General features: G+C 52.8%; 48 protein-coding genes (2 of these 48 only partly in view). 22 read left to right on the top strand and 26 right to left on the bottom strand.

All coding sequences use genetic code 11. The features are described from left to right. The 6 genes from ftsA to mutT form a co-directional block, all read left to right on the top strand. Window positions 1-1,077: the 3' portion of a cell division protein FtsA gene (gene ftsA, locus AC236I_RS20890; RefSeq protein ID WP_004857881.1), read on the top strand. The gene continues 186 nt to the left of window position 1, outside the view; 1,077 of the gene's 1,263 nt are visible here — the last part of the coding sequence; its start codon lies beyond the left edge, outside the window; it ends in the stop codon at window positions 1,075-1,077. A gap of 62 nt (window positions 1,078-1,139) precedes the next feature. Then, entirely contained in the window at window positions 1,140-2,291 is a 1,152-nt protein-coding gene (gene ftsZ / locus AC236I_RS20885) for a cell division protein FtsZ (RefSeq protein WP_004857884.1), read from the top strand. A 100-nt stretch (window positions 2,292-2,391) separates the two neighbouring features. Continuing rightward, window positions 2,392-3,309 carry a UDP-3-O-acyl-N-acetylglucosamine deacetylase gene (gene lpxC, locus AC236I_RS20880; RefSeq protein ID WP_004857886.1) on the top strand — a complete coding sequence of 306 codons (918 nt, stop codon included), beginning with the start codon at window positions 2,392-2,394 and terminating at the stop codon, window positions 3,307-3,309. 252 nt (window positions 3,310-3,561) lie between these two features. Continuing rightward, the gene (gene secM, locus AC236I_RS20875) at window positions 3,562-4,056 is read left to right on the top strand and encodes a secA translation cis-regulator SecM (RefSeq protein WP_015585160.1); all 495 of its coding nucleotides are present in this window, start codon (window positions 3,562-3,564) and stop codon (window positions 4,054-4,056) included. A gap of 59 nt (window positions 4,057-4,115) precedes the next feature. Next, on the top strand, window positions 4,116-6,821 hold the full coding sequence (secA, locus tag AC236I_RS20870; protein ID WP_004857889.1) for a preprotein translocase subunit SecA: 2,706 nt from the start codon (window positions 4,116-4,118) through the stop codon (window positions 6,819-6,821). Between the two features lie 59 nt (window positions 6,822-6,880). Next, window positions 6,881-7,276 (top strand): 8-oxo-dGTP diphosphatase MutT, encoded by a 396-nt coding sequence (mutT, locus tag AC236I_RS20865; RefSeq protein WP_004857891.1) that lies wholly within the window; start codon window positions 6,881-6,883, stop codon window positions 7,274-7,276. Window positions 7,277-7,324: 48 nt separating this feature from the next. Here the strand turns inward: mutT and yacG are convergent, their stop codons facing one another. From yacG to coaE, 3 genes are read right to left on the bottom strand one after another with little or no spacing between them, the layout of a single operon-like run. Then, the gene (yacG, locus tag AC236I_RS20860) at window positions 7,325-7,522 is read right to left on the bottom strand and encodes a DNA gyrase inhibitor YacG (protein WP_004857893.1); all 198 of its coding nucleotides are present in this window, start codon (window positions 7,520-7,522) and stop codon (window positions 7,325-7,327) included. Between the two features lie 9 nt (window positions 7,523-7,531). Continuing rightward, window positions 7,532-8,275, bottom strand: coding sequence for a cell division protein ZapD (gene zapD / locus AC236I_RS20855; protein WP_004857894.1), 744 nt, complete (start codon window positions 8,273-8,275; stop codon window positions 7,532-7,534). Further along, complete coding sequence (gene coaE / locus AC236I_RS20850) at window positions 8,275-8,895, bottom strand: dephospho-CoA kinase (RefSeq protein ID WP_004857896.1); 621 nt, start codon at window positions 8,893-8,895, stop codon at window positions 8,275-8,277. The genes zapD and coaE overlap by 1 nt, the downstream gene beginning before the upstream one ends. A 347-nt stretch (window positions 8,896-9,242) precedes the next feature. Here coaE and AC236I_RS20845 point away from each other — a divergent pair, with 347 nt between their 5' ends. Continuing rightward, entirely contained in the window at window positions 9,243-10,286 is a 1,044-nt protein-coding gene (locus tag AC236I_RS20845) for a GMP reductase (protein WP_487608629.1), read from the top strand. A 31-nt stretch (window positions 10,287-10,317) separates the two neighbouring features. Here the strand turns inward: AC236I_RS20845 and hofC are convergent, their stop codons facing one another. From hofC to nadC, 4 genes are all read right to left on the bottom strand, one after another. Continuing rightward, on the bottom strand, window positions 10,318-11,523 hold the full coding sequence (gene hofC, locus AC236I_RS20840; RefSeq protein ID WP_032716567.1) for a protein transport protein HofC: 1,206 nt from the start codon (window positions 11,521-11,523) through the stop codon (window positions 10,318-10,320). Beyond that, window positions 11,513-12,898: a type II secretion system protein GspE gene (gene gspE / locus AC236I_RS20835; protein ID WP_004857904.1), complete on the bottom strand. Its 1,386-nt coding sequence runs from the start codon at window positions 12,896-12,898 to the stop codon at window positions 11,513-11,515. The genes hofC and gspE overlap by 11 nt, the downstream gene beginning before the upstream one ends. Before the next feature lie 10 nt (window positions 12,899-12,908). After that, window positions 12,909-13,340 (bottom strand): prepilin peptidase-dependent pilin, encoded by a 432-nt coding sequence (gene ppdD, locus AC236I_RS20830; protein WP_004857906.1) that lies wholly within the window; start codon window positions 13,338-13,340, stop codon window positions 12,909-12,911. A 178-nt stretch (window positions 13,341-13,518) separates the two neighbouring features. Beyond that, entirely contained in the window at window positions 13,519-14,412 is an 894-nt protein-coding gene (gene nadC / locus AC236I_RS20825) for a carboxylating nicotinate-nucleotide diphosphorylase (protein WP_004857908.1), read from the bottom strand. Window positions 14,413-14,645: 233 nt separating this feature from the next. Between nadC and ampD the strand changes: the two genes are divergently transcribed. Then, the gene (gene ampD / locus AC236I_RS20820) at window positions 14,646-15,209 is read left to right on the top strand and encodes a 1,6-anhydro-N-acetylmuramyl-L-alanine amidase AmpD (protein ID WP_015585145.1); all 564 of its coding nucleotides are present in this window, start codon (window positions 14,646-14,648) and stop codon (window positions 15,207-15,209) included. Next, a complete protein-coding gene (gene ampE / locus AC236I_RS20815) occupies window positions 15,206-16,060 on the top strand; it encodes a beta-lactamase regulator AmpE (RefSeq protein WP_015585144.1) in 855 nt (284 codons plus the stop codon). Before ampD ends, ampE begins: the two co-directional genes overlap by 4 nt. A gap of 30 nt (window positions 16,061-16,090) precedes the next feature. On the opposite strand, the gene AC236I_RS20810 is transcribed toward ampE, so the two are convergent. From AC236I_RS20810 to aroP, 3 genes are all read right to left on the bottom strand, one after another. Then, entirely contained in the window at window positions 16,091-17,041 is a 951-nt protein-coding gene (locus AC236I_RS20810) for a glycoside hydrolase family 43 protein (protein WP_487608628.1), read from the bottom strand. Next, the gene (locus AC236I_RS20805) at window positions 17,041-18,447 is read right to left on the bottom strand and encodes a glycoside-pentoside-hexuronide (GPH):cation symporter (protein ID WP_004857915.1); all 1,407 of its coding nucleotides are present in this window, start codon (window positions 18,445-18,447) and stop codon (window positions 17,041-17,043) included. The genes AC236I_RS20810 and AC236I_RS20805 overlap by 1 nt, the downstream gene beginning before the upstream one ends. A 172-nt stretch (window positions 18,448-18,619) precedes the next feature. After that, window positions 18,620-19,993, bottom strand: coding sequence for an aromatic amino acid transporter AroP (aroP, locus tag AC236I_RS20800; protein WP_162098158.1), 1,374 nt, complete (start codon window positions 19,991-19,993; stop codon window positions 18,620-18,622). A 643-nt stretch (window positions 19,994-20,636) separates the two neighbouring features. On the opposite strand from aroP, the gene pdhR reads away from it, so the two are divergent. The 5 genes from pdhR (at window position 20,637) to AC236I_RS20775 (ending at window position 28,436) form a co-directional block, all read left to right on the top strand. After that, window positions 20,637-21,416 carry a pyruvate dehydrogenase complex transcriptional repressor PdhR gene (gene pdhR, locus AC236I_RS20795; RefSeq protein WP_004857919.1) on the top strand — a complete coding sequence of 260 codons (780 nt, stop codon included), beginning with the start codon at window positions 20,637-20,639 and terminating at the stop codon, window positions 21,414-21,416. A gap of 241 nt (window positions 21,417-21,657) precedes the next feature. Further along, a complete protein-coding gene (aceE, locus tag AC236I_RS20790) occupies window positions 21,658-24,321 on the top strand; it encodes a pyruvate dehydrogenase (acetyl-transferring), homodimeric type (protein WP_032689465.1) in 2,664 nt (887 codons plus the stop codon). A 14-nt stretch (window positions 24,322-24,335) separates the two neighbouring features. Further along, window positions 24,336-26,231: a pyruvate dehydrogenase complex dihydrolipoyllysine-residue acetyltransferase gene (aceF, locus tag AC236I_RS20785; RefSeq protein ID WP_015585142.1), complete on the top strand. Its 1,896-nt coding sequence runs from the start codon at window positions 24,336-24,338 to the stop codon at window positions 26,229-26,231. A gap of 332 nt (window positions 26,232-26,563) precedes the next feature. Then, window positions 26,564-27,988: a dihydrolipoyl dehydrogenase gene (lpdA, locus tag AC236I_RS20780; protein WP_004857924.1), complete on the top strand. Its 1,425-nt coding sequence runs from the start codon at window positions 26,564-26,566 to the stop codon at window positions 27,986-27,988. A 163-nt stretch (window positions 27,989-28,151) separates the two neighbouring features. Further along, window positions 28,152-28,436: a hypothetical protein gene (locus AC236I_RS20775; protein WP_004857926.1), complete on the top strand. Its 285-nt coding sequence runs from the start codon at window positions 28,152-28,154 to the stop codon at window positions 28,434-28,436. 54 nt (window positions 28,437-28,490) lie between these two features. On the opposite strand, the gene AC236I_RS20770 is transcribed toward AC236I_RS20775, so the two are convergent. After that, window positions 28,491-29,285 (bottom strand): DUF2950 family protein, encoded by a 795-nt coding sequence (locus AC236I_RS20770; RefSeq protein ID WP_015585141.1) that lies wholly within the window; start codon window positions 29,283-29,285, stop codon window positions 28,491-28,493. A 9-nt stretch (window positions 29,286-29,294) separates the two neighbouring features. Next, complete coding sequence (locus AC236I_RS20765) at window positions 29,295-30,944, bottom strand: DUF3300 domain-containing protein (protein ID WP_004857930.1); 1,650 nt, start codon at window positions 30,942-30,944, stop codon at window positions 29,295-29,297. 355 nt (window positions 30,945-31,299) lie between these two features. Between AC236I_RS20765 and acnB the strand changes: the two genes are divergently transcribed. Together acnB and yacL are read left to right on the top strand one after the other, a co-directional pair. Beyond that, window positions 31,300-33,897, top strand: a complete 2,598-nt coding sequence (gene acnB / locus AC236I_RS20760; RefSeq protein WP_004857931.1) for a bifunctional aconitate hydratase 2/2-methylisocitrate dehydratase — start codon at window positions 31,300-31,302, stop codon at window positions 33,895-33,897. Window positions 33,898-34,198: 301 nt separating this feature from the next. Beyond that, a complete protein-coding gene (gene yacL, locus AC236I_RS20755; protein ID WP_004857933.1) occupies window positions 34,199-34,561 on the top strand; it encodes a protein YacL in 363 nt (120 codons plus the stop codon). A gap of 246 nt (window positions 34,562-34,807) precedes the next feature. Here yacL and speD read toward each other — a convergent pair whose 3' ends face one another. The 3 genes from speD to AC236I_RS20740 all read right to left on the bottom strand — a co-directional run bounded on the left by speD (window position 34,808) and on the right by AC236I_RS20740 (window position 37,041). After that, entirely contained in the window at window positions 34,808-35,602 is a 795-nt protein-coding gene (gene speD, locus AC236I_RS20750) for an adenosylmethionine decarboxylase (protein WP_004857935.1), read from the bottom strand. A gap of 14 nt (window positions 35,603-35,616) precedes the next feature. After that, a complete protein-coding gene (gene speE, locus AC236I_RS20745) occupies window positions 35,617-36,486 on the bottom strand; it encodes a polyamine aminopropyltransferase (RefSeq protein ID WP_004857937.1) in 870 nt (289 codons plus the stop codon). A 207-nt stretch (window positions 36,487-36,693) separates the two neighbouring features. Next, window positions 36,694-37,041: a YacC family pilotin-like protein gene (locus AC236I_RS20740; RefSeq protein ID WP_015585138.1), complete on the bottom strand. Its 348-nt coding sequence runs from the start codon at window positions 37,039-37,041 to the stop codon at window positions 36,694-36,696. A gap of 146 nt (window positions 37,042-37,187) precedes the next feature. Here AC236I_RS20740 and cueO point away from each other — a divergent pair, with 146 nt between their 5' ends. Next, complete coding sequence (gene cueO / locus AC236I_RS20735; RefSeq protein WP_015585137.1) at window positions 37,188-38,813, top strand: multicopper oxidase CueO; 1,626 nt, start codon at window positions 37,188-37,190, stop codon at window positions 38,811-38,813. A gap of 90 nt (window positions 38,814-38,903) precedes the next feature. On the opposite strand, the gene AC236I_RS20730 is transcribed toward cueO, so the two are convergent. After that, window positions 38,904-41,294 (bottom strand): glucose/quinate/shikimate family membrane-bound PQQ-dependent dehydrogenase, encoded by a 2,391-nt coding sequence (locus AC236I_RS20730; RefSeq protein WP_004857943.1) that lies wholly within the window; start codon window positions 41,292-41,294, stop codon window positions 38,904-38,906. A gap of 203 nt (window positions 41,295-41,497) precedes the next feature. On the opposite strand from AC236I_RS20730, the gene hpt reads away from it, so the two are divergent. Then, entirely contained in the window at window positions 41,498-42,034 is a 537-nt protein-coding gene (hpt, locus tag AC236I_RS20725) for a hypoxanthine phosphoribosyltransferase (protein WP_015585135.1), read from the top strand. Window positions 42,035-42,095: 61 nt separating this feature from the next. Here the strand turns inward: hpt and can are convergent, their stop codons facing one another. Next, window positions 42,096-42,758, bottom strand: coding sequence for a carbonate dehydratase (can, locus tag AC236I_RS20720; RefSeq protein ID WP_004857991.1), 663 nt, complete (start codon window positions 42,756-42,758; stop codon window positions 42,096-42,098). A 106-nt stretch (window positions 42,759-42,864) separates the two neighbouring features. On the opposite strand from can, the gene AC236I_RS20715 reads away from it, so the two are divergent. The 4 genes from AC236I_RS20715 to AC236I_RS20700 all read left to right on the top strand — a co-directional run bounded on the left by AC236I_RS20715 (window position 42,865) and on the right by AC236I_RS20700 (window position 46,428). Continuing rightward, the gene (locus tag AC236I_RS20715) at window positions 42,865-43,791 is read left to right on the top strand and encodes an ABC transporter ATP-binding protein (RefSeq protein ID WP_004857993.1); all 927 of its coding nucleotides are present in this window, start codon (window positions 42,865-42,867) and stop codon (window positions 43,789-43,791) included. After that, on the top strand, window positions 43,788-44,558 hold the full coding sequence (locus AC236I_RS20710; RefSeq protein WP_015585134.1) for an ABC transporter permease: 771 nt from the start codon (window positions 43,788-43,790) through the stop codon (window positions 44,556-44,558). The genes AC236I_RS20715 and AC236I_RS20710 overlap by 4 nt, the downstream gene beginning before the upstream one ends. Window positions 44,559-44,677: 119 nt before the next feature. Further along, entirely contained in the window at window positions 44,678-45,118 is a 441-nt protein-coding gene (locus AC236I_RS20705) for a PTS sugar transporter subunit IIA (RefSeq protein ID WP_004857996.1), read from the top strand. 62 nt (window positions 45,119-45,180) lie between these two features. Beyond that, window positions 45,181-46,428: a polysaccharide deacetylase family protein gene (locus tag AC236I_RS20700; protein WP_015585133.1), complete on the top strand. Its 1,248-nt coding sequence runs from the start codon at window positions 45,181-45,183 to the stop codon at window positions 46,426-46,428. Window positions 46,429-46,883: 455 nt separating this feature from the next. On the opposite strand, the gene AC236I_RS20695 is transcribed toward AC236I_RS20700, so the two are convergent. From AC236I_RS20695 to panC, 9 genes are all read right to left on the bottom strand, one after another. Beyond that, window positions 46,884-49,031 carry a peptidase domain-containing ABC transporter gene (locus AC236I_RS20695; RefSeq protein ID WP_118860150.1) on the bottom strand — a complete coding sequence of 716 codons (2,148 nt, stop codon included), beginning with the start codon at window positions 49,029-49,031 and terminating at the stop codon, window positions 46,884-46,886. A gap of 2 nt (window positions 49,032-49,033) precedes the next feature. Further along, on the bottom strand, window positions 49,034-50,302 hold the full coding sequence (locus AC236I_RS20690; protein WP_097357762.1) for an HlyD family secretion protein: 1,269 nt from the start codon (window positions 50,300-50,302) through the stop codon (window positions 49,034-49,036). Next, window positions 50,292-51,260, bottom strand: a complete 969-nt coding sequence (locus AC236I_RS20685) for a radical SAM protein (RefSeq protein ID WP_071984177.1) — start codon at window positions 51,258-51,260, stop codon at window positions 50,292-50,294. Before AC236I_RS20685 ends, AC236I_RS20690 begins: the two co-directional genes overlap by 11 nt. Window positions 51,261-52,028: 768 nt before the next feature. Further along, the gene (locus tag AC236I_RS20680; RefSeq protein WP_153068811.1) at window positions 52,029-52,322 is read right to left on the bottom strand and encodes a hypothetical protein; all 294 of its coding nucleotides are present in this window, start codon (window positions 52,320-52,322) and stop codon (window positions 52,029-52,031) included. A gap of 69 nt (window positions 52,323-52,391) precedes the next feature. After that, on the bottom strand, window positions 52,392-53,567 hold the full coding sequence (locus AC236I_RS20675) for a glycosyltransferase family 2 protein (protein WP_069476239.1): 1,176 nt from the start codon (window positions 53,565-53,567) through the stop codon (window positions 52,392-52,394). Continuing rightward, a complete protein-coding gene (locus AC236I_RS20670) occupies window positions 53,560-54,921 on the bottom strand; it encodes a protein adenylyltransferase SelO family protein (protein WP_097357760.1) in 1,362 nt (453 codons plus the stop codon). Before AC236I_RS20670 ends, AC236I_RS20675 begins: the two co-directional genes overlap by 8 nt. Continuing rightward, complete coding sequence (locus AC236I_RS20665; RefSeq protein ID WP_153068812.1) at window positions 54,890-55,387, bottom strand: toxin-activating lysine-acyltransferase; 498 nt, start codon at window positions 55,385-55,387, stop codon at window positions 54,890-54,892. Before AC236I_RS20665 ends, AC236I_RS20670 begins: the two co-directional genes overlap by 32 nt. A gap of 1,088 nt (window positions 55,388-56,475) precedes the next feature. Further along, a complete protein-coding gene (panD, locus tag AC236I_RS20660) occupies window positions 56,476-56,856 on the bottom strand; it encodes an aspartate 1-decarboxylase (protein ID WP_004858002.1) in 381 nt (126 codons plus the stop codon). Between the two features lie 204 nt (window positions 56,857-57,060). Further along, a protein-coding gene (gene panC / locus AC236I_RS20655; protein WP_004858005.1) for a pantoate--beta-alanine ligase crosses the window boundary here: on the bottom strand, window positions 57,061-57,671 show its 3' portion. The gene runs 244 nt beyond the window's last position; the window shows 611 of its 855 coding nt (coding positions 245-855); its start codon lies off the right edge, out of view; the stop codon is at window positions 57,061-57,063.

Raw genomic sequence — 57,671 nt, 5'->3', positions numbered from 1 at the left:
CGCGCCATTGATCAGGCCGAGCTGATGGCGGATTGCCAGATTTCGTCAGTGTATCTGGCGCTTTCAGGTAAACATATTAGCTGTCAAAATGAAATTGGCATGGTGCCGATTTCAGAAGAAGAAGTCACGTTGGACGACGTTGAGAACGTGGTGCATACCGCGAAATCGGTCCGCGTACGCGATGAGCATCGTGTTCTGCACGTTATCCCGCAGGAATACGCTATCGACTACCAGGAAGGGATTAAAAACCCGGTCGGTCTGTCCGGCGTACGTATGCAGGCAAAAGTCCATCTGATTACCTGCCATAACGATATGGCGAAAAATATTGTTAAAGCGGTGGAACGTTGCGGTCTGAAAGTGGACCAACTCATTTTCGCCGGTTTAGCGGCCAGTTATTCCGTGTTGACGGAAGATGAACGTGAGCTGGGTGTCTGCGTCGTGGACATCGGCGGTGGTACAATGGATATCGCCGTGTATACCGGCGGCGCGCTGCGCCATACCAAAGTGATCCCGTACGCGGGCAACGTGGTCACCAGCGACATCGCCTACGCTTTCGGAACGCCGCCGAGCGATGCCGAAGCGATTAAAGTTCGCCACGGTTGTGCGCTGGGTTCCATTGTCGGTAAAGACGAAAACGTCGAAGTACCGAGCGTGGGCGGGCGTCCGCCGCGTAGTCTGCAGCGCCAGACGCTGGCAGAGGTGATTGAGCCGCGTTATACCGAGCTGCTCAACCTGGTGAATGAAGAGATTCTGCAACTGCAAGAGCAACTGCGCCAGCAAGGGGTGAAGCACCATCTGGCGGCAGGGATTGTTTTAACGGGCGGCGCCGCGCAAATTGAAGGCCTTGCCGCCTGTGCTCAGCGCGTGTTCCATACGCAGGTTCGTATTGGCGCGCCGCTGAATATTACCGGTTTAACGGATTATGCCCAGGAGCCGTATTATTCGACGGCGGTTGGGTTGCTGCACTACGGGAAGGAATCGCATCTCAGTGGTGAAGCAGAAGTGGAAAAACGCGTAACTGCATCAGTTGGCTCGTGGATTAAGCGACTTAATAGCTGGCTGCGAAAAGAGTTTTAATTTTTTAAGAGAACGCAGAAAATTAGCGTTCTCAGGCGACAGGCACAAAACGGAGAGAAACTATGTTTGAACCTATGGAACTGACCAACGACGCGGTGATTAAAGTCATCGGCGTCGGTGGCGGCGGTGGCAATGCCGTCGAGCACATGGTGCGCGAGCGTATCGAAGGTGTTGAATTCTTTGCGGTGAACACCGACGCGCAGGCGCTGCGTAAAACGGCTGTTGGCCAGACCATTCAGATCGGTAGCGGTATTACCAAAGGTCTGGGTGCCGGTGCAAACCCGGAAGTCGGTCGCAATGCGGCTGATGAAGACCGTGAAGCGCTGCGTGCTGCTCTTGATGGTGCAGACATGGTGTTTATCGCGGCAGGTATGGGTGGCGGTACCGGTACCGGTGCAGCGCCAGTCGTCGCTGAAGTGGCGAAGGATCTGGGCATCCTGACCGTTGCGGTGGTCACTAAACCGTTTAATTTTGAAGGCAAAAAGCGCATGGCGTTCGCCGAGCAGGGGATCACCGAGCTGTCCAAGCATGTGGACTCGCTGATCACCATTCCGAACGACAAGCTGCTGAAAGTTCTCGGCCGCGGTATCTCTCTGCTGGACGCTTTCGGCGCAGCAAACGACGTGCTGAAAGGCGCAGTACAGGGTATCGCCGAACTGATTACCCGTCCGGGTCTGATGAACGTCGACTTTGCGGATGTGCGTACCGTAATGTCCGAAATGGGCTATGCGATGATGGGCTCCGGCGTGGCGAGCGGTGAAGACCGTGCGGAAGAAGCGGCTGAAATGGCTATCTCTTCTCCGCTGCTGGAAGATATCGATCTGTCCGGCGCGCGCGGCGTTCTGGTCAACATTACGGCCGGCTTCGACCTGCGTCTGGATGAGTTCGAAACCGTGGGTAACACTATCCGTGCTTTCGCTTCGGATAATGCGACCGTGGTTATCGGTACTTCCCTTGACCCGGATATGAACGACGAACTGCGTGTGACCGTTGTGGCCACCGGTATCGGTATGGACAAGCGTCCGGAAATTACCCTGGTGACCAACAAGCAGGTTCAGCAGCCGGTCATGGATCGCTACCAGCAGCACGGTATGGCTCCGTTAACTCAAGAGCAGAAACCGGTTGCGAAGGTGGTGAACGACAATACACCGCAAACTGCGAAAGAGCCGGATTATCTGGATATCCCAGCGTTCCTGCGTAAGCAAGCTGATTAAGAATTGGCTGGAAGTTGGGCATCAGCGCTCTTTGTGCTAAACTGCCCATCCGAATGTATTGTACACTTCGGTTGGATAGGTAACTTGGCGAGATTATACGATGATCAAACAAAGGACTCTTAAACGTATCGTTCAGGCGACTGGCGTCGGTTTGCATACCGGCAAGAAAGTCACCCTGACGTTACGCCCTGCGCCGGCAAATACCGGGGTCATCTATCGTCGCACCGACTTGAATCCACCGGTTGATTTTCCGGCTGATGCCAAATCTGTGCGTGATACCATGCTCTGTACTTGCCTGGTGAACGAGCATGACGTGCGGATTTCGACTGTCGAGCACCTGAATGCCGCACTGGCAGGTCTCGGCATTGACAACATCGTTGTTGAAGTCGATGCGCCGGAAATTCCAATTATGGATGGTAGCGCTGCGCCGTTCGTTTATCTGCTGCTGGATGCCGGCATCGATGAGCTGAACTGTGCCAAGAAATTTGTACGCATCAAAGAGACCGTTCGGGTCGAAGATGGCGACAAATGGGCTGAATTCAAACCGTACAATGGTTTTTCGTTGGATTTTACCATCGATTTTAACCACCCGGCGATTGATGCAAGCAGCCAGCGCTATGCGATGAACTTCTCTGCTGATGCATTTATGCGCCAGATTAGTCGCGCTCGTACTTTTGGTTTTATGCGTGATATCGAATATCTGCAGTCCCGCGGCCTGTGCCTGGGCGGCAGCTTCGATTGTGCCATCGTTGTTGACGATTATCGCGTATTGAACGAAGACGGTCTTCGCTTTGAAGATGAGTTTGTCCGCCACAAAATGCTGGATGCGATCGGTGACCTGTTTATGTGTGGTCACAATATCATCGGTGCATTCACGGCGTTCAAATCAGGTCACGCGTTGAATAACAAACTGCTGCAGGCTGTTCTGGCAAAACAGGAAGCCTGGGAGTATGTGACTTTCGAAGACGAAGCAGAACTGCCGCTGGCATTCCGCGCACCGTCAATGGTTATGGCATAAGCCTGACCATTCAGTAAAACAGACTGGTAACCTGGTACTCTCTCCGACCAGGGAGCCAGTCTTTTTTCTTTTTTTGCCTTCCTCTGCTGGTTCTGCCCTGATTCTGCGGCGCTGTTCATTGTTCGTTCGCTGATTTATTGAACGTTTTTGCCTTGTCGCAACCGTCATTCCTGCTGCTGTCGTGCAGTATTAATGGTAGTATTTGGGCGCAAAAAATATTTCCTGGGGTTGCTTCAACTAAAGGTAACGTACGTGAGTGGATTGCTGACGCGCTGGCGACAGTTTGGCAGACGGTATTTCTGGCCGCATCTCCTGTTGGGGATGGTCGCGGCTAGCTTTGGCCTGCCTGCGCTTAGCAACAGCCACGAAACGGCTTCGCCGACGAAAACCACGGCCAGCAACCACAGCCCGAATAAAGTTAATTTCTCCCAGCTGGCGCTGCTTGACGCCAGCCGTCGACCGAATTTTACCGTCGATTACTGGCATCAGCATGCTATCCGCACGGTTATTCGTCATCTCTCATTTGCGATGGCGCCGCAAGCGCTGCCGGTTGCCGAAGAGTCTTCGCCCTTCCAGGCGCAGCATCTGGCTTTACTTGACACGCTCAGCGCACTGCTGACGCAGGAGAGTAAACCGCCGGTAATCGTTCGCCAGGCGGCTTATACCCCGTCCCATTCTGCATTTTCTGTCTCGGCCTGGATTAGCCAGGTGGCAGGGATTCGCGCAGGACCTCAACGTCTCAGCTGAACTAAAAACGGATGATTCTTTTTTGTGACTCCGCATCGCGGGGCGTTTGAGATTTTATTATGCTAATCAAATTATTAACTAAAGTTTTCGGTAGTCGTAACGATCGTACCCTGCGCCGTATGCGCAAAACCGTTGGCCTCATCAATGCCATGGAACCGGAGATGGAAAAGCTCTCCGATGACGAGCTGAAAGGCAAAACCGCCGAGTTCCGTGCTCGCCTGGAAAAGGGCGAAAGCCTGGAGAGCCTGATCCCGGAAGCCTTTGCCGTGGTTCGTGAAGCCAGTAAACGTGTATTCGGTATGCGCCACTTCGACGTCCAGCTGCTGGGCGGTATGGTGCTTAACCAGCGTTGCATCGCGGAAATGCGTACCGGTGAAGGTAAAACGTTGACCGCAACGCTGCCTGCGTACCTGAATGCATTATCCGGTAAAGGCGTTCACGTGGTTACCGTCAACGACTATCTGGCACAGCGTGATGCTGAAAACAACCGCCCGCTGTTTGAGTTCCTCGGTATGACCGTCGGGATCAACATGTCCGGTTTACCGGCGCCAGCCAAACGTGAAGCGTACGGTGCGGATATTACCTACGGTACCAACAACGAATACGGCTTTGACTACCTGCGCGACAATATGGCGTTCAGCCCGGAAGAGCGCGTTCAGCGTAAACTGCACTATGCGCTGGTGGATGAGGTGGACTCCATTCTGATCGATGAAGCGCGTACTCCGCTGATCATTTCCGGTCCGGCGGAAGACAGCTCGGAAATGTACAAGCGCGTGAACAAGATCATCCCGCACCTGGTTCGTCAGGATAAAGAGGATTCCGACACCTTCACCGGTGAAGGCCACTTCTCCGTTGATGAAAAGGCGCGCCAGGTTAACCTGACCGAACGCGGTCTGGTGCTGATCGAAGAGCTGCTGGTGCAGGAAGGGATCATGGACGAAGGCGAATCGCTGTATTCACCGTCCAATATTATGCTGATGCATCACGTGACGGCAGCGCTGCGCGCGCACGTGCTGTTCACCCGCGACGTTGACTATATCGTCAAAGATGGCGAAGTGATTATCGTCGATGAGCATACCGGTCGTACGATGCAAGGACGTCGCTGGTCTGATGGTCTCCACCAGGCCGTTGAAGCGAAAGAAGGCGTGGATATCCAGAATGAAAACCAGACGCTGGCCTCCATCACCTTCCAGAACTATTTCCGTCTGTATGAGAAACTGGCGGGGATGACCGGTACGGCAGATACTGAAGCCTTTGAATTCAGCTCTATCTACAAGCTGGATACCGTAGTGGTGCCGACTAACCGCCCGATGATCCGTAAAGATATGGCGGATCTGGTCTATATGACCGAAGCGGAAAAAATTCAGGCGATCATCGAAGATATCAAAGAGCGCACCGCCGCTGGCCAGCCGGTTCTGGTTGGTACCATTTCGATTGAAAAATCAGAAGTGGTTTCCCATGAACTGACCAAAGCCGGTATCAAGCACAATGTTCTGAACGCGAAGTTCCACGCCAGCGAAGCGGATATCGTTGCCCAGGCGGGTTACCCGTCAGCGGTAACCATCGCAACCAACATGGCGGGTCGTGGTACGGATATTATGCTCGGCGGGAGCTGGCAAGCCGAAGTCGCTGCGCTGGAAGATCCGACACCGGAGCAAATCGCGCAGATTAAAGCCGACTGGCAGGTTCGTCACGATGCCGTTCTGGCAGCAGGCGGCCTGCATATTATCGGTACCGAGCGTCATGAATCCCGTCGTATCGATAACCAGCTGCGCGGCCGTTCTGGTCGTCAGGGGGATGCCGGTTCTTCCCGCTTCTACCTGTCGATGGAAGATGCTCTGATGCGTATCTTTGCCTCCGACCGTGTCTCCGGCATGATGCGCAAGCTGGGGATGAAACCAGGCGAAGCGATTGAGCACCCGTGGGTCACCAAGGCTATCGCTAACGCACAGCGTAAAGTCGAAAGCCGCAACTTTGATATTCGTAAGCAGCTGCTGGAATATGATGATGTTGCTAACGATCAGCGCCGGGCAATCTACAGTCAGCGTAACGAATTGCTGGACGTTTCTGATGTTAGCGAAACCATTAACAGCATCCGCGAAGATGTGTTCAAAGCGACCATCGATGCCCATATCCCGCCGCAGTCTCTGGAAGAAATGTGGGATGTTGAAGGTCTGCAGGAACGTCTGAAAAATGACTTCGACCTCGAGCTGCCGCTGAAAGAGTGGCTGGATAAAGAGCCGGAGCTGCATGAAGAGACGCTGCGCGAGCGTATTCTGCAGAGCGCGATTGAGACCTATCAGCGTAAAGAAGAAGTTGTGGGCGCCGAAATGATGCGTCATTTCGAGAAAGGCGTCATGCTGCAGACTCTGGACTCGCTGTGGAAAGAGCACCTCGCGGCGATGGATTACCTGCGTCAGGGTATTCACCTGCGCGGCTATGCGCAGAAAGATCCTAAGCAGGAGTACAAGCGTGAGTCCTTCTCTATGTTTGCCGCGATGCTGGAATCGCTGAAGTATGAAGTGATCAGCACCCTGAGCAAGGTTCAGGTCCGCATGCCGGAAGAAGTTGAAGCAATGGAGCAGCAGCGCCGCGAGGAAGCCGAACGTCTGGCGCAGATGCAACAGCTTAGCCATCAGGACGACGATACTGCCGCCGCGGCTGCGCTGGCTGAGGAGACCGGCGAGCGTAAAGTGGGGCGCAACGATCCGTGCCCATGTGGTTCCGGTAAAAAATATAAGCAGTGCCATGGCCGTCTGAGCTAAGCTCAGAGCATGAAAAATAAAGGCGCAGATATCTGCGCCTTTTTTATGGAATGATCACGATGAAACAACTGCAAATTTCCGTGGGTATTATCCGCAATCCGCAGGGGGAGATCTTTATCACCCAGCGCGCCGCCGATGCCCATATGGCCAACAAACTCGAGTTTCCCGGCGGTAAAATTGAAGCCGGAGAATCTGCGGAACAGGCGCTGGTGCGTGAACTGCAGGAAGAAGTGGGGATTACGGTAAGCTCATCCCGCCTGTTTGATAAGCTGGAGTATCAGTTCCCGGACCGCCACATTACCCTGTGGTTCTGGCTGGTGGAAGAGTGGTCCGGCGAGCCGTGGGGGAAAGAGGGACAGCCCGGGCAGTGGATTGCGCAACGGGCATTAGACTCTGAGGCGTTTCCGCCGGCGAATGAACCCATTATTACCAAATTAGTGCAGGCGGCTTCCTGAACCCGCGTTTCCCGGACAAGGCGCGATGTTGCCTTGCCCGGGAACCGGTCACGGTTGCTGTTCCTCGCTCCAGCCATCGCTATCGGACAGATCGCTCGCGCTGGGAATACGTTTTTCTTCCGCAGCCCATTCGCCTAGATCAATCAGCTGGCAGCGTTTAGAGCAAAAGGGGCGGTACAGGCTCTGTGCGTTCCAGACCACGGGTTTACCGCAGGTGGGGCAATTGACGATCGTCTCTTCTGACATTATTTCTCCTTAACAACAGGCCAGTTCAAAATCAAAACGCTCAGGTACGACCCCGAACTCGCTATCCAGCGGCAGGAAGCGGATAGCGAAACGGCTCTTATGCCCGGAGATTTGAGGATAGAGCTGGCTGGCAATATCCAGCCGCAGACGTAGCAGGTCGGCATCTTCGCCATTATCCTGATAAAAGCCGTTGAGGCTGGTCTGCTTACGGAAAGGGGCGGCATTACGAATCAGATCGAGGATCAGCACCAGAGATTGAGTCAGCGGATCAAGGCTGGCTATCCAGACGCCGATCTGTTCGTCACGGTATGCCTGCGGCATGTGCAGCCAGATATGCAGCGTGGGCAAATCAAAGCTGCAGCAGCCGCCGGGAATGCTCAGACGCTGGCGTACCAGCGCAATCAAACGATCTTCACGCAGGAACTGGCCGATGCGCGGCGCGGACATCAGCGTGGCGCCGCACTGCTTCAACTGCTGACGCAAGGCGTCAATGCGTTCGCCATCGACGCCGGGAATGTCTACCCATGACTGTAATTTCCGCTGCTGGCGCTCCAGCTCTTTTAGCAGGTCCGTCCTGACCTCTCCACGTTCCAGTACATCTAAAAGATCGCCCGCGTTGCGGAAAAAATGGAGTGCATCGGCGTAGCTGGCGATTGTCGGATGAACGGACAATTGCTGAGTCAAAAATTCAATACGCAGCCAGGTGCGCATTTTCTCGTTGAGTGGATGTTCAAACAGAACGGGGGTGTGCATTACGGTTTTTCCTGTGAGGCGGCCTGCGATGCCAGCATTAGATACTTTTCGTGCAGGCGGGCAACATCCGATGCGACGGCATCCGGAGAGCCCATGTTTTCAATGACATCATCCGCAACGGCAAGGCGCTGTTCGCGCGTCGCCTGGGCGGCAAGAATATGTTCTGCATGTTCACGACTGACCCGATCGCGAAGCATCGTACGCGCGATCTGCGTCTCTTTTGGAACATCAACGACCAGCACGCGATCGGCCTGCGTAGCCAGCCGGTTTTCTACCAGTAAGGGGACGACCCAAAGAATATAAGGAGAGCTCGCGGCCTGCATCTGCCGGCGAGTTTCCTGCTGGATGAGCGGATGCAATAGCCCGTTAAGCCAGGTTTTATCTTCAGGGTGAGCAAAGATTTTTTCACGCAGAGCGCGGCGGTTCAGCGTGCCGTCATCATTGAGCATCGGTGAACCAAAGTGAGCGGCGATGGCCTGAAGCGCGGTGGTTCCGGGTTCTACTACCTGACGGGCAATAATGTCAGCGTCAATAACGTTAATCCCAAGCCGGGAAAATGCATCGGCCACGGTACTTTTGCCACTGCCAATGCCGCCTGTTAACGCTACCGTATACCTCATACGCTCCGATCCTGAACTGACCATATACACATTACTCTTCAGAGGCGCTCGTTTTGCTGCGCACCACGCCCCGGTGAACGCTATCCCCATCAAGGTGGCTGCAGGCCAATAAAAGGCCATCACAGTATATACTGGATTTTTTTGTATATATAAATCAAGTGGTTAAAAATGATACGCCGGGCGTCGATTATTGCGTTCGCGCCATTCACTGTTCACCAGGTAAATTTATACGATTGTAGCGTAAAAAAAGTGAAAATCGCAGTCTTGCGCAGCCATGATTCGTGCGTATGATAACGTCACTGGAGTTGTGCTCTCACAATAATGCAATTAACCCCAGGAATTCGTACATGCGTATCGAAGAAGATCTGAAGCTTGGTTTTAAAGACGTTCTTATCCGCCCAAAACGCTCTACCCTCAAAAGCCGTTCTGATGTTCAGCTGGAACGTGAATTCACTTTTAAACATTCTGGTCTGTCCTGGTCTGGCGTGCCGATCATTGCCGCTAACATGGATACCGTCGGGACGTTTGGCATGGCGAAAGCGCTGGCCTCTTTCGGTATTCTGACCGCGGTTCACAAGCACTATACCGTTGAACAATGGCAGGAGTTTGTCCAGTCGGTGTCCGCAGATGTGCTGAAGTACGTCATGGTGTCCACCGGCACCTCGGATGTCGATTTCGAAAAAACCCAGCAGATCCTTTCTCAGAACCCGCAGCTTAGCTTCGTCTGCATCGATGTGGCGAATGGTTATTCTGAACATTTTGTTCAGTTCGTCGCCAAAGCGCGTGCAGCCTGGCCGAAAAAAACCATTATTGCGGGTAACGTTGTGACGGGCGAAATGTGCGAAGAGCTGATTCTGTCCGGTGCTGATATTGTGAAAGTGGGCATCGGCCCGGGCTCCGTATGTACCACTCGCGTGAAGACCGGCGTCGGTTATCCGCAGCTGTCTGCCGTTATCGAGTGTGCCGATGCGGCGCATGGCCTGGGCGGCCAGATCGTCAGCGATGGCGGTTGCACGATGCCAGGTGACGTGGCGAAAGCCTTCGGCGGCGGTGCAGATTTTGTCATGCTGGGGGGAATGCTGGCTGGCCATGAAGAGAGCGGCGGTACCGTCGTTGAAGAAAACGGCGAGAAATTCATGCTGTTCTACGGCATGAGCTCCGAATCCGCCATGACGCGCCACGTTGGCGGCGTTGCGCAGTATCGCGCCGCGGAAGGCAAAACCGTTAAGCTGCCTCTGCGTGGACCGGTAGAGAACACGGCTCGCGATATCCTCGGTGGCCTGCGTTCTGCCTGTACCTATGTGGGCGCCTCTCGCCTGAAAGAGCTGACCAAGCGTACGACCTTCATTCGCGTGCAGGAACAAGAGAACCGCGTGTTCAACAGCCTGTAATGCCTGATGCTGGCGCGTTTTGCGCCAGCACTTATCCGCCCATTCCGCTAATGGCGTCACCCAGATGAAAGATGGGTAAATACATCGCCACCACCAGCACACCGACAATCGTTCCGGTTATCAACAGCAGGGCCGGCTCCAGTAACGTTGCCAGATTTTCTGCCTGATAATGCGTTTGCTCACTATGATGACGGGCGAGGTTTTCCAGCATTGTATCCAGCGATCCGGATGCTTCACCGGTGCGGATCAGCTGCAGGCATAGCGTGGTAAAACCGCCGCTTCGCTCAAGAGCCTGCCAGATGGGAGCTCCGTGGCTAATGTGCAGATGCACCTGCTGGATCCGCTGGCGCCATAGCGGGCAGTTCAGCGTATCCTCGACGCTTTCCAGACCTTGCAGAAAGCTAATACCTGCACTTTGGGTCAGTGCGAGTACGGTAAAGATCTGGCTAAGCCGCTGCCCGCGTTTGAGTTTTCCCACAACCGGGAGCGCGTGGAGCATTTTTTGTCGCTGCAGCAGCCAGTGCGGGCGGCGACTGGCTATCAGATTAAGGACGGCGGGCAGCACAATCGGCACAATCAGCAGTGGCCAGCCATAGCTAAGGCTCTCGCTGGCGTGAATAACCAGGCGCGTCAGCAGCGGTAGCGGTGTGTTGAAGGTTTGGTAGATCGCCGCAAACTCCGGCAGAACGAAGCACAGCATCGCCACCACCACCATCAGGGCCAGACCCAGAATAACGGCCGGGTAGCGCACCGCTTTCTTCACTTTTTCTGCCAGCTGCTGCTGTTCCTGCTGTTGACGCGCCAGCTGAAGACAACAAAAATCCAGTTTACCGGTGAGCTCGCCGGTACGGATCATCGCCAGGCTAAGCGGTGCAAAGGCCTGAGGCCACTTTTCCAGCGCGGCAGAAAGCGAGATGCCTTGCGCCAGATCCTGAGCCAGTGTGCGCAGCAGCGCCTGCCACTGCGCGCTCGGTTGCTGTTGCGCCAGCAGCTCGAGTCCTTCAGCTAAAGAAAGTCCGGCCTGAAGGAGCACCGCCAGTTGGCGAACAACCTGACTGCCATAGCGCGGATGCCAGAGCGTGTTTTTGACCGCACAGCGGCGAATGGCCAGTGGAATAATGCGTTCATGCTGAAGCGCCTGGAATACTTCCAGTCGGCCAGGGTTCCACTGTGTTCCCTGACAAAATTGGCCCTGCATATCCACGCCTTGCCAGCGCCAGAGACGGTTAGCGGTCATGAGGGATCCCCAGTACGCGGACGATTTCTTCAAGGTTGGTCAGCCCTTGCTCGACCGCCAGACAGCCGCTTTCAAACAGCGTCATCATTCCCGCTTCCCGTGCCAGAGATTCGATTTCCAGCGCGCTCGGGCCACGGGCGATCGCTTGACGTAGCGGGGCATTCACCGGCAATAGCTCAAATAATGCCTGGCGACCATAGTAGCCGTGATAGCAGTGCTGACAGCCTACGGCCTGCCAGCGCGGGAGAGGTCGGGGCCACAGGCGGCGCGGTATATCCATCGTCTTCCCGGTTTCACGGCGGCAGTGTACGCACAGTTTACGCACCAGGCGTTGAGCGATAACCAGCGACAGTGCAGAAGAGAGCATCCAGCCGGCAACGCCCATTTGCTGTAGGCGAGTGAGGGTTTCACTGGTGGAGTTGGTGTGCAGCGTCGAAAGGACCAGATGCCCGGTTTGCGCCGCTTTAATCGCAATCTCTGCGGTCTCCGCATCGCGAATTTCCCCGACCATCACAATGTCAGGATCCTGGCGTAACAGCGCGCGCAGAACGTTTTGAAAAGTCAGTCCGGCGCGGGGGTTAATTTGTGTCTGGTTCATTCCGGCTATCGGCATCTCCAGCGGATCTTCCACGCTACAAATATTGACCGCATCGTGGTTTCTGGTTTGCAGCGCGCTATAAAGGGTAACGGTTTTACCGCTACCGGTTGGGCCGGTAACCAGCAGCAGTCCCTGCGGCTGTTCGAGGGCCGAGCGAAACGCATTAAGCTGGTCTGACGAAAGTCCCAGCGCCCCCAGCTCGAGTGCCTGCTCGACCTGATGCAGTAAACGCAGCACGATTTTCTCCCCGTGGCGACAGGGCAGTGTGGCTATACGGAAAGAGACCGGGCGACCGGCAAGGGGCAGGGTAAACTGGCCATCCTGCGGCAGGCGATGCTCGGCGATGTCCAGGTTGCCGAGCACTTTAAGCCGCGCGGCGACCGGGGCTGCGCGTTCGGGGGGAAGGGGCGAAAGTGCATGGAGCACGCCATCGACACGCAGACGAATGCGCAGGTGATTTTCTTCGGGCTCAAAATGAATATCGGAAGCCCGCTGGCGTAGCGCTTGCTCGAGGATCTGCTGGACCTGGCCGATTACATCGGCCGCGGTATCGCTGTGGGCAGGGGGCGAGGGGTGGGTTGCCGTCTGCTGACGCTTATCCATCTGCGCCTGGCTCCAGCATTCGATATCGATTCGCTTCTGAGTAGCGAAACGCAGCGCCTCCATCAGTTCAGGCGTCGGAGCATCGACAACCGCGATAGCGATGGTTTGCTCATCGCTGTTCAACAGCAGCGCCTGATGGCGCTGACAAAGGGAGATTAACCGATCGGTTTTCATCGTGGCGGCCTCAGTTTATGCGGAACACATCTTCGCAGGCCTGCTGGAGTGCGCTGCTGCTGGCTATGTTGCAGACGCGCCCCCAGCCGGTGATACCGCTTGCATTGTCCCAGGACGGCGTCAGGGTGACGCTCAGTCCGTTCAGGCTTTCTTGTCCGTTCAGCGTGACAATACCTTGCGCGACGCTCATGGTGGCGACGTAGCGCGTGGTCGCTGGAGAAGGGATGCCGTTGGCGCCGGCGTCACAGCTTGTCAGTCCGCCGTGTTCGAGCGCGCATAGTTCAACGGCCGTGCGGTAGGGGACAAAGGTTTGCAGCATGTCGGTCAGGGCCGCTTTGCGCAGGTAGTTCTGATAAGCCGGAATGCCGATAGCGCTCAGAATGGCGATAATGCCGATGACCACCATCAGTTCGATCAGGGTAAATCCGCGTTGTCTGTCCATATATGCTCCTTGTGGTGAAGGAAGCACTGTGACGCGCTGGCGGCGCCGCGGCGAATGACAAATGATGAGGTGGGAAACGACTTTCCAGGTTTTCTGGTGTTCTTGCAGGTGGGGGAGTCAGAGATGCTCGCTGTCTCGCAAAAAAAGCCCCGGCGCGTTGTCGCTCCGGGGCGGGCGATTAGCGAAAACGCATGGAGAGGTCCAGGGCGTGTACGTGCTTGGTCAGGGCGCCCACGGAGATGTAATCAACGCCGGTTTCGGCAAATTCGCGGATGGTTTTAAACGTCACGTTGCCGGATACTTCCAGCGCCGCCTTGCCGTTGGTCCGCTTCACCGCTTCACGCATCAGGTCGGTGGTGAAATTATCGAGCATAATGATATCCGCGCCGGCTTTAAGCGCTTCATCCAGTTCATCAAGCGATTCCACTTCCACTTCAACCGGAACGTCCGGATGCAGCCAGAAAGCTTTTTCCACCGCCTGACGCACTGAGCCTGAGGCAATAATGTGGTTTTCTTTAATCAGGAAGGCGTCGAATAAACCCAGACGGTGGTTGGCGCCGCCGCCGCACAGTACGGCATACTTCAGTGCGGTGCGCAGGCCTGGCAGCGTTTTACGCGTGTCGAGCAGCTGGGTTTTGGTTCCGGCCAGCAGCTCCACGTAACGATGTACTTCGCTGGAGACGCCGGACAGGGTCTGCACGAAATTCAGCGCGGTGCGTTCACCGGTCAGCAGCAGCCGGGAAGGCCCCTCCAGCTCGAACAGCGGCTGGTCCGCTTTGATGAGATCGCCATCTTCGACATGCCAGGTGATGCTGACATCGTCGCCAGCCAGTTGAATGAAGACCTCTTCCACCCAGCGCTTACCGCAAAATACGCCGTCTTCGCGCGTAATAATGACCGCATGTGAGCGTGCGTCTTCCGGCAATAATTGGGCGCTAATATCGTTGTTGGCATTGACCTCGCCACCCAGATCTTCCCGCAGGGATTGGGCGACGGCATCGGTGATATCCAGGTTAATGCGTTCCAGCAGCGCGTCACGGCGGCGGTCGGGATTGTAGCGACGAGGCGACATGATAAAGCTCCAGATAGATAAGATTCAGCAGTGGGAAACATGCTAACCTGAACAGCGTTTCTACACCATACAGACTTCGCGCTTCGGGGCGCCTCTGTATCGGCTATGTCTCTGCTTTTCAGCGATGATTTGTGGGTTGCTGGACCGCAGGCTGAACGATTTTGTGTATGATAATCAGCATCCTTTGGGCCACGGGCGGCCCGGGAGCATGAGTTAGCGAAAGGAGATTCCGCATGCAGTTGAATGGGGGATGGCTGGTGGATGCGCGTCGGGTTCCTTCGCCGCACCATGATTGCCGCCCGGATGATGAAGCCCCTTCCTTACTGGTGGTGCATAATATTAGTCTGCCGCCGGGGGAGTTTGGCGGCCCGTGGATCGATGCTTTATTCACCGGAACGCTCGATCCCAGCGCTCATCCTTTCTTTGCGGAAATCGCGCACCTGCGCGTTTCAGCGCATTGTCTTATTCGTCGCGATGGTGAAATTGTGCAGTATGTTCCTTTTGATAAGCGAGCGTGGCACGCGGGCGTATCCAGCTATCACGGGCGTGAACGCTGCAATGACTTTTCTATCGGCATTGAGCTGGAAGGAACCGACACGCTGGCTTATACCGATGCGCAGTACCAGCAGCTGGTGGCGGTGACGCGACAGCTGATCGCGTTGTACCCGGCCATCGCACGCCATATGACTGGCCACAGCGATATTGCGCCAGTCCGAAAAACGGATCCCGGTCCGGCTTTTGACTGGGCAAAATTTCGCGGCCTGCTGGCCGCTTCGTCAGAAAAGGAGATGCCATGACGTTGTTTACTACGCTGCTGGTTCTCATCGCTGAGCGGCTGTTTAAGCTGGGTGAGCACTGGCAGCTCGATCACCGCCTGGAAGTGCTGTTTCGCCGGGTAAAACACTTTTCACTCCCTGCGACTCTGCTGATGACGGCGCTGGCCATGGCGGTGGTTTATCTTATTCAGCGCCTGCTGCACGGGGTGCTGTTTAACGTCCCTCTTCTGGTCTTCTGGATCTTGCTCGGCCTGCTGTGTATTGGCGCGGGCAGGGTACGGCTGCACTATCATGCGTATCTGAAAGCCGCATCACGCAACGATCGTCATGCTTGTGACGCGATGGCCAGCGAGCTGACGCTGATTCACGGCGTGCCGCCAGGCTGTGACGATCGCGAGTTTCTGAGCGAACTGCAAAATGCGCTGCTGTGGATTAACTACCGCTACTACCTGGCTCCGCTGTTCTGGTTTGTGGTTGGCGGGCCATGGGGACCTATTACGCTGATTGGCTACTGCGTGCTGCGCGCCTGGCAGACGTGGCTGGCGCGTTATCAGACGCCGCGCCATCGCTTACAGTCGGGGATTGATGCCATTCTGCACGTGGTGGACTGGCTGCCGGTACGTCTGGTCGGCGTGGTCTATGCGTTGGTGGGACACGGGGAAAGAGCCTTGCCGGCCTGGTTTGCTTCTTTGGGCGACCGTCACTCGTCGCAGTACCAGGTTCTGACCCGACTGGCTCAGTTTTCGCTGGCGCGCGAACCGCATGTGGATAAGGTCGAGACACCTAAAGCGGCGGTCTCAATGGCCAAAAAAACGTCGCTGGTGGTGGTCGTTATCATGGCGCTACTCACCATTTACGGTACCTTGATTTAAGCCCCGCCCGCTGCCGGGCAGGGGGGGCGATCAATACGTATCGGCGGGCGGGATGCCGAAGTCAGGCATCCCGTTTTCTTGCCAGCGAACCCGCTTGAGCCGCGTATGGCGATTCGGATCGTACAGCGGATCGCCTTCAATTTCGGTATAGTTCCGCGCATGGTAGACCAGCACATCTTCCCCTTCCGGCGTTTGCGTAAAACCGTTGTGACCGGGGCCATACTGACGGTTCTCATCGCTGGTACGAAATACGGGCTCCGGTGATTTATGCCAGTTCTCCGGGCGCAGCGGGTCGGCCAGCAGGTCTATCCACAAGAGTCCCATGCAGTAGTTTTCATCGGTTGCGCTGGCGGAATAGCTGACAAACAGCCGCTCGCCGTGGACCAGAACCGCCGGGCCTTCATTGACCCGAAAACCGCGACATTCCCAGTCAAACTCCGGTTTACTCAACATCACGGGATCACCTTTTAGCGTCCACGGGTTTGCCAGCTCCGCCAGGTAGAGGTTGGAGTTGCCTGCAATATGTGGGGCTTTCTGCGCCCACAGATACCACTGCCTGCCCTGATGTTGAAAGGTGGTGGCATCCAGCGCAAAGTTATCGAAGGGCGTTTTTACCTGGCCTTTTTCAACCCACTGACCGCTGAGCGGGTCGCTGTCGGCACATTCGAGGACAAACATCCGGTGCTGGAACATCCCGAGTTGGTCCAGGTCTTGCGTGTGAGCAGCGGCAAAATAGATATACCATTTCCCGTCAATTTCATGCAGTTCCGGTGCCCAGATGAGCTGGCTCATTGGGCCGCTCTCCGCTTTACGCCAGACCACCACCGGCGGCGCTTCGCGTAGACCTTCCAGCGTCGCCGCGCGACGAATCTCCAGCCGGTCATATTCCGGAACCGAGGCGATAAAATAGTAGTGATCCTGATGGCGCAGAATATAGGGGTCCGCGCGTTGTTCAATAAACGGATTAGGCCAGTTGCTCATCAAGCTTTCCTTATGTGTTCACTGGTTTTGAGATCCTGCCAGGTATTGAGTTCCTCGTAGTTAGCGCGACGCTTTTCCAGGTCCGACTGGATTTGGCACATAAACTCGCGGTTGACCTTCAGCATCCGCACGACGCCTGCGGTAATCAGGTAGCCAACACCCGGAATGACGCTGAACAGCAGCACGATACCGTTTACCGCCGAGGCGCTCTGCTCTTTGGCGCCGGCATCGTATCCGTACCATGAGAGCAGGAAACCGACCATCGCGCCGGCTACCGCCAGCCCGACTTTCAGGAAGAAAAGATTACCGGAGAAGCTGATCCCGGTGATGCGTTTGCCGGTTTTCCACTCGCCGTAATCATCGACGTCAGCCATCAGGGACCAGTGCAGCGGCGACGGGATCTGATGCAGGATGTTGAGCAGGAAGTAGAGCACCATAATCATCATGGTGGCATGTGGGTCGAAGAAGTAGAACGCGCAGGAGAAAATCGCCAGGGCGATATTGGTCCAGAAGAAAACCTGCAGCTTGCACCAGCGATCGGTCAGCACTTTTGCCAGCATACTGCCGATCATCATCCCGACCACGCCGAGGCTGATAAACAGCGTCGCAAAGTGGGTGCTTTGCTGCATGACCCAGGTCACGTAGTACATGGTGGCGGCCATGCGGATAAACCCGGGACAGACGTTGCAAAGCGTTAACAGCAGGATGCGAACCCACTGATCGTTTTTCCAGACGTCCTTAAAGTCTTGCTTCAGTTCATCGTGGGTCTGTACCGCCGGACGCACGCGTTCACGAACGGTGGCGAAGCAGAATAAAAACATACACATACCAATTGCTGCCAGCACGGTCATCGCCATCTGATAACCTTTGGCTTTATCGGCGCCACCGAACCAGTCGGCCATCGGCAGCAGCGTCAGCGACAGCAGCAGCGTGGCAATACCGACCAGCACAAAACGATACGACTGGCAGGCTACGCGCTCCTGCGGATCGTTAGTAATCACGCTGCCTAACGAGCAGTAGGGAATATTAATCGCGGTATAGGTCAGTGAGAGCAGGAAGTAGGTGACGAAGGCATAGATAACTTTGCTGTGATAGGTCCATTCCGGCGTGGTGAACATCAGGACGCTGAACAGCGCGTAGGGGAAGGCCATCCACAGCAGCCACGGACGGAAGCGGCCATATTGACTGCGAGTACGGTCGGCCATGGCGCCCATGATCGGGTCTGTCACGGCATCGATGACGCGTACGGAGAGCAACAAAACGCCCACTAACGCGGGCGCGAGGCCAAAAATATCGGTGTAAAAGTAGTTAACAAACAGCATGATGGCGCCAAATATGATGTTGCATCCGGCATCGCCCATCCCATAGCCAATCTTTTCTCTCACTGAAAGTTTATTGCCTGCCATCTGGAGATCTCCCCGTTGCGGTATGGAGAGAATTATTTGCGGAATTGCCGATAAATGCGTTGCAGTATCAGGTCAACGATATGGATAAAACGACTGTTGGAGGGAAAGTGTGAAGCAGATAACAATGCTCTGTGCCCGCCATGACGGGACGGGCACAGAATCCAGAGATGTATTATTGTGCTTTTAGTGCGCTGGCGCTTTTCTGTTTAAACAGATAGCCGACGCCCAGAATCGCAATCCATACCGGGATCAGGTAAACGGAAATCGCCATGCCCGGCGTCATCAGCATAATCACCAGTACCGCCACCATGAACAGCAGGCAGACCCAGTTGCCGACCGGGTAGAACAGCGCCGGGAAACGAGAAACCACGCCCTGCTGCTGCTTGGCGCGACGGAACTTCATATGCGCCAGGCTAATCATCGCCCAGTTAATGACCAGCGCGGAAACCACCAGCGCCATCAGCAGGCCAAAGGCCGACTCCGGTGCGAAGTAGTTAATCAGGACGCACAGCGCGGTGACCACGGCAGAGACCAGAATGGTATTGACCGGCACGCCGCGCTTATCGACGCTCATCAGCGCTTTCGGGGCGTTCCCCTGCTGGGCCAGACCGAACAACATGCGGCTGTTGCAGTATACGCAGCTGTTATACACGGACAGCGCAGCGGTCAGCACCACGACGTTGAGGGCGTTGGCCACAAAGGTATCGCCCAGCTCGTGGAAGATCAGCACGAACGGGCTGGTATCTGCGGTGACGCGCGTCCACGGCAGCAGTGAAAGCAGAACGGCCAGCGAGCCCACATAGAAAATCAGGATACGGTAGATAACCTGGTTGGTGGCTTTCGGGATGCTCTGTTCCGGATTGTCCGCTTCAGCTGCCGTGATCCCGACCAGCTCCAGACCACCAAACGAGAACATGATAATCGCCATCATCATCACCAGTCCGGTAAAGCCATGCGGCAGGAACCCGCCCTGGTCCCACAGGTTGCGTACGGTTGCCTGTGGGCCGCCGTTGCCGCTGAACAGCAGCCAGCCGCCAAACAGAATCATCGCCACAACGGCCACTACTTTAATAATGGCGAACCAGAACTCCATTTCACCAAACACTTTCACGTTGGTCAGGTTAATGGCATTGATGGCGATAAAGAACACCGCAGCGGACACCCAGGTTGGGATCTCGGGCCACCAGAACTGAATATATTTCCCGACCGCAGTCAGCTCGGCCATGGCCACCAGAACGTACAGTACCCAGTAGTTCCAACCGGAAGCAAAGCCGGCAAAACCGCCCCAGTATTTATACGCAAAATGACTGAATGAACCTGCTACCGGCTCTTCTACGACCATCTCACCCAGCTGACGCATGATCAGGAAGGCGATAAAACCGGCGATCGCATAGCCCAGAATAATCCCGGGGCCGGCGGACTGAATAACGGATGCACTGCCCAGAAACAGGCCGGTGCCGATAGCGCCGCCCAGAGCAATAAGCTGAATATGGCGGTTTTTCAAGCCGCGCTTGAGCCGATCGCCATGCTGTTGACCTTCCATCATGAAACCTCGTGTGTGGTTATTATGTTTATACGCGTCGTCCTTCAGGCTACTGCTTCGTTGTCTGTCCCTGCCAGATAGCATAGCTATCTAAATTCAAGGGCGTTTTGGTCAGCTCGGTCCTGATTGATTCAGCTTACATATTGTTGTGTGGTGTAATTCCGAAATTCCGTTTTCGTATTGATTTCTTTACGGAAGGCGAAACATAAAAACACCAAAAGGCCTTTCGTCTCACCGAGAATAGTGATAAGCGCGAATGAATGCACCTGCTTTATGAAGGGATGATGACGAAGCGAGCAAAAAGAAACCATTTGTAAATAGCAGGCCGGTGAACGCGATCCGCTTGAGGTGGCTGAATATTCACTCCTTATGAATAAATAATTGAGTTTTACGGAGTTGAATCGGTTCAGATAGCCTAATTTTTCGTTTCATAAACGTTAACGCTACCTCTTATGGGGTAAACACATCATTTGTGTGAAGTTACAATTCTGAAATGTTATTTCTGTAAGGTTGTTAAAATGTGCGTGGTTTCCTGATTTCAATCAAAACCTGTATGGACAGAAGGTGAATACTTTGTTACTTTACCGCTACGAACTGCGAATTGGTAAGACCAATTGACTACGGGCTAATGGCAGAGACAGGGAATATGGCCTACAGCAAAATCCGCCAACCAAAACTATCTGATGTGATAGAGCAGCAGCTTGAGTTTTTAATCCTTGAGGGGACCTTACGCCCCGGTGAAAAACTCCCGCCTGAACGCGAACTGGCCAAACAGTTCGACGTTTCCCGCCCCTCGCTGCGTGAGGCGATTCAACGCCTCGAAGCCAAGGGCTTGTTGCTTCGTCGCCAGGGCGGTGGAACTTTTGTACAGAGCAGCCTGTGGCAGAGCTTCAGCGACCCGCTGGTCGAGCTACTGTCCGATCACCCTGAATCCCAATTTGATCTGCTGGAAACCCGCCACGCGCTGGAAGGCATCGCGGCTTATTACGCGGCGCTGCGCAGCAATGATGCTGACCGCGAACGTATTCGCGAGCTGCATCAGGCTATCGAACGGGCTCAGCAGTCCGGCGATCTTGACGCCGAATCTGACGCCGTCGTCCAGTATCAAATTGCCGTCACCGAAGCGGCGCACAATGTCGTGCTTCTCCATCTGCTACGCTGCATGGAGCCGATGCTCGCGCAAAACGTTCGTCAGAACTTTGAATTGCTGTATGCCCGTCGGGAGATGCTTCCGCAGGTCAGCAACCATCGCACTCGTATTTTCGAGGCGATAATCGCCGGAGAGCCGGAGCAGGCGCGTGAAGCGTCGCATCGACACCTGGCGTTCATTGAAGAAATTTTGCTGGATCGTAGCCGTGAGGAGAGTCGTCGAGAACGCTCACTGCGTCGTTTACAGCAACGGAAAGATGAGAACTCCGGTTCTTAAGCGCCATTTTTTAGAGCGCGGCAACTAAACGCAGAACCTGTCTTATTGTGCTTTTGGTTGTTCAAATAGTTCGGGTTATATCGCGGCGGCAAGCACGTGAATCCCCGGGAGCATAGCTAACTATGTGGCCAGGGTGAGGAAGCGCAGCCAACAAAGAGATAACCTGAAATATGAAGAACAAAGAGTGCAATGGGACAGGTTCCAGATTAATCAACGATTAGATAGATAAGGAATACCCCCCATGTCAGAACGTTTACCAAATGACGTGGATCCGATCGAAACTCGCGACTGGCTACAGGCGATCGAATCGGTCATCCGTGAAGAAGGTGTTGAGCGTGCTCAGTATCTGATTGACCAACTCCTTTCTGAAGCCCGCAAAGGCGGGGTGAAGGTTGCTGCTGGCACATCTACAGGCAGTTACGTCAACACTATTGCCGTTGAAGATGAACCGGAATATCCGGGGAATCTGGATCTGGAACGTCGAATTCGTTCTGCGATTCGTTGGAACGCCATCATGACCGTTCTGCGCGCATCGAAAAAAGATCTGGAACTGGGTGGCCACATGGCTTCCTTCCAGTCCTCCGCAACGTTCTATGAAGTGTGCTTTAACCACTTCTTCCGTGCGCGCAACGAGCAGGATGGCGGCGACCTGGTTTACTTCCAGGGCCACATTTCTCCGGGCGTATACGCACGTGCGTTCCTCGAAGGCCGTCTGACCGAAGAGCAGATGAATAACTTCCGTCAGGAAGTTCACGGTAACGGTCTGTCTTCTTATCCGCACCCGAAACTGATGCCGGAATTCTGGCAGTTCCCGACCGTCTCCATGGGTCTGGGCCCAATCGGTGCTATCTATCAGGCGAAATTCCTCAAGTATCTGGAACACCGTGGTCTGAAAGATACCTCCAAACAAACCGTTTATGCCTTCCTGGGCGACGGCGAGATGGACGAGCCGGAATCTAAAGGCGCTATCACCATCGCCACCCGTGAAAAACTGGATAACCTGGTCTTCGTCATTAACTGCAACCTGCAGCGTCTGGACGGCCCGGTCACCGGTAACGGTAAAATCATTAACGAGCTGGAAGGTATCTTCGCCGGTGCCGGCTGGAACGTTATCAAGGTTATCTGGGGCGGTCGTTGGGATGAGCTGCTGCGTAAAGACACCAGCGGTAAGCTGATTCAGCTGATGAACGAAACCGTTGACGGTGACTACCAGACCTTCAAATCCAAAGATGGCGCGTACGTTCGTGAGCACTTCTTCGGTAAATATCCGGAAACCGCAGCGCTGGTTGCCGACTGGACTGACGAGCAGATCTGGGCTCTGAACCGCGGTGGTCACGATCCGAAGAAAGTCTTTGCTGCCCTGAAAAAAGCGCAGGAGACCAAAGGCAAAGCGACCGTTATCCTGGCTCATACCATTAAAGGGTATGGCATGGGCGATACCGCTGAAGGTAAAAACATCGCTCACCAGGTGAAGAAAATGAACATGGACGGCGTTCGCTATGTCCGCGATCGTTTCAATGTGCCGGTTGCCGATGCGGATATCGAAAAACTGCCGTACGTGACCTTCCCGGAAGGCTCCGAAGAGCATACCTATCTGCACGCTCAGCGTCAGAAACTGCACGGCTATCTGCCGAGCCGTCAGCCGAACTTCGATGAGAAGCTGGAGCTGCCGACCCTGGAAGATTTCGCGCCGCTGCTGGAAGAGCAGAACAAAGAAATTTCTACCACTATCGCGTTCGTTCGTGCCCTGAACGTGATGCTGAAGAACAAGTCCATCAAAGACCGCCTCGTGCCGATCATCGCCGATGAAGCGCGTACCTTTGGTATGGAAGGCCTGTTCCGTCAGATTGGTATCTACAGCCCGAACGGCCAGCAGTACACCCCGCAGGACCGTGAGCAGGTTGCTTACTACAAAGAAGACGAAAAAGGTCAGATCCTGCAGGAAGGGATCAACGAACTGGGCGCAGGCGCATCCTGGCTGGCGGCGGCAACGTCTTACAGCACCAACAACCTGCCGATGATCCCGTTCTACATCTACTACTCCATGTTCGGGTTCCAGCGTATCGGCGACCTGTGCTGGCAGGCAGGCGACCAGCAGGCTCGCGGCTTCCTGGTCGGCGGGACTTCCGGTCGTACCACGCTGAACGGCGAAGGTCTGCAGCACGAAGATGGTCACAGCCATATTCAGTCTCTGACTATCCCGAACTGTATCTCTTACGATCCGTCTTACGCGTACGAAGTTGCGGTCATCATGCACGATGGTCTGGAGCGTATGTACGGCGAGAAACAAGAGAACGTTTACTACTACATCACCACGCTGAACGAAAACTACCACATGCCGGCCATGCCAGCAGGTGCCGAGGAAGGTATCCGTAAAGGTATCTATAAACTCGAAACTGTTGAAGGTAGCAAAGGTAAAGTTCAGCTGCTGGGCTCCGGTTCTATCCTGCGTCACGTTCGTGAAGCAGCGCAGATCCTGGCGAAAGACTACGGCGTGGGCTCTGACGTGTACTCCGTCACCTCCTTCACCGAACTGGCCCGTGACGGTCAGGACTGTGAGCGCTGGAACATGCTGCACCCGCTGGAAACTCCGCGCGTTCCGTACATCGCTCAGGTGATGAACGACGCTCCGGCTGTAGCATCAACCGACTATATGAAACTGTTCGCCGAGCAGGTCCGTACTTATGTACCGGCTGACGACTACCGCGTGCTGGGTACTGATGGCTTCGGACGTTCCGACAGCCGTGAGAACCTGCGTCACCACTTCGAAGTAGATGCTTCTTATGTGGTTGTAGCAGCACTGGGCGAACTGGCTAAACGTGGCGAAATCGATAAGAAAGTGGTGGCGGATGCCATCATCAAATTCAACATCGATGCAGAAAAAGTTAACCCGCGTCTGGCGTAAGAGGTAAAAGAATAATGGCTATCGAAATCAATGTACCGGACATCGGGGCTGATGAAGTTGAAATCACCGAGATCCTGGTCAAAGTAGGCGACAAAGTTGAAGCTGAACAGTCGCTGATCACTGTAGAAGGCGATAAAGCCTCTATGGAAGTCCCGTCTCCGCAGGCTGGCGTCGTAAAAGAGATCAAAGTCTCTGTCGGCGACAAAACTGAGACCGGTAAACTGATCATGATTTTCGATTCCGCCGACGGTGCAGCTGATGCTGCACCTGCCAAGGCAGAAGAGAAGAAAGAAGCGGCCCCGGCAGCAGCACCTGCTGCAGCAGCGGCAAAAGACGTTCACGTGCCGGACATCGGCGGCGACGAAGTTGAAGTCACCGAGATCATGGTTAAAGTGGGCGATACCGTTGCGGCTGAGCAGTCCCTGATCACCGTAGAAGGCGATAAAGCCTCTATGGAAGTTCCGGCGCCGTTCGCGGGTACCGTGAAAGAGATCAAAATCAACACCGGCGACAAAGTGTCTACCGGCTCGCTGATCATGGTCTTCGAAGTTGCTGGCGCGGCACCTGCTGCAGCTCCGGCACAGGCAGCCGCTCCGGCCGCTGCCGCGGCACCAGCAGCCGCTGCTGGCGCGAAAGACGTTCACGTACCGGACATCGGCGGTGATGAAGTCGAAGTCACCGAAGTGATGGTGAAAGTGGGCGACAAAGTTGCCGCTGAACAGTCTCTGATCACCGTAGAAGGCGACAAGGCTTCTATGGAAGTGCCGGCACCGTTTGCAGGCACCGTCAAAGAAATCAAAATCAGCACCGGCGACAAAGTCTCTACCGGTTCGCTGATTATGGTCTTCGAAGTGGAGGGCGCTGCGCCTGCCGCAGCTCCGGCTCAGGCTGCTGCTCCGGCAGCTGCTGCCCCGGCTCCGGCGGCTAAACCGGCTGCTGCTCCTGCGGCGAAAGCGGAAGGCAAATCTGAGTTTGCTGAAAACGACGCTTACGTTCATGCGACACCGCTGATTCGTCGCCTGGCGCGCGAATTCGGCGTCAACCTGGCGAAAGTGAAAGGCTCCGGTCGTAAAGGCCGTATCCTGCGCGAAGACGTTCAGGCTTACGTGAAAGACGCGGTGAAACGCGCTGAAGCTGCGCCTGCCGCTGCCGCCGGTGGTGGTCTGCCGGGCATGCTGCCGTGGCCGAAAGTGGACTTCAGCAAGTTTGGTGAAGTGGAAGAAGTTGAGCTGGGCCGTATCCAGAAAATCTCTGGTGCTAACCTGAGCCGTAACTGGGTCATGATCCCGCACGTTACGCACTTCGACAAAACCGATATCACCGATCTGGAAGCCTTCCGTAAGCAGCAGAATGCTGAAGCTGAGAAGCGCAAACTGGACGTGAAATTCACCCCCGTTGTCTTCATCATGAAAGCGGTTGCCGCTGCGCTTGAGCAGATGCCACGCTTCAACAGCTCGCTGTCCGAAGATGCACAGCGTCTGACGCTGAAGAAATACATCAACATCGGGGTGGCGGTTGATACGCCGAATGGTCTGGTTGTTCCGGTCTTTAAAGATGTGAACAAGAAGAGCATTACCGAGCTGTCTCGTGAACTGACGGTTATCTCTAAGAAAGCGCGTGATGGTAAGCTGACGGCTGGCGAAATGCAGGGCGGTTGCTTCACCATCTCCAGCATCGGTGGCCTGGGGACAACCCACTTCGCGCCGATTGTTAACGCGCCGGAAGTGGCTATCCTCGGGGTGTCCAAATCCGCGATGGAACCGGTGTGGAATGGTAAAGAGTTTGTACCGCGTCTGATGATGCCTATCTCTCTGTCCTTCGACCACCGCGTGATCGATGGTGCTGATGGTGCGCGCTTTATCACCATCATCAACAACATGCTGAGCGATATTCGCCGCCTGGTGATGTAAGCGAAAAGCCGGCCTGACGGCCGGCTTTTTTCTGGTAATCTTGTCTTCGTTTCGGGGTTATCAGCAACAAAGGACAAAATCGTTTGCCGTTTGTTGTTTCAAAATTGTTAACAATTTTGTAAAATGCAGGCGGATAGAACGTCCCGGTGGACATGGGCGTAATTTACACAAAAAAATTCGAGTTGCGTCAAGGCGGCAAGGGAGTGAATCCCTGGAGCGTACAAGCGGTACGTGACCGGGGTGAGCGAGCGCAGCCAACGCAGAGGCGGCTTGAAGGATGAAGTGTATAACAATAGCGTCAGACCCGCCGGATACAAACTACAGAGGTCATGATGAGTACTGAAATTAAAACTCAGGTCGTGGTACTTGGGGCAGGTCCTGCAGGCTATTCTGCTGCCTTCCGTTGCGCTGATTTAGGTCTGGAGACCGTCATCGTAGAACGTTACAGCACCCTCGGCGGTGTTTGCCTGAACGTCGGCTGTATCCCTTCTAAAGCACTGCTGCACGTTGCTAAAGTTATCGAAGAAGCGAAAGCGCTGGCCGAGCACGGCATCGTTTTCGGCGAACCGAAAACCGACATTGACAAGATCCGCACCTGGAAAGAAAAAGTCATCACTCAGCTGACCGGTGGTCTGGCTGGCATGGCCAAAGGTCGTAAAGTGAAGGTGGTTAACGGTCTGGGTAAATTCACCGGCGCTAACACCCTGGAAGTGGAAGGTGAAAACGGTAAAACCGTGATTAACTTCGACAATGCGATCATCGCAGCGGGCTCCCGTCCGATTCAGCTGCCGTTCATTCCGCACGAAGATCCGCGCGTATGGGACTCCACCGATGCGCTGGAGCTGAAATCCGTACCGAAGCGTATGCTGGTTATGGGTGGCGGTATCATCGGTCTGGAAATGGGTACCGTGTACCATGCGCTGGGTTCAGAGATCGACGTGGTTGAAATGTTCGACCAGGTGATCCCGGCTGCCGACAAAGACGTGGTTAAAGTCTTCACCAAACGCATCAGCAAGAAATTCAACCTGATGCTGGAAACCAAAGTGACTGCCGTTGAAGCAAAAGAAGACGGTATCTATGTTTCCATGGAAGGCAAAAAAGCCCCGGCTGAAGCACAGCGTTATGACGCGGTGCTGGTCGCTATCGGTCGCGTACCGAACGGTAAAAACCTTGACGCAGGCAAAGCGGGCGTTGAAGTTGACGAACGCGGCTTTATCCGCGTTGACAAGCAGCTGCGTACCAACGTGCCGCACATCTTCGCTATCGGCGATATCGTCGGTCAGCCGATGCTGGCGCACAAAGGCGTTCACGAAGGTCACGTTGCCGCCGAAGTTATCTCCGGTCTGAAGCACTACTTCGACCCGAAAGTGATCCCGTCAATCGCCTACACCGAGCCAGAAGTTGCCTGGGTTGGCCTGACCGAGAAAGAAGCGAAAGAGAAAGGCATCAGCTACGAAACTGCCACCTTCCCGTGGGCAGCGTCTGGCCGTGCGATCGCTTCTGATTGCGCAGACGGTATGACCAAACTGATCTTCGACAAAGAGACCCACCGTGTTATCGGCGGCGCGATTGTCGGCACCAACGGCGGCGAGCTGCTGGGTGAAATCGGTCTGGCTATCGAAATGGGTTGTGACGCAGAAGACATCGCGCTGACCATCCACGCGCACCCGACTCTGCACGAGTCCGTTGGCCTGGCGGCAGAAGTGTTCGAAGGTAGCATCACCGACCTGCCGAATGCGAAAGCGAAGAAAAAGTAAGTTTTTCTTTCCGGCAAAATGCAAAAGCGGCTCTGAGAGCCGCTTTTTTTATGCCCGATGTTTAGAACTGTGTCTGCGTTAATAAATCGGCACATCTTATAGATACATTGAAAATAATTACGCCATAAACTTATAGGCAGTTAACTATCTGGTGAGGTGTATTATGAGACTCGTTTTAACAACAGCCCTGTTTGCCGCCACCCTGGCTTCTGCTGCGGCTTGCGCCGCAGATCCTGCCATTCCCTGGGCCGACAATAGCGGTGGTACGGAAAACACCCATATCGCAGCCATGGGTCAGAACCTGAATGCACAGCATCAGGCGATCAGCAAAACCACGGAAGGCGTATGGGCGGCGAACTCGGGCAGTATTCACAGTGATGAGGCGGCCTTAAGCAGCAGTAAACCAGCCTTCAGCGGCTATCCACAGCTGATGCCGCATCAGGGCTAAACGTCGTCAGATGAGGAACCCGCCCGGCGGCATACGGATGCGCCGGGCAGGGGGTTATTGCTCAATAGCCTGCCACTTTTCGTCTGGCGTAAAGCGGGTAATCGCCTGCACTAACGTCGCCGTATCCTGACCCAGATTTGCCTGATAAACGCGATCGCTTCGATCGATCATAAAGCTCATCACGCCGGTTTCACCCCATGCAACGGGCCACGCCAACAGGGCGACCGTCTGCTTGTCACCGTCGTGGATAAGGCGGAAACGGTAGCCGTGATAGCCTTCGCCCGGTTCGACGGGGCTAAAGGCTGGCCCCAACGGGCTCGGCTCTTCGCCGGGTTCAGTTGGCCAGTACAGACCGTCTTTTTTCCCCGGAGTACTGAACAGCTTTTTGGCGTAGCGCTGGAAGTGCTGGTAATACTCATTTTGCGCGTCAACGTAGGCGTGCATCGCCTGAATTGCCGACAGCTCGTTACGGCCGATTTCCCGCGTCTGGATCTCATCCGCCGCCTGCGCCATATCGAAGTGCCAACCCTCGGCTGTTTTCAGCATCGGTATCGGCAGCTGCCACGCTTCCCGGCCTACGTTGAGGTGTGCCATGTCCCCCTGCTCGACAATCTTATGGCCGACTTTCCAGTCGCGAAGAAAACGGGCGACGGCTTCCGGGTCTGCCTCTCGCTGCGGCAGGTACTGACGCCAGTCCTCCCCCAGCAGGTCGTTGAGCGCCGTCTCGTTTTGTGTCGAAACGGCGTCCGCCAGCGCGGTGGCGGCCTTCTCCGGGGTGGCAAAATACTGTTGGCCAAAAACGGGCAGGGCAAAAAGCGCCAGCCAGCCAGAAATCAGGACTTTTTTCATGACCGCTCCTTAGCGATGACGCAGTTCGCGATGTTGACCGGTGCGCTGTTGCGCCGCCGCACGCTGGTTAGTGTTGAGGTGCGCCGTATTCCGGCTCTGGGTGCCCCGCTGGCGCTGGGCCTCCCACGATGGCGACCGGCTGTCGTTGCCGCTGAACGCATTCGAACGAACATTCTGCACTCTCTGTTGGCGCTGCGGCGGCGTTGCGTTGGTGCGGCGCTGTTGAACCTGCGACTTCGCCGTATCGCGATGCTGTTGCTGCTGCGCCGTCGGGTTCTGGACGTGCGATTTTGCCTTTTCCCGCCGCTGCTGTTGGGCTGCCGAATTTTGTTGCTTCTGCTTCGCCGCTGCGCGGTTTTCCGGGGTGTCGTAGCCCCGGTAGTTGCTGCGCTGGGTAATTTTGTTGAGCTGTTGTGAGGCCGCCTGGCGCTGGGAATCCCTGTTGCCTGCCGTCGCCACTCCACCCGCGGTCAGACCTTTGGCCGCGCCGTTGTGAGTGCTGTGCTGGAACTGGTCGAGCGCCGCCTGACGTTGGTTGGTCAGGTTCGCCGGAGTGCGTTGCGTGGCGCTCAGGCCGCCGGGAACGTTGGTCTGGTGGAAACGCTGCGCCACGTTATTGTTCGGGTACGGCACGTTGTTGCGGAACGCCGGGTTGTGCTGCCAGCCGGCGTTGTTGCCGTCAAAGCGCTGCTTGTTGAAATGGTTGTAGTTATCGACGTCGATATTGATATTGTTGTTCCCGCCGCCATGGTAGCCGCCGTGATCCCAGTCATCGTCGTGATGATAGTCATCATCCCAGTCGATGCTGCTGAACAGCGCATAGGTGGTGGCTACCCCCAGGCTGAAACCAAGACCGTTGACGAAGCTATCGGTAAACTGTTCGCCCGGTGTTGGCGGCAGATAGACCGGCGGGTAAGTCGTGTTCGGCCAGGTGCCATAAACCGTATTGGGGTTGTAGGTTGGCACATACACCACGTTCGGATCGGTAGATTCAATCTTGATGATTTCGGTGGTGGGCGCAGGCTCGACTACCGTGGTGGTTTTCACTGTTGTCGTGGCGGCGGAAGTCGTCGGTGGCGGCGTCACTTTGCTCGTGGTCACCTTCTGCTGCGGCGACGATTTCAGCGTCCCGGTTTGCTGGGCGATGGCACGCAGTTTCTGCACCGAATTCATTACGTCCTGTGGCTGCGCGAGAAACGCGTTACCCAGGTCCTGCACCCACTGCGGATTTTCACCCATCAGCGACAGCAGCGCCGGAAAGGCGACCAGCGATTTCACGCTGGGATCCCACGGCTGGTTCGCCACGGCCTGCACGGCGGCGTCTCCCTGCATCGTTGGGTTATCCTGCGACCACTGGACGGCCTGCAGGACGTTGCTCGGATAGGTCGACGCCATTAACACCTGCGACAGCAGGTTATCCGGGTAAAGGGCGACGGGGGCGACCCACCGATCGATTTGCGCCGCCGTGTAGGTGGCAGCGACCGGTTGCGCCGTCGGAGCAGCGGGCTCAACGGCAGCGGGAGCGGCGGGTTGGGCGGCAGGAGCGGGCGCGGGCGGCGTTTCTGCGGCGCGGCTTGTGACGTACAGAGCGCCAGAGGCGGCTAATAGCCCTGCACTGCACACCAGGGCAATCACGTGGGGTTTCAAAGGTCGTATCATGTTAGCTCCCGGCGCTATAGTGGGCCCGTTTCCACTGAGTATCGCCGAAAATAGCGCTCGCGACGGAGTATAAGCAGGTCTATTTTTGATTTTTGATGATTGTTGGGATTTTGCTCAGTTTTCTGTAACAGAATTAAATTTATATCCCGGGAAATGTACGTAAAGCCTGTAAAATCCTGCCCTTAACGATTCAGCTAAATTTTAATGTTGCTTTTTTGTAAACAGATTAACACCTCGCCAAAATCCTGCTATGCTGCCGACGCGGTATCGGGCATTTACCCTACAAACTGCTGTCTCACAGGAGCGTGAAGAGAATCGCCTACCGCATTTTACAATGAGAGCGAGGAGAACCGTCGTGCTAGAAGAATACCGTAAGCACGTAGCTGAGCGTGCAGCCGTTGGGATTGTTGCCAAACCCTTAGATGCAACCCAAATGGCCGCGCTGGTAGAACTGCTGAAGAGCCCGCCTGCGGGTGAAGAAGAATTCCTGTTAGACCTGTTAATCAACCGTGTACCGCCGGGCGTCGACGAAGCCGCCTATGTTAAAGCCGGATTCCTTGCCGCTATCGCCAAAGGCGAAGCGACCTCCCCACTGGTTACCCCTGAAAAAGCCGTTGAACTGCTGGGCACCATGCAGGGCGGTTACAATATTCACCCGCTGATTGATGCACTGGACGATGCTAAACTGGCGCCGATCGCCGCCAAAGCGCTGTCCCATACCCTGCTGATGTTCGATAACTTCTACGACGTAGAAGAGAAAGCCAAAGCGGGTAACGAGTACGCTAAACAGGTTATGAAATCCTGGGCTGACGCCGAGTGGTTCCTGAACCGTCCGCAGCTGGCTGAGAAAATCACCGTTACCGTATTCAAGGTTACCGGCGAAACCAACACCGATGACCTGTCTCCGGCACCAGATGCCTGGTCCCGCCCGGATATCCCGCTGCACGCGCTGGCGATGCTGAAAAACGCCCGTGAAGGTATCGAGCCGGACCAGCCGGGTTCCGTTGGCCCGATTAAGCAAATTGAAGCGCTTCAGCAAAAAGGCTTCCCGCTGGCCTACGTCGGTGACGTGGTGGGTACAGGCTCTTCGCGTAAATCCGCCACCAACTCGGTGCTGTGGTTTATGGGCGACGATATCCCGAACGTGCCGAACAAGCGCGGCGGCGGTCTCTGCCTCGGCGGCAAAATTGCACCTATCTTCTTCAATACCATGGAAGATGCGGGCGCGCTGCCAATTGAAGTGGACGTGAACAACCTGAATATGGGCGACGTGATTGACGTTTACCCGTTCAAAGGCGAAGTGCGTAACCACGAAACCAACGAACTGCTGGCAAGCTTCGAGCTGAAAACCGATGTGCTGGTTGATGAAGTCCGCGCCGGCGGCCGTATTCCGCTGATCATCGGTCGCGGCCTGACCACGAAAGCGCGTGAAGCGCTGGGTCTGCCGCACAGCGACGTATTCCGTCAGGCAAAAGACGTGGCGGAAAGCAGCCGCGGCTACTCGCTGGCGCAGAAAATGGTTGGCCGCGCCTGCGGCGTTGCCGGTATTCGTCCAGGCGCTTACTGTGAACCGAAGATGACCTCCGTTGGTTCCCAGGATACCACCGGTCCGATGACCCGTGATGAACTGAAAGACCTGGCGTGCCTTGGTTTCTCTGCCGACCTGGTGATGCAGTCCTTCTGCCACACGGCGGCCTATCCGAAGCCGGTTGACGTCACCACGCACCATACGCTGCCAGACTTCATTATGAACCGTGGCGGTGTTTCTCTGCGCCCGGGCGATGGCGTTATCCACTCCTGGCTGAACCGTATGCTGCTGCCGGATACCGTCGGTACCGGTGGTGACTCTCATACCCGTTTCCCGATTGGTATCTCCTTCCCGGCGGGCTCTGGTCTGGTGGCCTTTGCCGCCGCGACCGGCGTCATGCCGCTGGATATGCCGGAATCGGTGCTGGTTCGCTTCAAAGGCAAGATGCAGCCGGGGATCACCCTGCGCGATCTGGTCCATGCGATCCCGCTGTACGCGATTAAGCAGGGGCTGCTGACCGTTGAGAAGAAAGGGAAGAAAAACATCTTCTCCGGACGCATTCTGGAAATTGAAGGTCTGCCGGATCTGAAAGTTGAGCAGGCGTTTGAGCTGACCGATGCTTCCGCAGAACGTTCTGCTGCCGGCTGTACCATTAAGCTGAATCAGGAACCGATCGTTGAGTATCTGAACTCCAACATCGTCCTGCTGAAGTGGATGATCGCAGAAGGCTACGGCGATCGCCGTACGCTGGAGCGTCGCATCCAGGGGATGGAAAAATGGCTGGCGGATCCGCAGCTGCTGGAAGCGGATGCCGATGCCGAGTATGCCGCGGTGATCGATATCGATCTGGCGGATATCAAAGAGCCTATCCTGTGTGCGCCGAACGATCCGGACGATGCGCGTCTGCTGTCCGACGTGCAGGGTGAGAAGATTGACGAAGTCTTCATCGGTTCCTGCATGACCAACATCGGCCACTTCCGTGCCGCCGGTAAGCTGCTGGACAGTCACAAAGGCCAGCTGCCAACTCGCCTGTGGGTGGCTCCGCCAACCCGTATGGATGCGGCACAGCTGACTGAAGAAGGCTACTACAGCGTGTTTGGTAAGAGCGGTGCGCGTATCGAAATCCCTGGCTGTTCCCTGTGTATGGGTAACCAGGCGCGCGTGGCGGACGGTGCGACGGTGGTTTCCACTTCAACCCGTAACTTCCCGAACCGTTTAGGCACCGGCGCTAACGTCTATCTGGCCTCTGCGGAGCTGGCTGCGGTCGCTTCCCTGCTCGGCAAACTGCCGACGCCGGAAGAGTACCAGACCTTCGTCGCTCAGGTCGATAAGACCGCGGCGGATACCTATCGCTATCTGAACTTCAACCAGCTGGAACAGTACACTGATAAAGCGGATGGTGTGATTTTCCAGACCGCGGTATAAGCGAATCTTGCTGCTCAAAGCCACTCTTCGGAGTGGCTTTTTTATTGCTGCGCTAAACGCACGCCGATTGCCGTCGGCATCGGGCAAAGGCGCAGGGATTTGACGCCGGCAGAGCTGCATTGGGTAAAGAAAGGGGGGAATAATGCCCGCCGGTTGGCGGTAAGATGACCGGTTAACTGACCGAGGCGCTTTTATTTGCTGTTGCTCTATCTGGTCCACTTTTTTTCTGCCCGGGTGCTGCGATAATTACCCTATGGGTACAATGTAGCGGTGACGCATTGCCCTTGCAGAGGAAGACACTATGGATTACGAATTTCTGCGCGATATTACCGGAGTGGTAAAGGTGCGAATGTCGATGGGCCACGAGGTGGTGGGGCACTGGTTTAACGAAGAGGTGAAAGATAACCTCGCCCTGCTGGATGAAGTGGAACAGGCCGCGCGCACTGTAAAAGGCAGCGAGCGTTCCTGGCAGCGTGCCGGACATGAATACACGCTATGGCTGGATGGCGAAGAGGTGATGATTCGCGCCAATCAGCTGGAGATTTCAGGTGATGAAATCGAAGAGGGGATGAGCTACTACGACGAAGAAAGCCTCTCTCTGTGCGGCGTTGAGGATTTTTTACAGGTGGTGGCCGCGTACCGCGAGTTTGTCAGCAAAGCCTGACCCCCTTCATGCATTCACGCCGGGAGCCGAACTCCCGGCTTTTTTTTGCCCTGACTGATTATAATCATTTTGCCACTGCGATCGCGCGCTATGCGCCGCTATTGACCGGGCGCCGCTTGCCGGTGTTAGTGAAGTGGCAACCGACGTCGATCGCTCGCAGACGGTACAGAACGCGCTCAAAGAGCAGAACGTTACCCTCAGACGGGTTCAGCCCGAGTCACGGCGCCCGCAGGCGCCGTCGGATGTTCAGATGGCAGGGATATTTCTGGCGTAGTAAATTTCCCGCATCTCTTTCCACAGGAGATCGGTGATGGACTTGCGCTCTTCTGCGCTGAGATCTTCGGGTCTGGTGTGGAACATGTAGTGCTTCAGATCGAACTCTTTCAGCAGCATCTTGGTGTGGAAGATATTTTCCTGGTAGACATTGACGTCCACCATGTCATACAGCGCTTTCATGTCCTCGGACATAAAGTTCTGAATGGAATTGATTTCATGGTCAATGAAGTGCTTCATACCATTGATATCACGGGTAAAACCGCGGACGCGATAATCAATAGTGACAATGTCAGATTCCAGCTGGTGGATAAGATAATTCAGCGCGTTAAGCGGTGAGATAACCCCGCAGGTGGAGACTTCGATGTCGGCACGGAAGGTGCACAGTCCGCCCTCCGGATGGCTTTCCGGGTAGGTATGCACGCAGATATGGCTTTTGTCGAGGTGGGCGACTACGGCTTCCGGGAGCGGGCCCGGGTGTTCGCTCTGGTCGATAAGCTGTGGGTCAACGGGTTCTTCACTGACCAGGATCGTCACGCTGGCGCCCTGAGGTTCATAATCCTGGCGAGCAATGTTCAGAATATTGGCGCCGATGATCGAGCAGGTCTCTGACAAAATCTCGGTCAGACGGTTGGCGTTATAGAGTTCATCGATATAGGCGATGTAGCCATCGCGCTCCTCTGCCGTTTTGACATAGCAGATATCGTAAATACAAAAACTCAGGCTCTTGGTCAGGTTGTTAAAGCCATGCAGCTTCAGTTTTTTCAATTTAGTTCACCCCCTTACTGAGGATCGCTGGCGGACAGCGCATCCTGTAAATATTGCGGTAGGGCAAATGCCGCCTTGTGAATAGCCGGATTATAGTAACGGCACTTCAGGTTCGCTTTGTGAAAACGCGCCTGGATAATTTCATTGGACAGGTCGCGCAGGGCATCATTATCGGTCGCCCATGCGAAGGTCATAATGCCGCCATAGTAGGTCGGAATCGCGGCCTGATAGAAGCTGACATCGCTGAAATAGTGGCCGAGCTTGCGGTGGCTGTCGATCGCTTCATCCTGCTGCAGGAAGCAGACGCCGTTTTGGGCAACAAAAATACCGCCGGGATTCAGGCAGCGTTTGCAGCCTTCGTAAAAGGCCGAGGTGAACAGGCTCTCGCCGGGACCGATAGGGTCGGTGCAGTCGGAGATGATCACATCAAACGTTTGCGTCGTCTGGTTAACAAAATTGACGCCATCGTCAATCACCAGCGTAAAGCGCGGATCGTCATAGGCGCCCGCATTGTGATTTGGCAGATACTGGCGGCAGAACGAGACCACGCCAGCGTCGATTTCGACCATGGTGATGGTTTCGATGGTGCTGTGACGAGAGACTTCTCGCAGCATTGCGCCGTCACCGCCGCCGATGATCAGCACGTGTTTTGCCTGGCCGTGGGCCATCAGCGGGACATGGGTCATCATCTCATGATAGATAAACTCATCGCGTTCGGTGGTTTGTACCACGCCGTCCAGCGCCATCACGCGGCCAAAGGCTGCGTTCTCAAAAATGATCAAATCCTGGTGATCGGTCTTTTCGTGATACAGCACATTATCAACCGCAAAATACTGACCGAAATGGTCGTGCAGTGTTTCATGCCACAGATTGTTATCAGCCACGGGCGGATTCCTCCATTGTGAACATCCGGTACACTCGAAAAAACGAGCGCAACATCATAGCCAACTATAGATGATGATGCACGGCGGATATTTCAGCCGTTCGCATGGCGCAGGGCTGAATAGCAGGAATATTGCCGGGCTGCGGGATGGGGGGGAGCAGGCCACCTTGTACAGGCGGCGGGATTGCGACCGGGCCCGACGGGTGGCCTATTTAACGTAAGCGAGCAGGCTCAGCGAATCGCGGGCCAGCGCCTTGCATTTTTTCGTGGTGGGGATTTTGATACCGCTGAGATCGCGGTAGCTGTCTTCACCGAGCGCCTTCATATTGAAGCTGTCATAGTTGCTCAGATCCCATTGGTTCTGTTGAGCAAAAAAGACCAGCGCGCGACGAATTTGGGTATTCGGCAGATTCTGGTAACCGCAGTCGTTTTTCAGGAAGACAAATACCGCCGTTAAATCAGCCATATCTTCCGCTTCGGACTCGCTTAACGCATAGCTATTGGCGGATAGAGCAAGCAGGCTGCCGAGCACTATTGTTCTGAAAAGCGTCTTCATTTTCTCTACCATTGAATCACGGACGCTCAAAGTTAGCATACTTCTTTACACTACGTAGAGCTTTATTCTTACTCTTCTGCTTGACCTTCCTGTTGGTGGAAGGTTTAAGCTCAAAAGTTCACCAGCAGAATAAAAAGGATGTGAAAATGCAACGTCGTGAATTTATCAAATTAACCGCAGCGGCCGGCGTATTCAGCGCGCTGCCGCTCTGGAGCCGTTCGGTTTTCGCCGCCAGCCGCCCGGCTCTGCCGGTGCCTAATCTGCTGACCGCCGACGCACGTAATCGCATCACATTAACGATCCAGGCCGGAAAAACGCAGTTTGGTCCGCATCAGGCGACCACCTGGGGTTATAACGGCAATCTGCTGGGGCCGGCGCTGAAGCTCAAAAAAGGGGAGGCGGTGACCGTGGATATTCACAACCGCCTGGCCGAAGAGACGACCGTTCACTGGCATGGGCTGGAGGTGCCGGGTGAGGTCGACGGCGGTCCACAGGGGATCATTGCGCCAGGCGCCTCCCGCAGCGTGAATTTTACTCCCAGCCAGCGGGCCGCCACCTGCTGGTTCCACCCGCACCAGCATGGAAAAACCGGTCGCCAGGTGGCGATGGGGCTGGCGGGGCTGGTACTGATTTCTGATGAAGAAAGCGAGCAGCTGCTGCTGCCGAAGCAGTGGGGGATCGATGACGTACCGGTGATTGTGCAGGATAAGCGTTTTACCGCTGCCGGGGAGATTGATTATCAGCTCGACATGATGAGCGCGGCGGTCGGCTGGTTTGGCGATACCTTACTGGCGAACGGGGCACTCTATCCTGAACACGCCGCGCCGCGCGGCTGGCTTCGCTTGCGTTTACTGAACGGTTGTAACGCCCGCTCGCTGAATTTCTCCACTAGCGATAACCGGCCGATGTACGTTATCGCCAGCGACGGTGGACTGCTTGCCGAGCCGGTGAAGGTCACCGGGCTGCCGGTATTAATGGGTGAGCGCTTTGAAGTTCTGGTGGATACCCGCGATGGTAAAGCCTTCGACCTGATCACCTTGCCGGTGAGCCAAATGGGGATGGCGATCGCGCCGTTCGACAAGCCGCAGCCGGTCTTGCGCATCCAGCCGCTGACGATCCAGGCATCCGGCACACTGCCGGATTCTTTGGTCAGCATGCCGGCGCTGCCGTCGCTGGAGGGGCTGACACAGCGCACGCTCCAGCTGTCGATGGATCCGATGCTGGACATGATGGGAATGCAGGCGCTGATGCAAAAATATGGCGATCAGGCGATGTCCGGCATGAACCACGGTAGCATGATGGATCACGGCAATATGGGTCACGGCATGATGGGCAATATGAGCGACAAGGGGCAGATGAATCATGGCGATATGGGGAACATGAACCACGGCGGCATGGGACAGATGAACCACGGTGCCGACGGTTTCGATTTCCATAATGCTAACCGGATCAATGGCAAAGCCTTTGATATGAATCTCCCGATGTTTGCCGCGGCAAAAGGGCAATATGAGCGTTGGGTGATTTCCGGCAAAGGCGACATGATGCTGCACCCGTTCCATATTCACGGTACCCAGTTCCGTATTCTGTCGGAGAATGGCGCTGCGCCTGCCGCGCATCGTTCAGGCTGGAAAGATACCGTACGGGTTGAGGGGGGCGTCAGTGAAGTGCTGGTGAAGTTCGATCACGAGGCGTCGAAAGAGCATGCCTATATGGCGCACTGCCATCTGCTGGAACATGAAGATACCGGCATGATGCTCGGCTTTACGGTCTAGTTCCCCCTCGCAGGGGATATTATGCACGCGTAAAAAAAGGCCCGGTGTTCACCGGGCCTTCTGTTTTGTTACTGCGTTTTTGCCTGGGGCTTATTTCGCCTCATCAGGCAGCGCATAGGCGACGATATAGTCCCCCATCTTCGTGCCAAACGAGCCGTGGCCGCCTGCGGCGATGACCACATACTGTTTGCCATTCACTTCATAGGTCATTGGCGTCGCCTGGCCGCCTGCCGGCAGACGGGCCTGCCACAGTTTTTCACCGTTGCTCATGTTGTATGCGCGCAGGTAGTTATCGGCGGTAGCGCCAATAAACAGCACGTTGCCGGCGGTGGAGATCGGGCCGCCAAGCATCGGCATACCAAGGTTAAACGGCAGCTGGACCGGCATCGGGAACGGCAGGCTATCCTGCGGCGTACCGATACGTTTTTTCCATACCACTTCGTTGGTCTTCAGATCCAACGCGGAGATGTAACCCCAGGCCGGCTGTTTGCACGGCAGGCCAAACGGCGACAGGAAGGCGTTGAGGGTCACGCCGAACGGTACGCCATACTGCGGCTGGATACCGGATTCGGTACCGGAACCTTTCGCGTCTTTCGGCGGCTCCATCGGATTGCCCGGGCCGCGTGGGATCAGTTTCGATACAAACGGCAGCGCCATTGGGTTGGCGATGGCCACCTGGCGGTTAGGGTCAACGGAAATCCCGCCCCATTCAAACATCCCCAGGTTACCCGGGAAGACCAGCGTGCCTTGTTCTGACGGCGGGGTGAAGATGCCTTCATAACGCAGCTGGTGGAAGATCACGCGGCACACCAGCTGATCGAACATGGTGGCGCCCCACATATCCGCGCCGGTCAAATCTTTCTTCGGACGGAAGCTCAGGTCGGAGAATGGCTGAGTTTTAGAGACATAATCGCCTTTCGCTGCCCCCTGAGGAACCGGTTTTTCCGGTGCCGGGACGACCAGTTCGCCGTTACGACGGTCAAGGACGAAGATATTACCGGTTTTGGCCGGTGCGTAGATGACCGGAACGGTTTTACCGTTAACGTCGATATCCGCCAGCGTAGGCTGAGACGGCATATCCATGTCCCACAGATCGTGGTGAACGGTCTGATAGCTCCATACCAGTTTACCGGTGGTCGCGTTCAGCGCCACGATAGAGCTGGCGTAGCGTTCCTGCTCCGGCGTACGGTTACCGCCCCAGATGTCCGGAGTGGTCACGCCCATCGGCAGGTACACGAGGTCCAGCTTCGCATCATAGGCCGCAGGCGCCCAGGAGTTCGGGGAGTTCAGCGTGAAGTGATGTTCATCATCCGGAATGGCGTTCGGATCTTTCGCGCCCGGATCGAAGACCCACAGCAGTTTACCGGTGTTGACATCAAAGCCGCGAATGACGCCCGACGGTTCGCGCGTCGAGAAGTTATCGGTCACGGCACCGGCAATGATAATGGTGGTATCGGTCACGATCGGTGGCGACGTCGGTTCGTACATCCCCGGCGTGGTGACCGGCATGTTGGTCTGCAGGTTGAGAATCCCTTTGTTGGCAAAGGATTCGCACAGCTGGCCGTTGTCGGCGTTAATGGCGAACAGGCGACCATCGTTGACCGGCAGGATAATCCGGCGCGGACAGTTGGCGACGACATCTGCCGGTGCGTTGTCTGCTTTCGCTTCGTGATAAGAGACGCCGCGGCAGGTGACGTGCTGGAAGGACGGATCCGCGTTCAGCTGCGGGTCAAAGTGCCATTTTTCTTTCCCGGTAGCCGCATCAAGGGCAAACAGACGCTGGTGGGCGGTACACAGGTACAGCATGTTCCCCACTTTAATCGGCGTCACTTCGTTGGTGATTTCACCCGGATCGTTGGGCTGCTTCAGGTCGCCGGTGCGGAATACCCAGGCTTCCTTCAGGTTTTTCACGTTATCGGCGTTGATTTGCTTCAGCGGTGAATAACGTTGGCCTTCCTGGTTACGGCCGTACGCCGGCCAGTCGCCATCGGCAACCGCGGAGATCGGCGCCGCAGGCGTCGCATCGGCATTCAGGGTACCGTTCACTTCCTGCGGATCGTTAAAACCGGCCCAGGTCAGGATACCGCCGCTGATCAGCAGGGCCACAACCAGACCGGCGACCGCGCCGGCCGATGGGATCGGCAGACGACGCCAGACAAAAGGCAAAATGAGCCAGATGCCGAAGAAGACCAGAATATCGCTACGCGGCGTAAGCGCCCAGAAGTCAAAGCCGACTTCCCAGACGCCCCAGATCATGGTGGCGAGAAGCAGCGCGGCATAGAGCCAGAGCGCTGCGCGTTTGCCCCGCAACAGCATCACGGTGACGGCCAGCATGACGAGGCCAGCAATAGGGTAATACCAGGAGCCGCCAATGGCCGCCAGCCATACCCCGCCAATAAGAAGATACAGGCCGCAGAACGCTGCAAAGAGAGCTGTCAGCGTCACGAGAAGCCGTGATTGTTGAGACTTTGTTTCTGCCATAGAAAGACACTCGGTTGTTTGTTAATTTTTTAATTGCAATTAATTATAGGATTTAACAAGTGTGATCGGAATCACAAAATGGGCTTTATTATTCCCTGCATCGCATATTTCTTTTTACTGGTATACTGCATAGCTTGCCGGTCAATGTCGGTGCATTCGCAGCGGTGTTGATGATTTATCTTAAGAATCAAATGGTTAGTTTAATGAAACATACTGTAGAAGTGATGATCCCGGAAGCCGAGATCAAAGCGCGTATCGCCGAACTGGGTCGTCAAATCAACGAATGCTACAAAGACAGCGGCAGCGAGATGGTGCTGGTGGGGCTGCTGCGCGGCTCATTTATGTTTATGGCCGATCTGTGTCGTGAAGTGCAGGTGCCGCATGAAGTCGATTTTATGACCGCCTCCAGCTACGGCAGCGGCATGTCGACGACCCGTGACGTTAAAATCCTGAAAGATCTGGATGAAGACATTCGCGGTAAAGACGTATTGATTGTGGAAGACATTATCGATTCCGGCAACACGCTGTCTAAAGTGCGTGAAATTCTCAGCCTGCGTGAGCCGAAATCTCTGGCTATTTGTACGCTGCTGGACAAGCCTAGCCGCCGTGAAGTGAACGTGCCGGTAGAGTTTGTTGGCTTTGCTATCCCGGATGAGTTCGTGGTCGGCTACGGGATTGATTACGCTCAGCGCTATCGCCATCTGCCGTACGTCGGCAAAGTGGTGCTGCTGGACGAGTAAGGTTTCATGCAACCCCGGACGATGGCGCACCGCGCTGCCGGGGTTTTCTGAAGCGGGCGGCTTACTTGTGGTTGACGTGTTTGCTCTTGAGGTTGGAAATTCCGTGGCGGTAGCGCTGTTCAAGGGTTTCGCGGCTGACGGCAGTCACATCAAGATCGCGTAACAGCCCGTCATGGATACCGTAGGCCCAGCCGTGGATGGTGACCTTCTGACCCCGCTTCCACGCCGACTGCATAATGGTCGAGTGGCCCAGGTTATAAACCTGCTCCATCACGTTCAGTTCACATAATGTATCCAGTCGACGCTCTTCAGGCATTTCGCCCAGCAGCGAACTGTGTTTGAACCAGATATCGCGAATATGCAGCAGCCAGTTGTCGATAAGCCCCAGCTCGGTGTTTTCTACTGCCGCCTGCACGCCGCCGCAGCCGTAGTGGCCGCAGATGATGATATGCTCGACTTCTAGCACGTCAACGGCATACTGCACCACGGAAAGACAGTTCAGGTCGGTATGAATCACCAGATTAGCGACGTTACGATGGACAAACAGTTCACCGGGCTCAAGGCCGGTTAACCGTTCCGCAGGAACACGGCTATCAGAACATCCAATCCACAGAAAGCGTGGCTTCTGCGCTTGTGACAATTTTGCGAAAAAGCCGGGGTCTTCTTCCACCAGCATTTTTGACCATAGTGCATTATTGCTGATGAGTGTATCTATATCATTCATGGACGTTTACGGCCTGTAACCAAGTAAGTGCGTTGGGCTAATATAGGTTAACCTCACTTTATTTAAAACAACCCATCGCGTGTCATGACACGAGAAGAGATATTTAATGACCATTGCTCTGGAATTAAAACAGCTCACCAAGACCTACCCCGGCGGGGTTCAGGCGCTTCGGGGAATCGATCTGCAGGTGGAAGCAGGGGATTTTTATGCGCTGCTCGGCCCTAACGGGGCGGGGAAATCCACCACGATTGGCATTATCAGTTCGCTGGTAAATAAAACCTCCGGTGAGGTCAACGTCTTTGGCTACGACCTGCAAAAGGACGTGGTGAACGCCAAGCGTCAGCTCGGGCTGGTGCCGCAGGAGTTCAACTTCAACCCGTTTGAAACCGTCCAGCAGATCGTCGTTCACCAGGCCGGCTACTACGGCGTGGAGCATAAAGAAGCGCTTCTGCGCAGCGAAAAGTACTTAAAACAGCTCGATCTGTGGGAAAAACGCAACGAACGTGCACGGATGCTCTCCGGCGGGATGAAACGACGCCTGATGATTGCCCGCGCGTTGATGCATGAACCCAAACTGCTGATCCTTGATGAACCTACCGCAGGGGTGGATATCGAACTTCGCCGCTCGATGTGGGGGTTTCTCAAGGATTTGAACGATAAAGGCACCACCATCATCCTGACCACCCATTACCTGGAAGAGGCGGAGATGCTGTGCCGCAATATCGGGATTATTCAACGCGGAGAGCTGGTGGAAAACACCTCGATGAAGGCGCTGCTTGCCAAGTTGAAATCAGAAACGTTCATCCTTGATCTGGCGCCGAAAAGCCCGCTGCCGACGCTGGAAGGTTACCAGTATCGCCTGGTGGATACCTCCACGCTGGAAGTCGAAGTGCTGCGCGAGCAGGGGATTAACAGCGTATTTGCCCAGCTGAGTGCTCAGGGAGTTCAGGTGTTAAGTATGCGTAACAAAGCCAACCGGCTGGAAGAGCTGTTTGTCACGCTGGTGCATGACAGAAAAGGAGAATCAGCATGATGCAGCTTTATTGGGTCGCGCTGAAAAGCATCTGGGCCAAGGAAATTCACCGCTTTATGCGTATCTGGATCCAGACGCTGGTACCGCCGGTGATCACCATGACCCTCTATTTTGTCATCTTTGGCAATTTGATCGGCTCGCGGATCGGTGAAATGCATGGCTTTACCTATATGCAGTTTATTGTGCCGGGTCTGATCATGATGGCGGTCATCACCAACGCCTATGCCAACGTGGCCTCCTCGTTCTTCAGCGCGAAATTTCAGCGCAACATCGAAGAGCTGCTGGTGGCGCCGGTGCCGACGCACGTGGTCATCGCCGGCTATGTTGGTGGTGGGGTGGCGCGAGGGCTGTGCGTAGGGATTCTGGTTACCGCGATATCGTTGTTCTTCGTGCCGTTCCAGGTGCATTCCTGGCTGTTCGTTGGGCTGACGCTGATGCTGACCGCGGTCCTCTTCTCGCTGGCGGGTTTGCTGAACGCGGTTTTTGCCAAAACCTTTGATGATATCAGCCTGATCCCCACCTTCGTGCTGACGCCGCTGACCTACCTCGGCGGGGTGTTTTACTCCCTGACCCTGCTGCCGCCATTCTGGCAGGCGCTGTCGCACCTTAACCCGATTGTTTACATGATCAGCGGCTTCCGCTACGGATTCCTCGGCATCAACGATGTTCCGCTGATGACGACTTTTGGCGTGCTGGTGGTGTTTATTGTTCTGTTCTACGCCCTGTGCTGGTATCTGATCCAGCGTGGACGCGGTCTGCGCAGCTAACCGCGCATCGGCAAATAGCGCCTGGCCGCCAGGCGAGGCGCTATCCGCTAATCTTGACTGCCATCACTCATCTGCGTCATCCCCTTTGTTACAGTGTTTCTCTGCTAAGGAGGCTGTCTATGTTGGGTTGGGTGATTACCTGTCATGATGAGAAGGCGGAGGAACTGCTGGATCGTCTGGAAAAAAAGTTTGGCCCGCTGGCGCAATGCCGGGCGGTAAATTACTGGCGTAATCTTAGCAGCAATATGTTGAGCCGGATGATGTGCGATGCGCTGCACGCCACGGACAGCGGCGATGGCGTGATTTTTTTGACCGACCACACCGGAGCACCTCCCTATCGCGTGGCGGCCCTGATGAGCCATAAACATACCCATTGTGAAGTGATCTCCGGTATCAGCTATCCATTACTGGAGCGTATGTATCTCCTGCGCTACACCCTGAGCAGCGAAGCGTTTCGCGAGGCGATCGTAAGCAGCGGAGGCCCGGTCGTCAGCAGCCTCTGGCACCAACAGCAAAAAAATCCGCCTTTCCGCCTGCGCCATGATGCGTTCGGGAATTAAGCATTGGTATTGATGCCGCTTTTGTTACAATGGCGGCTGATTTCTCTAGCGGTCCGACCTGCATGTTTGTCCGAATTGTTGCCCTGTTCCTTTTACTGACATCGCTCAGCGCTTCAGCCAGCCTGCTTAGCCAGCAGGGGACCCCCGCCCGCTATATGCAGACCACGGAAGATGCGGTTATCTGGGCGCAGGTCGGAAATGACGTGGTGAGCGTGGGGAACATTCGGGCCGGGCAAATTATCGCCGTGGTGCCGACGTCCGCCGATTATTATGAATTCAGCTTCGGTTTCGGCACCGGCTTTATCGATAAAGGCCACCTCGAACCGGTGCAGGGCAAGCAGCGGGTTGAAGACAATCTCGGCGATTTGCATAAACCGCTGAGCAACCAGAATCTGCTCACCTGGAAAGATACGCCGGTGTACGATGCGCCTTCCGTCGGTAGCGCGCCGTTTGGCACCCTGGCGAATAATCTGCGCTATCCCATTATCAGCAAGCTGAAAGACCGTCTCAACCAGACCTGGTTTCAAATTCGTATTGGTAACCGGCTGGCGTGGGTCAGCAGCCTGGATGCTCAGGAAGATCGCGGTATCCCGATGCTGACCTACCATCACATTCTGCGCGATGAAGAGAACACCCGTTTTCGCCACACCTCTACCACGACTTCGGTACGCGCCTTCAGCAACCAGATGACCTGGCTCCGCGACCGGGGCTACACTACGCTGACGATGTATCAGCTGGAAGGCTATCTGCGTAATAAAATCAATCTGCCGGCCCGCTCGGTGGTGATTACCTTTGACGATGGTCTGAAGTCGGTTAACCGCTACGCGTACCCGATTCTGAAGCAGTATGGCTTTCACGCGACGGCATTTATTATCTCATCGCGTATCAAACGCCACCCGCAGAAATGGGAGCCGAAATCGCTGCAGTTTATGAGTGTTTCCGAGCTGAAGCAGATTCAGGACGTTTTTGATATACAGTCCCATACCCACTTCCTGCACCGGGTTGATGCCCTGCATCATCCGATTCTGTTGAGCCGCAGCTACCATAATGTGCTGTTCGATTTTGAGCGTTCGCGGCGCGCGCTTGCCCAGTTTAATCCGCACGTGCTGTATCTCTCTTATCCGTTTGGCGGCTATAACGCGACGGCGGTCAGGGCGGCGAACGACGCCGGTTTTCATATGGCGGTGACCACGGTGAGAGGGAAGGTGAAGCCGGGCGATAACCCGTTCTTACTAAAAAGACTCTATATTCTGCGGACCGATTCGCTGGAGACGATGTCGCGATTGATCAGCAATCAGCCGCAGGGATAAATGGTGCATGGCCCAGGTTATCAATATTGGAGGCTATAAAAAGTCGCAATAATGCAGGCCTGGGATTCTGGCTGAATATGTCTACGGCACTGCGAAATGGTGGTCTACACGACATTTTCATTACCTGTGAGGTTGTACTTGGTTAGTTCCCTGCAGGGTTTTTAATTATATCAATATCATGAATGGAATTATATATTTTCAAGGTTTCTCGCTTTGCAAAGCATATTGTTAATATGGCTTGATTGTAAAAGATATTTTTCAGTTAGATGCAATTGAGATTAACTAATCTATCAAAGTGCAATGTGTGACTCATTGTATTCTAGAGTTTTTCAATAATTGTCGACTATATGGTTTTTTCACGAGTACGACATCGTAAGAAACTCGATATGAACAATGTTTAATGTCATTTCGGAATTTATGAATACTATAGGAAAATCGCTTTCCTGTAGCATCGTTTAAACTTCAGTAAATACATCTTTATCCTGTGCAGAGCGAGAAGATATCAATTTACCGTCTTCAAGAGCGATTACGCGATCTGCTGATGCTATAGTCTCAGGCCGGTGAGCTATTAGCAGGATGGTTAGCCCCAGGCTGCGCAGGGTATTTCCAATAAGAACTTCATTGGTCACATCAAGATGACTCGTGGCTTCATCCAGAATCAACAGACGTGGGCGTTTGTATAGGGCGCGAGCCAGAAGCAATCGCTGTTTTTGCCCTCCAGATAATGAGTTCCCAGTTTCTCCAATCAGAGTTTGATAGCCCATAGGTAAGGCAATGATATCTTCATGCAATTCTGTCAATGTGGCACAATGTTGTGCCCAGGCTAGATCACAGCTTTGTGAAAAAAAGGTAATATTGTCGATAATTGCCCCGCGAAACAACCGATCCTCTTGCATGACTGCTCCTATCGCATGTCGAACCTGTGTGTATCCTTTATGATGGTGATTTATACCAAAAACTCGCAATCGCCCAGCAGAGGGTTTATATAATCCCAAAATTAGTTTCGCCAACGTTGTTTTACCGCACCCTGAGCGGCCAACTATCGCGACAACTTCACCTGGCATGATACTCATTGTTGCCCCGGATAAGATATTAATATCATCTTGTCCATAACTAAAAGCAATATTATCTAATTCAATTACCGGCTTATTTTTCGAGAAAACAACAGGAACCTGTTCAGTTGAATAGAAATCACCTTCCTTTGGTGTGAGTACAATATCAGCTAACCGCTCGTTATAAATATCAAGCATTTGCCAGGTGAAAATATTATCAATCAACCCATTGATGCTGGAAGAAAAACGTACCTGAAATGACATATATGCGACCAGCATACCTATAGAGAATTGACCCGATAATACAGCCTTTGCGCCAAACCATAATACTGCGGCACTTACCAGACTGCTAATGATAGTGTTGACTATGTTATAGCTGATGGTTAGTTTATTTTCACGCAATTGACTGTTGCGTCTTGCTATATTCAAGTTGCGCCACCCAGACTCACGCTGGGTAAGTGTCCCACTAACTCGCAGACTGAGCATGGAATGTAGTGTTTCCAGGAAGTGACTCGACTCTAGCGTGCTAGCCGTCCAACTATCCTCAGCAGCCTTACGTAAGGTACGAAACCACATTATGCGCAGCAACCCATAAACCAGCGCGGCACCTAATGCCACTATTGATAATGATGTGCTGTAAAGCAACATCATACTTAATGTACCGATTACCAAGAGTACATCCAACAGTGCTTCTAATATACTGGTGGTGAGCGTATGCTGAATACTATCTACAGCGTTAAATTTGGCACTGATATTGCCAATATCACGCTTCTCAAACCAGTCAATAGGCAGGCGTAAAAGATGATGAAAAACATTGGCGGTCCACTGCATGTTGAAATTAACCGCCATGGTGAGGGTTGCCCACTGCTGTGCGAGGCCAATCAACGTTTGGGTTGCGCTCATCAATAACATGGCAATGACAATTAGTACCAACAGGCTATCATCTAACGCAACCAGAACTTCATCAATCACGATTTGATTAATTAATGGACTAAGTAGTGCCATAACTTCTAAGGCTAAAGCAAAACAGAAGATACGCGCCATCGCCATTTTTAGCCCGACAGTATGGCCTATCAATGCTGAGAGTCGTACTTTATGGCGTTCATCGCGCTGTACAAAATCATGGGTTGGTGTAAGTTCCAGAGCAATACCTGTAAAATGACGATTGACTTGTGTCAACGACATTCGTATTTCTCCACGCGCAGGATCATGTATTTCTATGTCACTACCGCGTATCCGTTTAAGTACCACAAAGTGGTTAAGATCCCAATGGAGAATACAAGGTACTGCAAGGTCACTGAGCTCTTCTAGCTCCACACGAACAGCACGTCCCGATAATTTCAAAGCTTGAGCGCACTCCATTAGATGAGCGAAAGCCATGCCATGTGTTGACACGTTGAATTTTGAACGTAAATTTGATAGGTCGATATGATGACCGTGCCAGCCTGCTATCATCGCGAGACATGCTACGCCGCATTCAGCTGCCTCTGTTTGACGGATCATGGGTAAACGCCGACTCCATTGGAAATGCAAATTTTCGATCCATTCCATGATTAAATTTTCCCTTTCAGACTCCATAAAGGTTCTAGCAACCATTCATACAGATGCCGACTATCCAGTTCTATGTCTGCCGTGACGGCCATTCCGGTACGCAGTGGTTCTTGACGCCCATAAACTGTCACGCTAGATTTGTCTGGTTCAACAACCACTCGATAATGTCCTTCGTTTTCTTTCCAAACCACAGGGTTACGCAGCATTACATCGGCAGAACTCAGGCTAGTACGAGTAATTTCGCGGGTGGTGCCATACTGCACACCAAATTTTTCGTAAGGATAAGCAGCAAAACGCAAACCTACTCGTTGATCAGGTTTTATAAAGCCAACTGATTTGCTCGTGGCGTAGAGTTCAATTTGTAAGTGTGATGCTTGCGGTACAACCGTTAGCAGAAGTTCATTCTGATTTACCGTTTGTCCTTCTTTTACCATTATTGCCGCAATATGACCCGCCACTGGTGAAGTTAGGGTAGTTTGCTCTTGTGCTTGTAATTCAATTTGTTGTTGATATATACCTTGTAGTAACCGGTTCAACTCTGCCTGACGACTTTGTCCCTGTTGTCGTAAGCTCCCTTGGTCTGTTTCAGTGTCAGCCAACTCACGCTGCAGACGTTGCCGTGCTTGCCTGTTTTTTTCGACGTTGGCTTCTGTGGTAGCCAATTCGATTTGCTTTTGCTGAAATTCAGCCTCAGAAACATATTTCTGGTTCACCAGACGCTGATAACGTTCCATCGCTGACTTGGTTAGCATTGCTTGCCTTAATGCTAATTTCATTGCCTCATCTGCGCTACGTAGTTCATCTTTCAATTGGTTTATACGTCGCCGTAGCCCTTGTAGCTGCATTACTGTGTTGACCATTTCTTGCTGTTTTTGTTGCTCCAGCATTTGATATTGCTGTGTTAATGATATTTTCAGTGTCGACAGAGTTGCAGTCCCCATACCATCATATCGTTCACCACTTAATCGATAGAGCAATTGTCCCGAAGAAACAATATCACCTTCTTTTACAAGTAGCTTTTCCACATATCCGTCTGTACGTGCCATGACCTTCACTACCCCGGTAGAGGGCATTACTACACCTTCAAGATGTGCTTTACGGGTGTATTCACCACAGATTAAAAAGGCGATTAACGCACAGACCAAAGCGATGCTCATACAAGCGAATACTGTCATACTTGGACTGGGAACAATCAATATCTTCCCTTCGGCATGTTTTCCTTGGGCAGAAAAATAAGCCTTGCGATACAGGTGGTGATTGTTACGTATCATGTTGTGCATCACGGTATTTACTAGAGCAAATATCTGGACCACATTGGCATATTTTTGTATGGCAAAGAGTTGGTTCTTTCGGTAATTTTAGCTTCTCATCATATAAGCTACCGATTAGGGCATCTTGCATGCACCAGGCTCGGTAAATATCGCCTTCAAAAGTGACAATTATGTTTTCCAGTCCAGCATGGCAATGCCAGCCACTAAAATTAGTTTGCTGATTAATGAGTAGTTCAAAACAGGTCTTGCGTACATGACTATTATCACTATTAACCACATCCAAAAAGCCACGGGGTTCAGGTATGTTTTTTATGGTTTGATTTCCAGAAAAATTTACCATGATACTCTCTTGTCGCTTCGTGTATTTAAATCGACCTGAAATACTCCCTCCCCCAAACCCTTGATATAATGGCTGGAGTGATATTCCGCAGTTTACTTCTCCTCGTAATTGCTTCGCAAACATTAGGCACTCAGAGAAGCGATCTGGTAACATCATTATATTGACTTGCAAGCGTGTGGAGGCTGATGCTGAAATTATTTTTGCCACCTCAATGAAATGCTTCTGTTTCTTAATCTGCTCACAATGAAAACTAAGGCTAACACTATGTAACATCGAAATGTTTTTTCTCCACCAGTATAATGGAGATGATGCATTAGATATAATTGAAACTAGGCCATTACGCTTGTGGATTTCCATTAGCACTGTGCTAAACCAGGCAAGATATGTGACTTCCCCACCGCCAAATTCAAAGTATGGTTTAATTTCACGCTTTTTACAATAATCAAAAACGGTATTGATGAATTGCAAAATATGTCTAAGGGAAGGGGGTTTAATCTTTCCGTTATGTAAATCTGGATGGCAGTAACTGCAGCTATAATTGCAAATCGTTGTCAATGCCCAGTTGATGCCAAAGTAATTTTTTCCTTCTTCAGGTTGTGTTATTTTTATTATTTCCATTTTTTACCTTTATGTTTTTACAGTGTAATTGCTTGTTCTTTATCTTTGTTTTGTATTTATTTTTTTTGAGATGTGATTTTATTTTGATAATCTAGTGTTCGATATCCTAATAATGAACTTGCATTCCTCAATGAATGATATTTATCAATATAATTTCTTCTTAAATGGAATGGTGAATAGTGGCTAAACTATTACATCAGTTCACGGTTTCCTTTTGTGGTAATGAAGAGTATAATACTTATATACATGGTTAACTATCTGACGAATGTAACTACCTAGCTCAATACTTCCTAATAATATCATCAATGCTGTAAGTGATTTAAATAAAAATAGCTTTGGTTTCGTTGGGTATTCAACTACAAGGATTATCTCTATAAAAACTAAAAAAAACCACAAAATCATAACGATTTTTTCAAGGCAGTAGTGATGTTGAAACATACTTTCTTCTTTATGATACCATAGTTTATGTGAGAATATATTTCTATAAATAAACTCTAAAATTACTCTGGTACCAATGAAACTTTGTATTGTAATCAACATTCCTAAATAGATGTTTTTTTCTGAGTATACATCGGCCTCCCATAAAACATTCATAGAAATAACAGGTGATAATAATGAGTATAAGAAAACTTCAAATTTTTTATGTATATTCATACTTTTCCAAAAAAAAAGCACGATAAATTTTAACTAATACAATTACTCGTGCTTTAATTAAGTTGACTAGTTGTGTGATTTATCTGTAAAACTGTAAATCGGATAATTAGTAGATTACCAGCCGCAACGCCCCATTCCTCCCAGAGCACCGCCGATAACTCCGCTAGTTACCGCACCGCCAAAACCACCACCTCTCATTCCCCCCGTGATAGCTCCTCCAACTGCTCCGCTAACAATCCCACTGACGCAATTACCACTAATTGCTCCTGCATTTGACGAGCCACCAACTTTGCCATTAGCCTGTCCACCATAGCCAATACCAGAGTTGCCATTTTTCTGATTTGATGTCGCTACGCCATCGCCACCACCATCGACCATCATAATTTCATCTGCAGTTAAACAATACATTTGTGATTTCCTTATATACAGCACAAGTGGGCTGCTTCACTTTTACCTATGGTAAATTAATTTAACCGGTTAACGTGTTAACCATGACTTACTCTTTCCCGTTATTTCATCCCAATAGCCAAGAATATTTGGCCACCAAATAAATGATTCGAGAATCAAAATAAAAACTGGCACTAGTAATATATTTTTTAATGTGGCATTTTGCCTGTTACGATAAAAGGTAAGGTAGATATAACTGATTAATAAATACAGCACCAAGGTTATCATATTTAGAACTATCGGTGGCCACAGCTGAAAATAAATCAACAAAGGCAACGTAATTAAGCCAGGTGGTAACAGCAACTGCATGCTGGTAATGATAAACCATGGTGCAAACAGTAAACCTTTTGTGGCAGAGACACGCCATGCTGTCATAAAAGCTTCTACTCGCCCCCGAGCCCAGCGTCTTCTTTGACGCAAGAACGCTTGAAAGTTTTGTGGGCATTGAGTTGTTGCCACTGCATCAACGGCATAACCTGTATGAAAGTTCATTGCCAATGCCTTCCAACACCAAGAAATATCCTCTACAAGCCAGTCTCCCCAACCACCTACGCTTTTAACTGCGCTGGCCCGGTGTGCAACGAATGCTCCTGAAAGTATAGGCACCCAGCCAAGACGATCTTGAGCGCTACGAATCGCACCATGAAAACCGATTAACTCATAAAACTGGACATCTTCAAGCAGGCTTCCTCGTTGATTCACCGGTGATAACGAGCCGCAAACAGCTGCGCATCTCGGATTCTCCCAAAGCCTGGCAGCTAAATGCGAAATACCTTCAGGTTCAATGAAAGTGTCGCTGTCAACTACCACATATATATCCCCTTTCAACACTCCAGCAGCTAGCGCATAGTCCAGCGCGGGTCCCTTACGCCCACTGTTATGTTCACGTGTAAGTACCTGATAATTTTGTAAGCGTGGTTTTAATAACCAGGTTTTCAAATATTTAGGGGTATCATTAGTTGAACCATCATCAATGACAATGACTTGTAATGGTTGTGAGTAATGCTGTTTTTCGATGTGTTCTAGTACCTTTATCAATATATTTGCATCTTCATTATAAAATGGTAATAGAACTGAAACGCTTGGCTGTTTATCACATTTAACTATATGGCGTTTGCCAAACAAAAAAATAATTAACAACCCTAATGTCATAATACAAGTAATGGCCGGTAGAATTGTCAATGACCAGGCAACAAGCTCATACATACAATGTTTTCCAGTTAATGTAACTATCTATAAGCGCGCTTACACTCTCGCGTCCTCCCCCCTGTTTAATCACTGTATCTGCAATTGCCCGCGTCAATGTATAAACTGAAAACCGTTCATCTCGCAACGGAAACATAGATAAACGTGCCGGAATTGCGTGTGGTAATAAAGCATTAGATAGTTTTTTGAAAAAATAATAATTATTAAAATTATGCAATACCTTTGGTTGCTTGTTGTTTTCGCGTAATATTTGTTTGATTTTTTTACCTTTACTTACAAGTGATTTTTCGCTGCCTTTGATACCTACCTGAATGGCAATTGCTTTGTTTTCTTCGAGATCCAAACGATTATGAAATTGAGTGATTATTGTATCTAGCTGGTTTTTATCCAGTTTTTCTGGATGATATTTATTAATAAATATCACTATATTTCGCAACCATTCCGCAATCAGCAGATGATCATCCCATATGCCTCCTTGACCGGCAGCGAGTATATAGTTAGCAAAATCCGGGACTGCCGATAGAGTACCAAAATCCAGAAAACGCCCATCAATTGAGATATTTGAGCTTGTCAGAGACCCATGTGGGATCCCTTTTACCCGTGAAACGGCGATTTGGCACGCCATCTTTTCCACAAAACTAGTCAGTCCGGCTACTAATCCTCTTTCACCTTCTGGAAGAAAATGTGTGATTTGTTCGACAGCCTGTTGGACACGTAATGCATCATTATTTCTCAGTTGCATATAAGCATTATCAGGCCAGAAAAATGTTGCGCGTTCAAAATGTGCTGGGCGGATAGCAACTTCACGAATAACCAGAGCACAAGGTTGCATATGACTTTCTGCCAATCCATAATTGGCATCCATCCATGCACCAGTCTTAATAATTGCCAATGTCCGTATAGCCCCATAAGGCAATTCGCGATGGCAGATCTCCCCCCACACAGCTTCTGAGATGGCTTTAGTTAGACAAAGCTTTCCATCAGAATGATCTTTATCAATATTAACCGCTACAAGAGGGTTTCGACCAATACCTTTCACTTGCCAGGAATTACGAATTCCGCAACGAGCGCTGCCGCCATTACATGCTTCATAACGGGAACCATATCTGTCGGCAAGAAAAGACTGACAGTCTTTTTCATTCAGACCAGACATTGGCATGTAGCCTGGTGTAACATAAGCAAAAGTGTTGAGTACGTTATCTTCGCTCATGCCGATCATTTCATTTAGTTCTTTGTTGAACCACACAAGTTCTGGAGTGGCTAATTTAATTGCTTTAAAAGGAACATAACTTTGCTCAGGCAGAATATTATCTAGTAATATATCATCTTTTCGAAAGCTTAACTCTGCATCCATTTTTTACGATTCCTTTACGAAGGGGGCGTCGATAGTAAACAGTATTCAAATCTAATTTATTTTTCAACTCCCATCGTTTCTTGAATAAATTACGTAAACAATAAGTTGCATCACCCAGACAACAAAAATCAACAATAACGAAATTCTCTCCTTCATTCCATTCAGAAGGATGCAAGATAAACCTATCGTCATTAACATAGCGATCTAATGTTGCTTCATTTATCCACGCCCAACTAATGTAACCATATGGTGAGACATCACCATCTCGGAATAACAATAAATACTGATGATGAAGAACGGCCGGTTTAACCCAATGCAGAAAAGAGCGAATATCTATACCCGCTCGATCTGGTATTCGAGCACATAACTCAAGCAATACAGCTATTTGCTGCTGGTTTGTGTCCTTGAATTTATTCGTTAGCGGGTGGATCATTTCATTTATTGAACTAATAATAGCATGTGGCACTATACCTCCTAATCATCATCATCTTTTTTATACATTAACCTTAGGTCATTACCCCTCCAGACTATAGATACTGATTATAATTTCAGTGGATCGTGAGGGAATGACTAATTCAGATGTTCCAAATAAAAAGATGGCCATCATAAAGTCAAAGATCTTTCGCACTTAGTTATTAATTTTTGTTGTTACCGTTTTAATGTAGATATTTTTACATACTCAAAGATTGACTAAGATCAAACATAGGTCAGCAATTTAAAAAAAACAAAAAAATTGATAAGTCAGTAAATTTAAGAGTGTGATTAACCATAAAATAAAAATATAAAGGCATTACGTGCTGATTAGTTATTATTCGTGAGTGCATTTAATTGAATAGCACCAAAATTTTTATGGTAATATAAATTTATAAATATTCATGAGATCTATTTAATTTGGTTGGGATGTTGCTGTTAATTATGGTTAAGGGTTTTTAATGATGAGGAAATTAAAGTGTAAATGTGGATCATCTCCGATTTCAGAATACCCATGCCATGATTTTATCGCATAGATCTTTTCCTTAATGGGAAAGGTAGTGAACAGTGAGGAGATGAGAATCAGCCAGTTAAATTGGGACGCGGAAAAGTATCAGAATCAATATAACTTTTTACTTTCCGGAATAGCTGCTGTGAATACAACTACACCTTTACCAGACCGGGTCCGCCTCGAGAGCGTAGGCTGGTCACTTTCCTGGTGAAATTTTTTCAATCTCGCCACATCGCCCGGCATCAAAGGATATGGGGGTTGTGCCGTGCAATACTTACCACAGACGTTCGATATGATTCACCGCGGAGAAGATCTGGCTGATAAAAATCCACCTGTGAATATTCTGCCACCAGTGAGTGGATGAAGCATTACGCTAAGGTGGTAGCGTAAAAGTTGGCCCGGTCCCCTGGCACAGGTTTACTTCAGAAAGGAGCTTCTTACTTTGACCGGCCATCCGGTGTGGTATCGCACCAATGGTCTTGATGGAGGTGGGAAGAGTGTGATGATGAGGTAATATTTATACCGTAATAAACGGTGCCCCGCCTGGGCGACGCACCGTCAGCTATCGGCTATCAGGCAACCTGTACCGGAATGGCTTTTGCCTGGCGCTTCATTTCGTTGTCGCCTTCAAAATAGGCCACTTTCGGCTGCCAGCGGCGGGCTTCTTCATCAGGCATGGTGACGAAGCTGGCAATAATCAGAATATCACCCACGCTGGCGCAGTGCGCGGCAGCGCCGTTCACCGAAATGATTCGCGAGCCACGTTCGGCGGCAATGGCATAGGTGGAGAAACGGTTGCCGTTGGTCACGTTCCAGATGTGGATCGCTTCGTTTTCAAGAATACCGGACGCATCCAGAAAATCCTGGTCAATGGCGCAGGAACCTTCATAGTGCAGGTCGGCCTGCGTGACTTTAACGCGGTGGAGTTTACCCTGCAGCATATTACGAATCATGATGTCTACCTTTCTTCCCCTCCTGCTTCAGAGTGCAGGGTCGTGGCGGGCGAGCGACTTTCCCCTGATGGGGGACGGTAGTGCTCTTGCCTGCCGCCGGTCTGCAACCGGATTAGTCAGGGTCTATACCTTAATGATACGAAGCGGACATGACATCCGCTTTGAGTAAATGTCCGGCAATATTGCCAGATTTTTAACCCTTGTCTACTGACCCAGCTCGACGATGTGGTTATCGATCAACCGCGCCTGTCCCAACCATGCGGCCATCAGGATCACCGCACGTTTACTGGTTTCCGTCAGCTCCAGCAGCGTATCCGCATCCCGGATCTGGATATCGTCGGCGCGGAAGCCTTTCTCGTTCAGCTCCTGCCCGGCAAGGGTAATGATTTCATCCAGGTTACGTTCACCGGCGGCAAGCTTACCGGCGACGGCGCTCAGCACTTTATACAGGCCCGGCGCAATTTTACGCTGCTCTGCGGTGAGGTAGCCGTTGCGTGAGCTCAGCGCCAAACCATCTTTAGCACGAATAATCGGCACGCCGATTATCTCAATATCGTAACCCATGTCGGCAACCATTTTACGAATCAGCGCCAGCTGCTGGAAGTCCTTCTCGCCAAAGCAGGCGACATCCGGCTGGACCAGGTTAAACAGCTTGCTGACGATGGTCGATACGCCGCGGAAGTGGCCTGGACGACTGGCACCCTCGAGCATGGTCGACAGCCCCGGGACATCCACATAGGTCTGGTTTTCGGTACCGTGCGGATAGATCTCTGCCGGCGCGGGGGCGAAAACAAAATCCACCTTACGTTTGTTCA

The sequence above is a fragment of the Klebsiella sp. Sb-30 genome (assembly GCF_057652795.1).
Note: the sequence above shows the minus strand (reverse complement) of the source record. Positions and strands in the feature narration are given on the sequence as shown.

Coding starts and splice junctions, on each gene's coding strand:
- AC236I_RS20670 (WP_097357760.1), bottom strand. CDS start 54,921: ATGGATGCAGAGTTAAGCTTTCGAAAAGATGATATATTACTAGATAAT.
- aceE (WP_032689465.1), top strand. CDS start 21,658: ATGTCAGAACGTTTACCAAATGACGTGGATCCGATCGAAACTCGCGAC.
- zapD (WP_004857894.1), bottom strand. CDS start 8,275: ATGCACACCCCCGTTCTGTTTGAACATCCACTCAACGAGAAAATGCGC.
- AC236I_RS20680 (WP_153068811.1), bottom strand. CDS start 52,322: ATGTATTGTTTAACTGCAGATGAAATTATGATGGTCGATGGTGGTGGC.
- AC236I_RS20695 (WP_118860150.1), bottom strand. CDS start 49,031: ATGGAATGGATCGAAAATTTGCATTTCCAATGGAGTCGGCGTTTACCC.
- AC236I_RS20700 (WP_015585133.1), top strand. CDS start 45,181: ATGTTTGTCCGAATTGTTGCCCTGTTCCTTTTACTGACATCGCTCAGC.
- yacG (WP_004857893.1), bottom strand. CDS start 7,522: ATGTCAGAAGAGACGATCGTCAATTGCCCCACCTGCGGTAAACCCGTG.
- coaE (WP_004857896.1), bottom strand. CDS start 8,895: ATGAGGTATACGGTAGCGTTAACAGGCGGCATTGGCAGTGGCAAAAGT.
- gspE (WP_004857904.1), bottom strand. CDS start 12,898: ATGAAAACCGATCGGTTAATCTCCCTTTGTCAGCGCCATCAGGCGCTG.
- AC236I_RS20805 (WP_004857915.1), bottom strand. CDS start 18,447: ATGGCAGGCAATAAACTTTCAGTGAGAGAAAAGATTGGCTATGGGATG.
- ampD (WP_015585145.1), top strand. CDS start 14,646: ATGCAGTTGAATGGGGGATGGCTGGTGGATGCGCGTCGGGTTCCTTCG.
- lpdA (WP_004857924.1), top strand. CDS start 26,564: ATGAGTACTGAAATTAAAACTCAGGTCGTGGTACTTGGGGCAGGTCCT.
- AC236I_RS20845 (WP_487608629.1), top strand. CDS start 9,243: ATGCGTATCGAAGAAGATCTGAAGCTTGGTTTTAAAGACGTTCTTATC.
- secA (WP_004857889.1), top strand. CDS start 4,116: ATGCTAATCAAATTATTAACTAAAGTTTTCGGTAGTCGTAACGATCGT.
- AC236I_RS20675 (WP_069476239.1), bottom strand. CDS start 53,567: ATGTATGAGCTTGTTGCCTGGTCATTGACAATTCTACCGGCCATTACT.
- ppdD (WP_004857906.1), bottom strand. CDS start 13,340: ATGGACAGACAACGCGGATTTACCCTGATCGAACTGATGGTGGTCATC.
- aceF (WP_015585142.1), top strand. CDS start 24,336: ATGGCTATCGAAATCAATGTACCGGACATCGGGGCTGATGAAGTTGAA.
- AC236I_RS20730 (WP_004857943.1), bottom strand. CDS start 41,294: ATGGCAGAAACAAAGTCTCAACAATCACGGCTTCTCGTGACGCTGACA.
- AC236I_RS20715 (WP_004857993.1), top strand. CDS start 42,865: ATGACCATTGCTCTGGAATTAAAACAGCTCACCAAGACCTACCCCGGC.
- AC236I_RS20810 (WP_487608628.1), bottom strand. CDS start 17,041: ATGAGCAACTGGCCTAATCCGTTTATTGAACAACGCGCGGACCCCTAT.
- panD (WP_004858002.1), bottom strand. CDS start 56,856: ATGATTCGTAATATGCTGCAGGGTAAACTCCACCGCGTTAAAGTCACG.
- can (WP_004857991.1), bottom strand. CDS start 42,758: ATGAATGATATAGATACACTCATCAGCAATAATGCACTATGGTCAAAA.
- pdhR (WP_004857919.1), top strand. CDS start 20,637: ATGGCCTACAGCAAAATCCGCCAACCAAAACTATCTGATGTGATAGAG.
- aroP (WP_162098158.1), bottom strand. CDS start 19,993: ATGATGGAAGGTCAACAGCATGGCGATCGGCTCAAGCGCGGCTTGAAA.
- AC236I_RS20770 (WP_015585141.1), bottom strand. CDS start 29,285: ATGAAAAAAGTCCTGATTTCTGGCTGGCTGGCGCTTTTTGCCCTGCCC.
- AC236I_RS20765 (WP_004857930.1), bottom strand. CDS start 30,944: ATGATACGACCTTTGAAACCCCACGTGATTGCCCTGGTGTGCAGTGCA.
- AC236I_RS20690 (WP_097357762.1), bottom strand. CDS start 50,302: ATGATACGTAACAATCACCACCTGTATCGCAAGGCTTATTTTTCTGCC.
- nadC (WP_004857908.1), bottom strand. CDS start 14,412: ATGTCGCCTCGTCGCTACAATCCCGACCGCCGCCGTGACGCGCTGCTG.
- lpxC (WP_004857886.1), top strand. CDS start 2,392: ATGATCAAACAAAGGACTCTTAAACGTATCGTTCAGGCGACTGGCGTC.
- ampE (WP_015585144.1), top strand. CDS start 15,206: ATGACGTTGTTTACTACGCTGCTGGTTCTCATCGCTGAGCGGCTGTTT.
- AC236I_RS20705 (WP_004857996.1), top strand. CDS start 44,678: ATGTTGGGTTGGGTGATTACCTGTCATGATGAGAAGGCGGAGGAACTG.
- hofC (WP_032716567.1), bottom strand. CDS start 11,523: ATGACCGCTAACCGTCTCTGGCGCTGGCAAGGCGTGGATATGCAGGGC.
- AC236I_RS20710 (WP_015585134.1), top strand. CDS start 43,788: ATGATGCAGCTTTATTGGGTCGCGCTGAAAAGCATCTGGGCCAAGGAA.
- AC236I_RS20685 (WP_071984177.1), bottom strand. CDS start 51,260: ATGGAAATAATAAAAATAACACAACCTGAAGAAGGAAAAAATTACTTT.
- yacL (WP_004857933.1), top strand. CDS start 34,199: ATGGATTACGAATTTCTGCGCGATATTACCGGAGTGGTAAAGGTGCGA.
- hpt (WP_015585135.1), top strand. CDS start 41,498: ATGAAACATACTGTAGAAGTGATGATCCCGGAAGCCGAGATCAAAGCG.
- cueO (WP_015585137.1), top strand. CDS start 37,188: ATGCAACGTCGTGAATTTATCAAATTAACCGCAGCGGCCGGCGTATTC.
- AC236I_RS20775 (WP_004857926.1), top strand. CDS start 28,152: ATGAGACTCGTTTTAACAACAGCCCTGTTTGCCGCCACCCTGGCTTCT.
- ftsZ (WP_004857884.1), top strand. CDS start 1,140: ATGTTTGAACCTATGGAACTGACCAACGACGCGGTGATTAAAGTCATC.
- mutT (WP_004857891.1), top strand. CDS start 6,881: ATGAAACAACTGCAAATTTCCGTGGGTATTATCCGCAATCCGCAGGGG.
- AC236I_RS20740 (WP_015585138.1), bottom strand. CDS start 37,041: ATGAAGACGCTTTTCAGAACAATAGTGCTCGGCAGCCTGCTTGCTCTA.